This window comes from Halomonas sp. McH1-25 (assembly GCF_022348165.1).
Lineage (GTDB): Bacteria > Pseudomonadota > Gammaproteobacteria > Pseudomonadales > Halomonadaceae > Modicisalibacter.
The window spans coordinates 1-57,545 of record NZ_JAKRFI010000010.1; the positions used below are offsets into that span (position 1 = coordinate 1).

General features: G+C 61.4%; 51 protein-coding genes, 4 tRNA genes and 1 pseudogene (1 of these 56 running past the window's edge). 16 read left to right on the forward strand and 40 right to left on the reverse strand.

Features of this window, described 5'->3' with window-relative positions; translation table 11 throughout:
• Window positions 1–125: pseudogene (locus tag MHM84_RS19410) on the reverse strand (electron transfer flavoprotein subunit beta/FixA family protein); the annotation flags it as partial.
• Between the two features lie 426 nt (window positions 126–551).
• Between MHM84_RS19410 and MHM84_RS19415 the strand changes: the two are divergent.
• The gene (locus MHM84_RS19415; protein ID WP_239268600.1) at window positions 552–2,210 is read left to right on the forward strand and encodes an electron transfer flavoprotein-ubiquinone oxidoreductase; all 1,659 of its coding nucleotides are present in this window, start codon (window positions 552–554) and stop codon (window positions 2,208–2,210) included.
• A 63-nt stretch (window positions 2,211–2,273) separates the two neighbouring features.
• Here MHM84_RS19415 and MHM84_RS19420 read toward each other — a convergent pair whose 3' ends face one another.
• From MHM84_RS19420 to MHM84_RS19495, 16 genes are all read right to left on the reverse strand, one after another.
• Complete coding sequence (locus MHM84_RS19420) at window positions 2,274–3,113, reverse strand: sulfurtransferase (RefSeq protein WP_239268344.1); 840 nt, start codon at window positions 3,111–3,113, stop codon at window positions 2,274–2,276.
• Window positions 3,110–5,308: an ATP-dependent helicase gene (locus MHM84_RS19425; RefSeq protein ID WP_239268346.1), complete on the reverse strand. Its 2,199-nt coding sequence runs from the start codon at window positions 5,306–5,308 to the stop codon at window positions 3,110–3,112. The genes MHM84_RS19420 and MHM84_RS19425 overlap by 4 nt, the downstream gene beginning before the upstream one ends.
• Window positions 5,305–5,865 (reverse strand): DUF1285 domain-containing protein, encoded by a 561-nt coding sequence (locus tag MHM84_RS19430; RefSeq protein WP_239268349.1) that lies wholly within the window; start codon window positions 5,863–5,865, stop codon window positions 5,305–5,307. Before MHM84_RS19430 ends, MHM84_RS19425 begins: the two co-directional genes overlap by 4 nt.
• Window positions 5,866–5,887: 22 nt before the next feature.
• A complete protein-coding gene (locus MHM84_RS19435; protein ID WP_239268351.1) occupies window positions 5,888–6,715 on the reverse strand; it encodes a TatD family hydrolase in 828 nt (275 codons plus the stop codon).
• A gap of 100 nt (window positions 6,716–6,815) precedes the next feature.
• Window positions 6,816–7,151 carry a PilZ domain-containing protein gene (locus MHM84_RS19440; RefSeq protein WP_239268354.1) on the reverse strand — a complete coding sequence of 112 codons (336 nt, stop codon included), beginning with the start codon at window positions 7,149–7,151 and terminating at the stop codon, window positions 6,816–6,818.
• Window positions 7,152–7,234: 83 nt separating this feature from the next.
• Window positions 7,235–8,218, reverse strand: a complete 984-nt coding sequence (locus MHM84_RS19445) for a DNA polymerase III subunit delta' (protein WP_239268356.1) — start codon at window positions 8,216–8,218, stop codon at window positions 7,235–7,237.
• Window positions 8,209–8,868 (reverse strand): dTMP kinase, encoded by a 660-nt coding sequence (tmk, locus tag MHM84_RS19450; protein WP_239268359.1) that lies wholly within the window; start codon window positions 8,866–8,868, stop codon window positions 8,209–8,211. Before tmk ends, MHM84_RS19445 begins: the two co-directional genes overlap by 10 nt.
• An 11-nt stretch (window positions 8,869–8,879) precedes the next feature.
• Entirely contained in the window at window positions 8,880–9,881 is a 1,002-nt protein-coding gene (mltG, locus tag MHM84_RS19455) for an endolytic transglycosylase MltG (RefSeq protein ID WP_239268361.1), read from the reverse strand.
• 16 nt (window positions 9,882–9,897) lie between these two features.
• Window positions 9,898–10,701 carry an aminodeoxychorismate lyase gene (gene pabC, locus MHM84_RS19460; RefSeq protein ID WP_239268363.1) on the reverse strand — a complete coding sequence of 268 codons (804 nt, stop codon included), beginning with the start codon at window positions 10,699–10,701 and terminating at the stop codon, window positions 9,898–9,900.
• Window positions 10,702–10,709: 8 nt separating this feature from the next.
• Window positions 10,710–11,948 (reverse strand): beta-ketoacyl-ACP synthase II, encoded by a 1,239-nt coding sequence (fabF, locus tag MHM84_RS19465; protein ID WP_239268365.1) that lies wholly within the window; start codon window positions 11,946–11,948, stop codon window positions 10,710–10,712.
• Window positions 11,949–12,127: 179 nt separating this feature from the next.
• Window positions 12,128–12,361 (reverse strand): acyl carrier protein, encoded by a 234-nt coding sequence (gene acpP, locus MHM84_RS19470; protein WP_011506901.1) that lies wholly within the window; start codon window positions 12,359–12,361, stop codon window positions 12,128–12,130.
• 100 nt (window positions 12,362–12,461) lie between these two features.
• Window positions 12,462–13,205 carry a 3-oxoacyl-ACP reductase FabG gene (fabG, locus tag MHM84_RS19475; RefSeq protein ID WP_239268367.1) on the reverse strand — a complete coding sequence of 248 codons (744 nt, stop codon included), beginning with the start codon at window positions 13,203–13,205 and terminating at the stop codon, window positions 12,462–12,464.
• A 17-nt stretch (window positions 13,206–13,222) separates the two neighbouring features.
• On the reverse strand, window positions 13,223–14,185 hold the full coding sequence (gene fabD / locus MHM84_RS19480) for an ACP S-malonyltransferase (RefSeq protein WP_239268369.1): 963 nt from the start codon (window positions 14,183–14,185) through the stop codon (window positions 13,223–13,225).
• A 12-nt stretch (window positions 14,186–14,197) separates the two neighbouring features.
• Entirely contained in the window at window positions 14,198–15,289 is a 1,092-nt protein-coding gene (gene plsX, locus MHM84_RS19485) for a phosphate acyltransferase PlsX (RefSeq protein ID WP_253574067.1), read from the reverse strand.
• Window positions 15,290–15,325: 36 nt separating this feature from the next.
• Window positions 15,326–15,496 (reverse strand): 50S ribosomal protein L32, encoded by a 171-nt coding sequence (gene rpmF / locus MHM84_RS19490; RefSeq protein WP_019018656.1) that lies wholly within the window; start codon window positions 15,494–15,496, stop codon window positions 15,326–15,328.
• 32 nt (window positions 15,497–15,528) lie between these two features.
• The gene (locus tag MHM84_RS19495) at window positions 15,529–16,056 is read right to left on the reverse strand and encodes a YceD family protein (protein WP_239268372.1); all 528 of its coding nucleotides are present in this window, start codon (window positions 16,054–16,056) and stop codon (window positions 15,529–15,531) included.
• A 124-nt stretch (window positions 16,057–16,180) separates the two neighbouring features.
• Between MHM84_RS19495 and MHM84_RS19500 the strand changes: the two genes are divergently transcribed.
• A complete protein-coding gene (locus tag MHM84_RS19500) occupies window positions 16,181–16,774 on the forward strand; it encodes a Maf family protein (protein WP_239268374.1) in 594 nt (197 codons plus the stop codon).
• 8 nt (window positions 16,775–16,782) lie between these two features.
• On the opposite strand, the gene sppA is transcribed toward MHM84_RS19500, so the two are convergent.
• The 3 genes from sppA to MHM84_RS19515 are packed head-to-tail and all read right to left on the reverse strand — an operon-like array spanning window position 16,783 to window position 19,500.
• On the reverse strand, window positions 16,783–17,859 hold the full coding sequence (gene sppA / locus MHM84_RS19505; protein ID WP_239268377.1) for a signal peptide peptidase SppA: 1,077 nt from the start codon (window positions 17,857–17,859) through the stop codon (window positions 16,783–16,785).
• Window positions 17,860–17,879: 20 nt separating this feature from the next.
• Entirely contained in the window at window positions 17,880–18,569 is a 690-nt protein-coding gene (locus MHM84_RS19510) for an HAD-IA family hydrolase (protein WP_343218309.1), read from the reverse strand.
• Complete coding sequence (locus MHM84_RS19515; protein WP_239268379.1) at window positions 18,556–19,500, reverse strand: RluA family pseudouridine synthase; 945 nt, start codon at window positions 19,498–19,500, stop codon at window positions 18,556–18,558. The genes MHM84_RS19510 and MHM84_RS19515 overlap by 14 nt, the downstream gene beginning before the upstream one ends.
• 675 nt (window positions 19,501–20,175) lie before the next feature.
• Between MHM84_RS19515 and rne the strand changes: the two genes are divergently transcribed.
• On the forward strand, window positions 20,176–23,232 hold the full coding sequence (gene rne, locus MHM84_RS19520) for a ribonuclease E (protein WP_239268381.1): 3,057 nt from the start codon (window positions 20,176–20,178) through the stop codon (window positions 23,230–23,232).
• Between the two features lie 84 nt (window positions 23,233–23,316).
• On the opposite strand, the gene MHM84_RS19525 is transcribed toward rne, so the two are convergent.
• Complete coding sequence (locus MHM84_RS19525; RefSeq protein ID WP_239268384.1) at window positions 23,317–24,615, reverse strand: M18 family aminopeptidase; 1,299 nt, start codon at window positions 24,613–24,615, stop codon at window positions 23,317–23,319.
• Window positions 24,616–24,740: 125 nt separating this feature from the next.
• On the opposite strand from MHM84_RS19525, the gene MHM84_RS19530 reads away from it, so the two are divergent.
• The 3 genes from MHM84_RS19530 to MHM84_RS19540 all read left to right on the forward strand — a co-directional run bounded on the left by MHM84_RS19530 (window position 24,741) and on the right by MHM84_RS19540 (window position 28,499).
• On the forward strand, window positions 24,741–26,804 hold the full coding sequence (locus MHM84_RS19530) for a carboxy terminal-processing peptidase (protein ID WP_239268386.1): 2,064 nt from the start codon (window positions 24,741–24,743) through the stop codon (window positions 26,802–26,804).
• 61 nt (window positions 26,805–26,865) lie between these two features.
• The gene (locus MHM84_RS19535; protein ID WP_239268389.1) at window positions 26,866–27,984 is read left to right on the forward strand and encodes a hypothetical protein; all 1,119 of its coding nucleotides are present in this window, start codon (window positions 26,866–26,868) and stop codon (window positions 27,982–27,984) included.
• Between the two features lie 71 nt (window positions 27,985–28,055).
• The gene (locus MHM84_RS19540) at window positions 28,056–28,499 is read left to right on the forward strand and encodes a helix-hairpin-helix domain-containing protein (RefSeq protein ID WP_239268391.1); all 444 of its coding nucleotides are present in this window, start codon (window positions 28,056–28,058) and stop codon (window positions 28,497–28,499) included.
• A 3-nt stretch (window positions 28,500–28,502) separates the two neighbouring features.
• Here MHM84_RS19540 and MHM84_RS19545 read toward each other — a convergent pair whose 3' ends face one another.
• From MHM84_RS19545 to MHM84_RS19595, 11 genes are read right to left on the reverse strand one after another with little or no spacing between them, the layout of a single operon-like run.
• Entirely contained in the window at window positions 28,503–28,859 is a 357-nt protein-coding gene (locus tag MHM84_RS19545; RefSeq protein WP_239268394.1) for a hypothetical protein, read from the reverse strand.
• A 14-nt stretch (window positions 28,860–28,873) separates the two neighbouring features.
• Window positions 28,874–29,536 (reverse strand): cytochrome c oxidase subunit 3, encoded by a 663-nt coding sequence (locus tag MHM84_RS19550; protein WP_239268396.1) that lies wholly within the window; start codon window positions 29,534–29,536, stop codon window positions 28,874–28,876.
• On the reverse strand, window positions 29,508–31,121 hold the full coding sequence (locus tag MHM84_RS19555; RefSeq protein WP_239268398.1) for a cbb3-type cytochrome c oxidase subunit I: 1,614 nt from the start codon (window positions 31,119–31,121) through the stop codon (window positions 29,508–29,510). The genes MHM84_RS19550 and MHM84_RS19555 overlap by 29 nt, the downstream gene beginning before the upstream one ends.
• Complete coding sequence (coxB, locus tag MHM84_RS19560) at window positions 31,118–32,137, reverse strand: cytochrome c oxidase subunit II (protein WP_239268400.1); 1,020 nt, start codon at window positions 32,135–32,137, stop codon at window positions 31,118–31,120. The genes MHM84_RS19555 and coxB overlap by 4 nt, the downstream gene beginning before the upstream one ends.
• The gene (locus MHM84_RS19565; protein ID WP_239268402.1) at window positions 32,130–32,657 is read right to left on the reverse strand and encodes a hypothetical protein; all 528 of its coding nucleotides are present in this window, start codon (window positions 32,655–32,657) and stop codon (window positions 32,130–32,132) included. Before MHM84_RS19565 ends, coxB begins: the two co-directional genes overlap by 8 nt.
• Complete coding sequence (locus MHM84_RS19570; RefSeq protein ID WP_239268404.1) at window positions 32,650–33,684, reverse strand: hypothetical protein; 1,035 nt, start codon at window positions 33,682–33,684, stop codon at window positions 32,650–32,652. The genes MHM84_RS19565 and MHM84_RS19570 overlap by 8 nt, the downstream gene beginning before the upstream one ends.
• Entirely contained in the window at window positions 33,681–34,280 is a 600-nt protein-coding gene (locus MHM84_RS19575; RefSeq protein ID WP_239268406.1) for a c-type cytochrome, read from the reverse strand. The genes MHM84_RS19570 and MHM84_RS19575 overlap by 4 nt, the downstream gene beginning before the upstream one ends.
• Window positions 34,277–34,807 carry a DUF3341 domain-containing protein gene (locus MHM84_RS19580; RefSeq protein WP_239268408.1) on the reverse strand — a complete coding sequence of 177 codons (531 nt, stop codon included), beginning with the start codon at window positions 34,805–34,807 and terminating at the stop codon, window positions 34,277–34,279. The genes MHM84_RS19575 and MHM84_RS19580 overlap by 4 nt, the downstream gene beginning before the upstream one ends.
• A complete protein-coding gene (nrfD, locus tag MHM84_RS19585) occupies window positions 34,800–36,164 on the reverse strand; it encodes an NrfD/PsrC family molybdoenzyme membrane anchor subunit (RefSeq protein WP_239268411.1) in 1,365 nt (454 codons plus the stop codon). The genes MHM84_RS19580 and nrfD overlap by 8 nt, the downstream gene beginning before the upstream one ends.
• On the reverse strand, window positions 36,161–39,286 hold the full coding sequence (locus tag MHM84_RS19590) for a TAT-variant-translocated molybdopterin oxidoreductase (protein WP_239268413.1): 3,126 nt from the start codon (window positions 39,284–39,286) through the stop codon (window positions 36,161–36,163). Before MHM84_RS19590 ends, nrfD begins: the two co-directional genes overlap by 4 nt.
• Window positions 39,274–39,927, reverse strand: coding sequence for a cytochrome c3 family protein (locus tag MHM84_RS19595; RefSeq protein ID WP_239268415.1), 654 nt, complete (start codon window positions 39,925–39,927; stop codon window positions 39,274–39,276). The genes MHM84_RS19590 and MHM84_RS19595 overlap by 13 nt, the downstream gene beginning before the upstream one ends.
• Window positions 39,928–40,153: 226 nt before the next feature.
• On the opposite strand from MHM84_RS19595, the gene MHM84_RS19600 reads away from it, so the two are divergent.
• A complete protein-coding gene (locus MHM84_RS19600; protein ID WP_239268418.1) occupies window positions 40,154–42,457 on the forward strand; it encodes a cation-translocating P-type ATPase in 2,304 nt (767 codons plus the stop codon).
• A gap of 24 nt (window positions 42,458–42,481) precedes the next feature.
• On the opposite strand, the gene MHM84_RS19605 is transcribed toward MHM84_RS19600, so the two are convergent.
• The 5 genes from MHM84_RS19605 to MHM84_RS19625 form a co-directional block, all read right to left on the reverse strand.
• Window positions 42,482–42,557, reverse strand: a tRNA-Asn gene (locus MHM84_RS19605).
• A gap of 28 nt (window positions 42,558–42,585) precedes the next feature.
• Window positions 42,586–42,661: transfer RNA gene (locus MHM84_RS19610), tRNA-Asn, on the reverse strand.
• Between the two features lie 28 nt (window positions 42,662–42,689).
• Window positions 42,690–42,765: transfer RNA gene (locus MHM84_RS19615), tRNA-Asn, on the reverse strand.
• 157 nt (window positions 42,766–42,922) lie between these two features.
• Window positions 42,923–42,999 (reverse strand) — tRNA-Met (locus tag MHM84_RS19620).
• A gap of 98 nt (window positions 43,000–43,097) precedes the next feature.
• A complete protein-coding gene (locus MHM84_RS19625; RefSeq protein ID WP_239268606.1) occupies window positions 43,098–44,009 on the reverse strand; it encodes a choline ABC transporter substrate-binding protein in 912 nt (303 codons plus the stop codon).
• A gap of 260 nt (window positions 44,010–44,269) precedes the next feature.
• Here MHM84_RS19625 and betI point away from each other — a divergent pair, with 260 nt between their 5' ends.
• The 4 genes from betI (at window position 44,270) to MHM84_RS19645 (ending at window position 50,788) form a co-directional block, all read left to right on the forward strand.
• On the forward strand, window positions 44,270–44,866 hold the full coding sequence (gene betI / locus MHM84_RS19630; protein WP_239268421.1) for a transcriptional regulator BetI: 597 nt from the start codon (window positions 44,270–44,272) through the stop codon (window positions 44,864–44,866).
• 47 nt (window positions 44,867–44,913) lie between these two features.
• A complete protein-coding gene (gene betB / locus MHM84_RS19635) occupies window positions 44,914–46,383 on the forward strand; it encodes a betaine-aldehyde dehydrogenase (protein ID WP_239268423.1) in 1,470 nt (489 codons plus the stop codon).
• A gap of 90 nt (window positions 46,384–46,473) precedes the next feature.
• On the forward strand, window positions 46,474–48,159 hold the full coding sequence (gene betA, locus MHM84_RS19640; RefSeq protein WP_239268426.1) for a choline dehydrogenase: 1,686 nt from the start codon (window positions 46,474–46,476) through the stop codon (window positions 48,157–48,159).
• Window positions 48,160–48,337: 178 nt separating this feature from the next.
• A complete protein-coding gene (locus tag MHM84_RS19645; RefSeq protein ID WP_239268429.1) occupies window positions 48,338–50,788 on the forward strand; it encodes an acyl-CoA dehydrogenase in 2,451 nt (816 codons plus the stop codon).
• A gap of 76 nt (window positions 50,789–50,864) precedes the next feature.
• Here MHM84_RS19645 and MHM84_RS19650 read toward each other — a convergent pair whose 3' ends face one another.
• Window positions 50,865–51,263 carry a septal ring lytic transglycosylase RlpA family protein gene (locus tag MHM84_RS19650; protein ID WP_239268431.1) on the reverse strand — a complete coding sequence of 133 codons (399 nt, stop codon included), beginning with the start codon at window positions 51,261–51,263 and terminating at the stop codon, window positions 50,865–50,867.
• A complete protein-coding gene (locus MHM84_RS19655) occupies window positions 51,260–52,369 on the reverse strand; it encodes an NADPH:quinone reductase (RefSeq protein WP_239268434.1) in 1,110 nt (369 codons plus the stop codon). The genes MHM84_RS19650 and MHM84_RS19655 overlap by 4 nt, the downstream gene beginning before the upstream one ends.
• 117 nt (window positions 52,370–52,486) lie before the next feature.
• Between MHM84_RS19655 and kduD the strand changes: the two genes are divergently transcribed.
• Window positions 52,487–53,239, forward strand: a complete 753-nt coding sequence (gene kduD, locus MHM84_RS19660) for a 2-dehydro-3-deoxy-D-gluconate 5-dehydrogenase KduD (RefSeq protein WP_253561870.1) — start codon at window positions 52,487–52,489, stop codon at window positions 53,237–53,239.
• 28 nt (window positions 53,240–53,267) lie between these two features.
• Here kduD and MHM84_RS19665 read toward each other — a convergent pair whose 3' ends face one another.
• Window positions 53,268–53,837, reverse strand: a complete 570-nt coding sequence (locus MHM84_RS19665) for a hypothetical protein (RefSeq protein WP_239268437.1) — start codon at window positions 53,835–53,837, stop codon at window positions 53,268–53,270.
• Window positions 53,838–53,981: 144 nt separating this feature from the next.
• On the opposite strand from MHM84_RS19665, the gene MHM84_RS19670 reads away from it, so the two are divergent.
• The 4 genes from MHM84_RS19670 to MHM84_RS19685 all read left to right on the forward strand — a co-directional run.
• Window positions 53,982–54,731, forward strand: coding sequence for a glycerophosphodiester phosphodiesterase family protein (locus tag MHM84_RS19670; RefSeq protein ID WP_239268439.1), 750 nt, complete (start codon window positions 53,982–53,984; stop codon window positions 54,729–54,731).
• Window positions 54,732–54,802: 71 nt separating this feature from the next.
• The gene (locus MHM84_RS19675) at window positions 54,803–55,627 is read left to right on the forward strand and encodes a MotA/TolQ/ExbB proton channel family protein (protein ID WP_239268442.1); all 825 of its coding nucleotides are present in this window, start codon (window positions 54,803–54,805) and stop codon (window positions 55,625–55,627) included.
• Window positions 55,620–56,282 (forward strand): OmpA family protein, encoded by a 663-nt coding sequence (locus tag MHM84_RS19680; RefSeq protein ID WP_239268445.1) that lies wholly within the window; start codon window positions 55,620–55,622, stop codon window positions 56,280–56,282. The genes MHM84_RS19675 and MHM84_RS19680 overlap by 8 nt, the downstream gene beginning before the upstream one ends.
• 120 nt (window positions 56,283–56,402) lie before the next feature.
• A protein-coding gene (locus tag MHM84_RS19685) for a NupC/NupG family nucleoside CNT transporter (protein ID WP_239268447.1) crosses the window boundary here: on the forward strand, window positions 56,403–57,545 show its 5' portion. Its footprint extends 102 nt past the window's final position; the window shows 1,143 of its 1,245 coding nt (coding positions 1–1,143); the start codon lies at window positions 56,403–56,405; its stop codon lies beyond the right edge, outside the window.

The window sequence follows — 57,545 nt, forward strand, 5'->3', positions numbered from 1 at the left end:
GCGATCTCGCAAAACGGATTCATGGCCATCTTGACGTTGGTAAGGTCGACGTCGGAGTGATCCGCCTTGACGCGGATCTTGACGTTGTAGTCGATGACGCGTTTGACCGCGACGAGTACTTTCATGGCGTCCTCGTTAGGTTTTCGCTCGATATAACTGGCTGTTATAGATTCATGCAAGCGTTTGATAGGGAGTCGAAGCCGTATGAAGCGTAGTTTGCCACAGCTTGTTAAGGGGCCCAATACGGCCATGCACAAGCTGACGGCACCTATTGACTAAGCATATCACTAGCACGAAAGCAGAGTGGAAGCAAACGACCGTTTTAAATATAGTGTGAGCCAAGCAGAGTATCTAAGCGGTGTCTTGGGAGTCAGGCAGCAACGTGCCCGACCCTGCCTATACACGATATGATATGACGCAGTGAAACGACTGCAGTACAGGACATCGACACCAGTGGCCTGTATCGATTCATAAGAATGACAGCCATGACTACGGTGCCGCCGCACGATGGCACCGCTCGACCGAGGAGATGATACGTGGAACGCGAACACATGGACTTCGATGTGGTCATCGTCGGCGCCGGCCCCAGCGGCCTGGCCGCCGCTTGCCGTCTGATGCAGCAAGCCAATGAGGCCGAGCGCGAACTCAGCGTCTGTGTGGTCGAAAAAGGCTCCGAGGTCGGCGCGCACATCCTTTCCGGCGCCATCTTCGAACCGCGCGCCCTCGATGAGCTGTTTCCTGACTGGGCCGAACGTGGCGCACCCTTGAACACGCCGGCGATACGCGACGAGGTCTATCTTCTCAAGGATGCAAGCTCCGCCCGCAAGCTGCCCAACGCTCTGGTGCCCAAGACCATGCATAACGTCGGCACCCCCGGCGCCGAGAGCGGACAGAACTATGTGATCAGCGCCGGCAACCTGTGCCGTTGGCTGGGCGAGCAGGCCGAGGAACTCGGCGTCGAGATCTTCCCCGGCTTTGCCGCCCAGGAGGTCCTGTACGACGAAGGCGGCACGGTGCGCGGCATCGTCACGGGCGACATGGGCGTGGGTGCCGATGGCGAGCCCAAGGATGGCTACATGCCCGGCATGGAACTACGCGCCAAATACACGCTATTTGCCGAAGGCGCTCGCGGTCATCTCGGCAAGCGCCTCATCGAACGCTTCGACCTGGCCAAGGGGCGTGATCCGCAGCACTACGCCATCGGCTTCAAGGAGCTCTGGGACGTTCCCGCCGACCGCCACGAACCCGGTCTGGTCCTGCATGGCTCCGGCTGGCCGCTGGACAAGGACACTCACGGTGGCTTCTTCCTCTATCATGCCGAGAACCAGCAAGTGGTAGTCGGCCTGATCGTCGATCTCGCCTACCGGAACCCCTACCTGTCGCCCTTCGACGAATTTCAGCGCATGAAGCACCATCCGCTGCTCAAACAGTATCTCGAGGGCGGCTCCCGCGTAGCCTATGGAGCGCGGGCGATCACCAAGGGGGGCATCAACTGTTTGCCGAAGATGACGTTCCCGGGCGGGCTGTTGATCGGCTGCGATGCCGGCACGCTCAATTTCGCCAAGATCAAGGGACTGCATACGGCCATGAAGTCGGGCCTGGTCGCGGCCGAGACGGTGTTCGAGGCCATCCAGGACGGCGGCGATGAAGGTGGCCAGGAGCTCACGTCCTTTACCACCCGTTGGGAGCAGAGCTGGGCCTATCGCGAGTTGCGCGAGACTGCCAACTTCGGCCCCGCGATTCACAAGTACGGCACGCTAGTGGGCGGGGCTTACAACTTCATCGATCAATGGCTGGGCGGCAAGCTGCCGGCAGTCCATGACACGACGCCCGACCATGCCAAGCTGGAAAAGGCCGCCAAGAGCCGCAAGATCGACTATCCCAAGCCCGACGGCAAGCTGTCCTTCGACAAGCCTTCCTCGGTCTTCCTCTCCAATACCAATCATGAAGAGGATCAGCCAAGCCATCTTCGCCTCAAGGATCCTGCCATCCCGATTCGCGACAATCTGCCGACCTTCGACGAGCCGGCTCAGCGCTATTGTCCGGTCGGTGTCTACGAGGTGGTCGAAGGCGACGACGGCCAGCCGAAGTTCCAGATCAATTTCCAGAACTGCATCCATTGCAAGACCTGTGACATCAAGGATCCGGCACAGAATATCGAGTGGGTGGCACCGGAGGGCGGCGGCGGCCCTAACTACCCGAACATGTAAGATTGCATCGGCATGCCTGGGCATGCCGATGTTTTAGCGTTCGTCGCTCAAGTCGGCATTTAGTCAGTTGCCGGTCGCTACCTGACGTTCAGGGTCACGTATCCAATGACTCCACGACCCGGCATAAAGCCGGGGCAAGGGGCGACCGGCGATCGCGTAGGCAAGAATGTTATGGCAGGCGGTGATTCCCGATCCACAGTAACTGGCTAGCTGATCCGCGTCAGGCAGCTCGGCATCGAGTTGCTCGGATGACTTGAAGCGCCCCCGCTCGGTAAGGTTCGCCGAACTCGGCCGGCATACCGCCCCGGGAATGTGTCCCGCCACAGGGTCGATGGGCTCGCTCTCGCCGCGAAAACGTTCCGGCGAGCGTGCATCCACTTTCGTGACCGCCGAATCCGCCACTTCATCCGCGTCGCAGAGTGCCTCACCATTGAACCCAGGTTGCCAATCTCCTGGGGAAACAGGGGAGCGCTCGGCCGGCAATCGCTCGACTGCCATTTCTCCTCCCGCGTCGAGCCAGGCCTGCAGTCCACCATCGAGCACCTGCACATTCGGGTGACCTGCCCAGCAGGCCAGCATCCACCAGGCACGGGCGGCCGCCAACTGGCCTCCGCGGTCATCGTAGACCACGATAGGTAGCGAAGCACTCAACCCAAGGCGCTTCACGGTGCAGGCGAAAGTAGCTGGCGAGGGCAGCGGATGCCGGCCATCTTCGCCGGCCGCAGCAGCCATGTCGCGGTCGAGATCGAAATGCACGCTACCGGGAATGTGGCCTCCCTCCCACAGCTGCCGACCGGCCTGCGGCGACTCCAGGCGCGCACGGCAGTCCAGGATAAATGGCGCGTTATCACTGGCCATGGCAGCACGCAGCGTGGTGGCGTCGATCAGACAATCTGGTTTCATGCAGGCGACCCTCCTTGTAGCACTTCGAGCGGTGAGCGGCGAGCGATCAAGCGACGACGGCCGGCGTGCACGAAACGGACATCGACCACCGGGTTGTCCGGATCGCCTTCGACGACCAGGATTTCACCATGGCCGAACACATCGTGGCGAACCTGCTGCCCCGGGCGGTAGTGTGCCGCTGGCTCTGCCACCCCTGCTCCATTGCGAGGCACGACTTCCAGCGATCGCTCGATGCCCAATGCGGCGAAGTAACGGCCGACAAGCGACGGCACCTCTACGCCGAGCGTTTCATCGCCCTTCTCTTGCAACGCCTGAGCGACGCGATTGCCGTCCTGCCAGGCGCTCTCGGCCAGGAAACGACTGGGACGATGATCACCGGCATCGTGCAGCATCAGCAAACGCTCCTGCGCTCGGGTGATGGCAACGTAGAACAAGCGGCGTTCTTCCTCGAGCCGCTCTTCATCCAGCGGATTATCTTTACTGTAGTAGGGAAAATCTTCCTCGTTCATTCCCCACAGCACGACCAGCGGCCATTCCAGGCCCTTGGCGCCATGCACGGTGGTGATCAGCACCCCATCGCCCTGATTCTCCAGCGGCCGATGCTGCCGTTCGATGAGCTCGTCCGGCGCGAGAGCAAGTTCGTCCGCTTGCTCGATCAACACATCGAGCAAGCGGACGTCCTCCTCGCCTTTCTCGCGACGCGCAGCAGCACGCTTCAGGATCTTCTCGGCTTCCAAGCGTTCGACTACGAGCTCCAGCAACTTCGCCGGCGCCAGCCCTGCCAGCCTGGGCAACTCACAGAGCAACTCCCAGCGCCGCTTGAGCGTACGACGCTGGGCAGGCTTGAGCGAGGCAAGAAGCGCATCCTGGCGCTCGGGCCAACGCTGTGTCTGCGCCAAGTGAAGAGACAATGCCTGGAGGCGTTCACGCGCCACGAACGACGTCGGTTGCGACAGCAGCAGGAGAAGATGAGCAGGCTCTTGCAGTAGCCTGGCGTCGCGACTCAGCCGCAAATAGCCGGCCAGGGCCTGGACCAGTGGCAGACGAAACACGAAGCGCTCTTCTCGCGCCAGCCGGAAAGGAACTCCGGCACGCAAGAGCTGGAGCTGCACGGCAACCGAAAGCGCCCAATTCCTTACCAGCACGCAGGCTTGATGGAGAGGGCGGCCTTGGCGTTGCCAAGCCTGGAGCTCATCGACGAGACGAGCGGCGCCCTGCCCTGCATCGATGACCGTCAATGGGTTTTGCGGCGCCGCCACGCACAGTTGATCGGGGCGACGGCGATTGCCACGGATGGCATGGTTGGCCGTCAGCGCCAGGGCGTGCCCATGCCGGAACGTCGTCGATAGCGGATAGTCCGTGGCCTGACCGAAAGTCGCCTCGAAGCGTTCGAGCATGTAGTCGGGACGGGCGCCCCGCCACTCGTAGATACACTGATTGGCGTCACCGACCGCCATGACCTCGGCGCGCGTCCCCGCCAGCAGCGAAAGCAGTCGCTGCTGGGCTTCATTGATGTCCTGATACTCATCGACGATGACGTGATCGAGAAACCCCTGGACACGACCGCGGGCCTCCTGATCCTCCTCCAGGCAACGAAGCGGACGATAGAGAAGGTCGGCATAGGTCATACGCCCGTGCTGTTCGAGCAGCGCCTCATAGTGATCGAAGGCCTCGACGAAATGCCGTGTATCGGGACCGAAATCCAGGCGCTCATAGAATTCGGCTGGCGTCGCCATCTCCGCCTTGACCAAATCGCAAAAATTGCCCAATGCCTCGAGACGCTCCGCCTCCAACGCAGCGTCACGCATCGAACCGTCCGCCGCTTCCAGGCACCTGTGCACGGCCTGACGCAGCAGGCGTTCGCGCTGCCAGTCGGCAGTCAGCAATTCCCGGGGCGGGAGCCACCCCCAACGTGTCAGGCTCTGAGTCAGGCGATGGCCGATGGAATGGAACGTGCGCACCTCGGGCAATGGCCGGCCGGGCGGCGCCATGGCAACGAGCTTGGCGGTGAAATCCTCGCGGGCGGCCCGGTTGAACATCAGCACCAGGATGCGACGTGCCGGTACGCCCTGTTCGAGGAGATGCAGGACACGAGCGACCAGCGTCGTGGTCTTGCCGGCACCGGCCACGGCGGCGACTCGCGCATGTCCTTGTCGATGTCGAACGACGGCCCACTGTTCTGCAGTCAGCTTCACAGCAGCTCCGTATCGATCCGCCCCAATGGCTGCCAACTTCCGCCACTAGTCAATCCGAGCTCGATGCCTGCTCCTTGCTGGTGCTGGTCGGCAAGCTCGACCAGCCGGTAGAAGACATTGCGATTCATCCGTGCGTTCAGTCCGAAGCGCACCGCCACTTCCGGGACAGGTTCACCATGCGGCGTCATGCTGATTGTCAGTCGGCGCTCATCGTCCAGGCGCACTCTGTCGCCCACGTTGGTTACCAGCCACCAAACAGTGGCTCCCGACTCATTGGAGGATTCTGCATCGACGACCAGAAAGGGACGATCCTCGACGCAAATGCGCATCTTCTCTACCGGGGTCACCAGATAGTAGTCGCCATCGCTTTCGCGGCGCAGTACCGTCGACAGCAGCCTGACCAGGCGTGGCCGGCCGATGGGTGTGCCCTCGTGCACCCAGACGCCGTCGCTGCGTATCGTTAGATCCATGTCGCCACAGAAGTCGGGGTTCCAGCGCTCGATCGGCGGTATTTCACCGTTGGCTTCGATGTGGGACAGCAACGGGTCCAGCGACATGTGCCTTCTCCTTGCAGGATTGTCAGATCAGCTTGGCATCGGCGAGCATTTGGCGCATTTCAGCAGATGCCTGAGGCGCTGCAGCACGGAAAAGTCGGAAGAAGTTGACCGTGGTCTGCATGGCCACTTCATCGACGCTGATCCCCCGCTCGCGTGCGATGCATTCTGCGACTTCAACGACCCATTGCGGCTCGTTGGGTTTACCCCGATGCGGAACCGGCGCCAGATAAGGACTGTCCGTCTCGATCAGTAGGCGATCCAGAGGAACCGACCTCGCCAGTTCACGAATCGACTCGGCATTGCGAAAGGTGACGATTCCCGACAAGGAAATGAAGAACCCCAGCCGGACCGCCTCTCGGGCCATGTCCAGGTCTTCGGTGAAGCAGTGCAGCACACCGCCAACGGCAGGGTCGGTATGCTCACGAATCAGCTGAAGGGTCTCCTCGCGGGCGTCGCGGGTATGCACGATCACCGGCAGCTCGAGTTCGGCTGCCGCCTGCAGGTGCCGCCTGAAACGCTCGAGCTGTACGTCTCGGGCAATCGTATCGTAGTGATAATCGAGACCGGTCTCGCCGATCGCCACGGCATCGAAGCGCTCAGCGCAGGCTTTGATGGCCTCGACGCTCGGCTCTTCGCCTACCTGATGCATGGGGTGGACCCCCGCTGAAATGACGACATCCGCATGGGTACGCGCGATGCCCGCCAAACGTTCGACGTCATCGAGAGTCACGGCGATGGCCAGGAACTGACTGATACCGCGTTCGCGAGCCGCGTCGAGCGCCCTGTTCAGGCTGCCTTCGTAGGCGGTCAGATCGAGACGGTCGAGGTGGCAATGGGAGTCGACAAACATGCACGTTGCTCGGAATAATCAATGAATCGAAGGGCGAACCGACGGGTCGCCGGTGAGACAGCGGCCGGTCGGCCACATCTACCCGGCGCCGGATAGGTCACTAAAACGTATAGGTGGCTGCGCCTTTATCCAGCTGTCCAGCCAGGCGGTTTTCGATACGGTCACGAACCGGCTGGTCATCTGCACTGAACTGGATGCCGATGCCCGGCACCCGGTGCCCCGAAACGCCGGGGGGCGAGAGCCAGACGACATTGCCAGTCAGCGGCAAACGCTCGCTCTCGTCAGGCAGGGTCAACAGCAGGAAGACCTCTTGCCCGAGCGTGTAACGCTCCTGCGTAGGCACGAAGATACCGCCACGCTCGAGACTCGGCATATATGCGGACAGCAGCGTCTGCGTGTCTCGGATGGTCAGAGACATGGCCTTTTTGCCCACCATTGGTTCGTCCCTTATCAATCGTTCAACGACCACGTTACGAAAACCGGCATCGCTTGCCCAGCGCCAATACGCAACGCCGCTCGTCAGGAGCGCAATAGCGCCGACCAGCGAACCAGCCAGGCTTCGAGTACGAGCTGGGGGTTGGGGTTGCCCCCCGCCACCAGCAGACGACGCTGCTCGCGAGCATAATCCAGCAACCGAAACCAGTCGCGTACACGGGCATTCTTCACCGCTTGGCGATAAAGCGGCAGCAGGTCCGGATTGCGCACCCGTTCGCTGTCACCGGACAGCCCCAGGCGAATCAGGTCCTCGAGCCAGGCGATACCGTACCACAAGATACGCTCGACAGCCTGTCGCTCGAGCCTTGCCGCCTCGGCGACAGGCTCGCCGCCACGTACCAACGCATCGAACAGATCCTGCAGTTCCTGACGCAGTCCACGCGCCTCCGGAGCTGCAAGTTCGCGTGCCAGCAAGGGCAAACCACCTGCGACACGCAACCAGAAAGCCGCTTCCTGAGTGTCCTCCAGAATCTCGCCGAGCCAAGGCAAACAGGCCTTGCTGTCGGGCACGCCCAGTGCCCAATGCTGACAGCGAGACCTGATGGTGGCCAACATCCGAGAAGGTACATCGGCGAGCAGCAGAAACAAGGTACGCTCTCCCGGCTCCTCGAGGCTTTTCAATAGCGCGTTCGCCGCCGCAACGTTCATCGCCTCGGCCGGCTGCAGGACAACGACGCGGTACCCACCCTGCTGAGCCGTCTGGGCCACGAAAGCATTGACTTCCCGAATCGGATCGATACGGATCTGGCGGCTCTTCTCTTGCGGGGAAATGCGCATCAGATCGGGGTGATAGCCCGCCTTCAGCATCTGGCAGCCATGACACTGGCCACACGCCGTCCGTTGCGGATTGCGGCACAAGGTGCGCGCCGTGAGCGCATCCGCGAAAGCCTGCTTACCGACACCATGAGCACCGGAGACAAGCAAGGCATGAGGCAGCTTCGCCCGGTCCTGCAAGTCGATCAGCCGTTCCCAGAGTTCGCGTTGCCAGGGCAGTGGACTCATTTCCATACAGCGAGCCTTTGTTCGAGACAGGCACGAATTGCGTCTTCCACTTCCGTCAGTGACCGTGCCGCATCGATGAGGGCAAAACGTTCCGGCGCCGACCGGGCACGCTGCAGATAGGTATTGCGCACCGCATCGAAAAACGCCAGGTGCTCCTGCTCGAAACGATCGCGCTCGGCGCCGCGCTGCGTGACACGCTGCTGCGCAGCGTCGGCCGGCATGTCCAGCAGAAGCGTCAGATCGGGCTGCAAGCCCTGCTGGACGAGGCACTCCAGACGTTCGATACGTGACGTGTCGATTCCACGCCCTCCTCCCTGATAGGCGAAAGTGGCATCGGTGAAGCGGTCGCATACCACCCATGCGCCTCTTGCCAATGCAGGGCGGATCTTGCAGGCAAGATGCTGAGCTCGTGCGGCAAAGACCAGCAACAGTTCGGCATCGTCACATAACGGTTCGTCTTCGGTCGTATCCAGCAATAGGCGCCGAATAGCCTCACTGCGGGGAGTCCCGCCCGGTTCACGGGTCTTGACCACTTCAATACCGCGGGCTTCGAGGAATTCGCAGACCTTCGCCAGGTTGGTACTCTTGCCGACGCCCTCCCCACCTTCGAGCGTAATGAAGCGACCTTGGCGGTACTCTTGCGTGTCGTTATGCATGCATCCTGCCATCAGCGATTCAGAATGTAACGCCGCACAGCGGCATTATGCTCGTTAAGCGTACGCGAGAAATGGTGACTGCCGTCCCCTTTGGCCACGAAGTACAAGGTGTCCCCCTCGGCCGGGTCAACGGCCGCCTCGAGCGCTGCACGCCCAGGCAAGGCGATCGGGGTAGGCGGCAAAGCATCGATCACATAGGTATTGTATGGCGTGGGACGGCGCAGATCGGCACGCGTGATATTGCCATCGTAGTCGTCGCCCATGCCATAGATGACGGTCGGGTCGGTCTGCAATCGCATGCCCTGCTCGAGACGGCGCACGAACACACCGGCTATCTGGCGGCGCTCCCCATCGACGCCCGTCTCGCGTTCGATCAGCGAGGCCATGATCAGCGCTTCGTAGGGAGTTTCGAGGGGCAAGCCCTCATCCCGTGCTTCCCAGGCCTGGGTGAGTTCCGCCTGCATGCGCTCATAGGCCTGGCGCAGGATGTCCAGATCGCTGATTCCCTTGTGATAACTGTAGGTATCCGGAAAAAAACGCCCTTCGGGATGCTGGTCGGGATATCCCAACTCGGCCATGACTTCTTCATCGCTCATGCCATCGGTCAGCTGGGCTAGCTTGGGTGCCGCGGCCAGAGCGTCTCGCATGTCGTCGAAGGTCCAGCCTTCGGGAACGGTCACGGCATAGGTCACGACCCGGTCGCTACTCAGCAGCGCGAGGAGTTCGCGCCCACTCATGTCCGGCTCGATCATGAACTCTCCGGCCCGCAACTGCGGCAAGCCATCCGGCGATAGACGCGCCAGCACCTTGAACGGCCAATCCTCACGGATGATGCCCCGCTCTGCCAGATCCGCCATGATGCGCTGATAACTGGCGCCGCGCGGTACCTCATAGAGCGTCGACTCCTCGACGGTCACCGGCGCATCGAGACGCGATTGCCAGTACGCATAGGCGCCATACGCCAACGCCGCCACGAGAACGGTCAACGTCACAAACAGTTTCAACAAACGCATGCGGTTTCCTTAACGATCAGGCCGGCGCTGGATAGCCTAGCAGGGCATGAGCCTCGGCCTGCAGCGATCGGTCGAAAGACGGCACGGACCACTCACGCAGCAATGTCCCCGATGGATCCATCAGTGAGGCAATTGGCCAGACGCCCTGTACTGAGTTGCCTAGCCATAGGCTGTCCGCTTCGAAAAAAACGTCGTGGCCACGCATGACTTCATGCAATTCGAATGCATCGAGCAAGCCTGCACGCAACGTCCCGGCGACACCGCATTCCGCCAGTCTCGGCGTTTCCCACCGGCCGTCACACAACCAGAACAGGTTCATGCTGGTGGCCTCGATCACGTGGCCGCGACAATCGCTCAGCAATCCCTCGGCAATCTCGGGATCGCTCCACTCCTGCCGCGCCAGGACATTCTCGAGACGATTGAGGTGCTTGATTCCCGCCAGGCGAGGCTGACTGCCCAACGTGAGATCGCACAGCCTTACTCGAACGCCCTCCGCCCAACGCGTCGGCTGGGGCACGAACGGCACCGAGCGCCAGCGTAGCCGGGGGGCGGCACGCTCGGGCGGCAGATAGCCTCGCCCTCCGCTACCTCGAGTCAACAGAAGCTTGAGGACATGCAGACCCGGATCCGACTGCACAGCCAGCTCATCCAAATGCGCACGGCCGGGAAAGGCGATGCCTAGACGACGACAGCCTTCCTGCAGGCGAGCCATATGCTCTTCCCACAGCAACGGCCGGCCATCGCGTACTAGAACCGTCTCGAAGAGACCGTCGCCGTAGGCCAGGCCACGGTCATCGAAAGGTACCGCCTCGTCGGCCATCGCCCTGCTCAGACTCGCCCGAAGACCAACGAACCATTGGTCCCGCCGAAGCCGAACGAATTGGACAACGTGTATTCCAGGGCCAGTTGGCGCGCCGTGTGGGGCACGTAATCGAGCGTGCAGCCTTCCTGGGGGTTGTCCAGGTTGATGGTCGGCGGAGCCACCTGATCACGCAGGGCGAGGATGCTGAAGATTGCCTCGACGGCGCCTGCCGCCCCCAGCAAATGACCGATCATCGATTTGGTGGAACTGACCGCAACAGATGCTGCCGCCGCGCCCATTACCCGCTCGATAGCCCGGCTTTCGGCCAAGTCACCGGTCGGCGTGGACGTGCCATGGGCATTGATATAGCCGATCTGCGCCGGATCCACCTGAGCATCGCGGATGGCATTGGCCATGGCCGCGGCCGCACCACGACCGTCCTCGGGAGGCGCCGTCATATGGTAGGCATCGTCGCTCATGCCGAATCCTTTGATCTCGGCGTAGATGGTCGCCCCACGCTGCTTGGCGTGTTCGTACTCCTCGAGTACCAGCACGCCTGCGCCATCGGAAAGCACAAAGCCATCACGATCGCGGTCCCAGGGACGACTCGCCGCCTCTGGATCGTCGTTACGGGTCGATAGCGCTCGCGCCGCAGAAAACCCGCCGAGTCCCAGGGGGGTAGTCGCCATTTCGGCCCCCCCACAGAGCATGATGTCGGCATCGCCATAGGCAATGGTGCGCGCCCCATAGCCGATATTATGGGTACCTGTGGTACATGCAGTCGTGATGGCGATGTTAGGCCCCCGGAAGCCATATTGAATGGCCAGGTTGCCCGCAATCATGTTGATGATGGAGCCCGGCACGAAGAAAGGGGAAATTCGACGCGCCCCGCCCTTGTTGAGGGCATTGTGATTGTGCTCGATCATCGGCAACCCACCGATGCCCGACCCGATAGCCACACCAATGCGGTCGGCATTGCGCTCATTGCACTCGAAACCGGCGTCTTCGATTGCCTGACCACCCGCTGCGATCCCGTATTGAATGAACAAGTCCATCTTGCGGGCATCTTTGGGGTTCAGATAGGGACTGATATCGAAATTCTTGATCGACCCACCAAAGCGCGTATTGAATCCGCTGGTATCGAAATGCTCGATCGGGGCAATGCCGCTCTTGCCTGCCAGAATATTGGCCCAGCTATCCTTGACGGTGTTACCTACCGGCGTCACCAGGCCCAACCCGGTCACCACGACCCTTCTACGAGGCATTTGCTCTCCTCCAGATATCCATGTTCGGCACGCACCTGGAAGGCACTTGCCGCGCTGCGCGCATTATACCCGAAGCATACCGGCTATGTGGCACTGGCGCATAAAACGAAAGCCGTCCTGCAACGCAGAACGGCTTTCTGGAGCTTCATCGAGGCGGTCACCGACCGCACTCATATCGCTTACTGGTGAGCAACGACGTAATCGATTGCTTCCTGAACAGTGGTGATCTTCTCGGCTTCCTCATCGGGAATTTCGGTATCGAATTCCTCTTCGAGCGCCATCACCAGCTCGACGGTATCCAGGGAGTCCGCGCCGAGATCTTCAGTGAAGGAAGACGTGTTCTGGATGTCCTCTTCCTTGACGTTCAGGCGCTCGGCCACAACCTTCTTCACGCGCTCTTCGATGGTGCTCATTATGTCGTTACTCCTAGTGGTACATATCCGCCAGCTAAAAACTGCCGGGTAGTTTATAGACGGCCCCAAGACGACGCAACCAAGGCGTCCTCATGTGACCTCAACGCATATTCATGCCGCCATTGACTTGCAGCGTTTCGCCAGTGATGTAACCGGCGACGTCACTGGTCAAAAAACCGACAGCCGCAGCGATCTCCTCGGGCTTGCCCAGCCTGGATAGAGGAATCTGGCCCAACAGGGCCTCATGCTGCGACTCCGGCAGCGCTTCCGTCATGTCGGTGGCAATGAAACCGGGGGCTACGGCATTGGCCGTAATTCCTCGAGAAGCCACTTCGCGGGCCAGCGCTCGAGTGAAGCCTTCCATGCCCGCCTTGGCGGCAGCATAGTTGGTTTGGCCAAGGTTGCCCATGGTGGCCACGACCGAACTGATATTGACGATACGACCAAAGCGCGCCTTGGTCATGCCACGCACGCAAGCCTTGGTAACGCGATAGACGGATTTGAGATTGGTATCAAGGACGTCATCCCACTCGTCCTCTTTCATGCGCATCAAGAGATTGTCGCGTGTAATGCCAGCGTTGTTGACCAGGATAGTCGGTGCCCCGTATTCGTCGCCAATCGACTTGATCAAGGCATCGACGCTGGCCTGATCGGTAACGTTGAGGACCCGACCGGCACCCTCGATGCCATTCTCCCTGAGATCGGCATCGATCTTCTGGGCCCCTTGCTCACTGGTCGCGGTTCCGATCACTACCCGGCCCTGCCGGCCAAGCTCATGGGCGATGGCACGACCAATGCCCCGACTCGCCCCAGTGACCAGTGCCACTCTCCGTTCGCTCGTCATAAACGTTCCTGAATGAGTCATGAATCTTGCTGACTGGCGGAATCGCGCGCGAGCTCGAGCGCGGCTGCCAGACTGTCCGGATCGTTGACCGCCAATCCTTTCACACTTCGGGCGATCCGCTTGTTGAGCCCGGTCAGCACCTTACCCGGCCCACATTCTATAAACACTTGCGCCCCCAGACCAATCATTGACTCGACGCAGTTCGTCCAGCGCACGGGACGATAGAGCTGTTCGACCAAGCGCGTGCGCAAGGTTTCGATATCGGCATGCGCCTGAGCATCGACATTCTGCACGACCGTATAGCGCGGCGCTTTTAGATCGATTTCCGCCATGGCCTGGTCGAGCCGTTCGGCAGCGGGTCTCATCAGATCGCAGTGGGACGGCACGGATACCGGCAGCGGGAGTGCCCGCTTGGCCCCCGCCTCCTGGCAGAGTGCAATGGCGCGATCGACCGCCGCTTTCTGGCCGGCCACGACGACCTGGCCGGGTGCATTGTAGTTGACGGCAGAAACGACTTCACCCTGGGCGGCGTCACGACAGGCTTTTTCGACAGCCTCATCGTCGAGCCCGAGCACGGCCGCCATAGCGCCCTGGCCTACCGGCACGGCCTCCTGCATGGCTTCGCCACGCAGCTGGACCAAGCGTACCCCTTCGGCGAAGCCCAGCGTGCCGGCACAGACCATGGCGCTGTATTCACCCAGGCTATGCCCGGCCATGGCCACGGGACGCGGACCTTCAAGCTCCTGCCAGACGCGCCAGATAGCTACGCTCGAGGTCAACAGAGCAGGCTGCGTGCAAGCAGTCGCATTCAGGGCCTCTTCGGGCCCCTCCTGAACCACTTTCCACAGGTCGTACCCCAGTGCCTCGGACGCTTCTTCGAAGGTCGTCCTCACCACACTGTAGCGCTCGGCCAGCTCCCGCAACATTCCAATGTGCTGGGAGCCCTGTCCCGGAAATACGAGGGCCAGGGATTGGGTCATGACATTCACCTTTCAGGATGGAAATTCATCGGGTCTCGACGTGGTCGGTAAACCTCTATCCCGTGGACCGCATGCGACCCACGGGATAGAGGTCCGCTGCCCCAACTCGCACTCCAGCAAACGAGGCAAATTGATACTGACCTCCTGAACCGCCCGGGACACTGCGCAAGCGAACCCCTGCGCATCGGCACGACCGTGGCTCTTGACGACGATGCCCGACAACCCAAGCAGACTTGCACCATTGTAGCGCACCGGATCGAGCTGCCGCTTCAGACGCAACAGCGCCGGCTTTGCCAATAGCCCGACCAGACGGCTCCCCCAATGGGCACCGAACGTTGCCTGGGCACGCTCGATGAGCATGCGTGCCAACCCCTCGCTGGACTTGAGGACGATATTGCCCACAAAACCATCGCACACCACGACATCGGCCTCGCCGCTGAACAGACCGTCGCCTTCGATGAAGCCAAGGTAATTCATGCCGTCGCCCAGACTGCGCAACAGAGCATCGGCCTGGCGTACATTGGCCGGCCCCTTGGTCGCTTCGACGCCCATATTGAGCAGAGCGACACGCGGACGAGTCAGGCCATCGATGCAGCGTGCCGTCACCTCACCCATCACGGCAAACTCGACGAGTCGCTGTGCGCTGGACTCGATGTTCGCTCCCATGTCGAGCATGTAACAGCGGCCGCCTCCTTGTGTAGGGATGGCGGTGCTGATGGCTGGCCGGGGGATGCCGGCCACCATGCCCAACGTGCGTCTTGCCAGTGCCATCAACGCACCGGTGTTACCGGCACTGACGCCGGCCACTGACTCGCCCTTGGCGACATCCTCCAGCATCATGGCCAAGCTCGTATCATGCGCTGAGCGCAACGCGACGGACGGCTTCTGGGCTTGAGAAATGACATTCGGCGAATGAATCACAGCCAAACGAGATTCTGCCCTACGCAAACGCGAGGGCAGTTGATCGAGTTCGGCCGTCAGAATGTCGCTGGGCCCGAACAGGCGCAGCGTTAGCTCGGGATGCACATGCAGAGCTTCGGCAGCTCCCCTGACGGTGGCACGGGGACCTAAGTCCCCGCCCATCGCATCAATGGCGATCTGCACGGCTAGCTAGCAAACCTTGTCCGAGGGGACGCCGACTTAAGCGTCGACGACCTTGCGACCGCGATAGAAGCCATCCGGAGAAACGTGGTGACGGCGATGCGTAGTACCGGTTTCCTTGTCCTGGGACAGGGTCGGTGCAGAAAGCGCATCGTGACTACGGCGCATGCCACGCTTGGAACGGGTCTTGCGGTTCTGTTGAACTGCCATGAGATATCACTCCAGAGTGTATCGAGGTTGATTTACTGTTTGTCCTTCAACTTACGCAATACGTCGAAGGGGCTTGCAGCCGGCGTATTCGAGCCCTCGGAGGCCGTACCGCTGGTCAGCTGATCGCGCGAAACGGAACATTCCGCTTCGTCGTGGTATACCACCTGCGGCAGGCTGAGGATCAATTCATCCTCCAACACAGCCAACAGGTTGAGCTGTTCGTTTTCCACCACCACCGGCTCGTAGGCATTGGGCAACTCTGCCGCCACGCCATCGCTGGTGACGATGCCCAACTGAAAACGGCTCTCGACGGATACCGGCAGCGGCTCCAGGCAACGGCGGCAGGCCAGGTCGACATCCGCCTTGAGCCAGCCATCGATGAAGCGTCGGCCCTGAGCATCGACGCCGAAATCCAGACGAACTTCGCAAGCGCCTTGCTGCTCGCCGGCCTCTTCTTCGAGACGAGGCATGCTATCGAGGGAAACACAGCCCTCGAGGCGTTCGGCATTTGCGGCCAGCCGGTACGGCTCGACCTGTAGGGGAAGTCTAGTGGTCAACATAGGCGCGCAATAATAGGGATTCCCCCCGATACTGTCAAAGCGATGAACGCATCATTCTATACAACGCTCGCCCACACCCGGCAAACTGGCCCTAAAAACCGGCACGAACAGGGAACCGACAGACATGCACGATCCTTCACGCCTGGTCCTCGCCTCGGGATCACGCTGGCGGCGCCAGCTCCTTGACCGCCTGCAGATTCCGTACACCTGGGCCAGCCCCGACATTGACGAAACGCCTTTGCCGGGAGAAGCGCCGGAGGCGCTGGTCCGTCGCCTGGCGTTGGCCAAGGCGGAACGTTTGGCTGAGGACTACCCGCAACATCTCATTATCGGCTCGGACCAGGTCGCCGTATTCGACGACGTGATTCTAGGCAAGCCCGGCAACGCCCCGACAGCACGCGAACAGCTAAGGCGTTTCTCGGGACAGCGCGTTCGGTTTTTGACCGGCCTGGCGCTGATCGATACCTCTCGCGCCATGCATCGCGTATGTCACGAGTCCTACACGGTGCTGTTTCGACAACTCAGCGAGCAGGAAATCGACCGTTACGTTGCTCTCGAACGCCCCTTCGAGTGTGCCGGCAGCTTCCGGATGGAAGGCCTGGGCATCGCCCTGTTCGCGCGCCTCGAAGGCGATGACCCCAACATCCTTATCGGCCTGCCACTGATCCGACTCTGCCAGTTGCTACGCGAGGCAGGCCTTGACCCACTGGGCTCGTAAGCCTGGGCTCAGGGTAGCTCGTAGCGTACGGGCGAACTCGCTTGCGGAATGCCGAACCAGTGGGCCGCGACACGCCCCAGTTGGCGCGACAGCTTCTCGAACGGATCGAGCCCTGGCGTGTAATCGCGCGTGCGCACCTCGCCAAGACTTTCTCTAGCAAGCTGATCCAGGCTCTTCAGCCCATCGACCAGGCCCAGCGCTTGGGCCTGCTCTCCGGTCCAGATCAGACCGCTGAAAAGCGCTGGATCATCGGCCAGCCGTTCTCCACGCCCCGTCTTGACGTCAGCGATGAACTGCTGATGCGTCGTTTCCAGCACTTGTTGCCAGAAACGGCGCTGATCCGGCTCGATATCGCTGAAGGGGTCGAGAAACGCCTTGTTTTCTCCCGCAGTGAAAACACGCCGCTGGATACCCAGCCTTTCGATCGCCTGCTCCAGCCCAAAGCCGGCATAAATCACACCGATCGACCCTACCATGCTGGCCGGCGCGGCATAGATATCGTCGGCGGCGGCCGCAATGTAATAGGCGCCACTTGCGCCGATGTCTTCGATAACGGCATAAATGGGCTTGGTACCCGCTTCCCGTAGGCGACGGATCTCCTGATAGACTCGTTGCGACTGTACCGGACTGCCGCCGGGACTATTGATGCGCAGCACGATGGCCACCGTCTCCGGGTCATTCCAGGCACGCTGCAATCCTTCGGTAATGCGGTCGGCATTGGCTTCGGCCTCGGCATCGATCACGCCTTCGACACGCACCACGCCAAGATGCTGGCCGATCGGCGACGGCGACACATCAGCCAGGAATAGGCTGTAGATGCTCAACGAGAGGGAGGCCAAAATCAGCGCAGCGAAGAAAAAACGAAAGAATAGTTTCCAGCGTCGCGAGCGCCGTTGCTCGGTCAGCACACCGTCAATCCAGCGGTCCATCATCTCTAGCTGCGCCAGTCGCTGACGTTCGCGCAGGGTGTCGGCATCGTCACGCCCCGAGGACGGCACTGTGCCCTGCTCTAGCTGGGCGTCAGCCTCCTCACGACTCACCTCGGGCCCCTCGGTCCATTGGTCATAACGTTTATCGTCGCTCATCTATGTCTCACCAAGATCCATCAAGAGTGCAACCACTCGATCAGTTCGGAAAAACTCCCGGCGCTGAACACCGGCCGGCTCATCGCCAGGCGCTCGGCGGCATGCACCCCGTAGGTAACGGCCAGTCGATCCATTCCCAAGGCGCGCGCCATTTCCATGTCGTACTCGCTATCGCCAATCATCAGCGCCTCCTCGGCAGGCACCCCCGTCTCGACGAGCAGCTCTTCAAGCATGCGTGGATGAGGTTTCGACAATGTCTCATCCGCGGTGCGACTGGCATGGAACCATGCCCCCGCCCCGGTCGCCTCGAAGGCGCGCCTGAGGCCACGGCGACTTTTTCCGGTAGCCACGGCCAGCCGCAAGGCAGAATTGCTGCGCAGACGAAGAATCCCCTCCTCCACGCCCTCGAAGAAGGACAACGGCATCTGCTCGGCGGCTACGAAATGCTTGGAATATTGCTGACGCATCGACTCCGCCTGCGCCGCTGGCATACCGGGACACAGCTTGGCTATCGCTTCGGGTAGCCCTAGACCAATGATGTCACGCACGGCTTCATGCTCCAGCTCACGCCAGCCGACATCGCTAGCCGCAGCCTGCATGCAGGCAACGATGCGATGCTCGGAATCCATCAAGGTTCCATCCCAATCGAAAATCACCAGGCGATAGCGCGACGGGGCTTGCCTCTGCAGGAAGGAATCAACGCTGGGCACGGGCTCGCTCCAGCACGGCTTCGAGCTCGCCCAACGGCGCCTTGACATGCACGGGGCGTCCACTGTCTGGCTCGGGAAAGGTCAACGCCACGGCATGCAGGAACAGACGCTCCAGACCAAACCCCGCCGCCAGACGTTGTCCTTCGCGGGTACCGTACTTGTCATCTCCCAGCAGGGGATGCCCCGCATGTGCGGCATGCACGCGGATCTGATGGGTTCTCCCCGTGATCGGCTCGGCCTCGATCAAGGTGGCATTGCTGAAGGTCTCGCGCACTGCGAAATGGGTTCGTGAAACCTTGCCCTGCGGATCGACACGCACCCGGCGTTCACCGTTACCTGCCTCATACCGGTCCAGCCGGGCACTGACGTAATCGCGTCGTGCCGGCCAGCGACCTTGGACCAAGGCCAAATACTGCTTATCCATCTGTCGCTGCTTGAGCGCATTATTGAGCGTCAAGAGAGCCTGACGCGACTTGGCCAGCAACAGGCAGCCGGACGTATCGCGATCGAGCCGATGCACCAGTTCAAGGAAGTCGAGATCCTCACGCACCTGGCGAAGCGCCTCGATGAGGCCGATCTTGACCCCGCTGCCTCCATGCACAGCCAGCCCGGAGGGCTTGTTTATCACCAACCAGCCCGGCCCCTCCACAAGCACACTGCCCGCCAGAAGGTTGCGCAGGTTATCGCTGACGTCACGCACCGCCTCTTCGGGAGCCAGTCGCAACGGAGGTATTCGCACAAGGTCGCCAACCGCCAGCCGATAGTCGACCTTGACGCGCTTTTTGTTCACCCGTACTTCGCCCTTGCGAACGATGCGGTAGATCAGCGCTCGAGGGGCCCCCTTGAGGCGTGTATGCAGAAAATTGTCGATACGCTGACCGGCCTGCGCATCGCCGATCTCGGCCCATTGAACTTCTCGACCCTCGGCCATCCCAATCCTCGCGAACCACACTGTAAACGGCCATCTTAACGCACTGGCGTCGCCACTGCGCCAATTGCTGCCATGTGGCTTTACTGTTATATTCCGAACTCGCTCAAATGGGCATGAAATGCCTGTGTATTGCGCCTGCACGTCACACACGCAGGCCTGAGCGGAGGTTACGGCGACAAGGGAAACCCCTTTGCCGCCATGCTGTAGAACATTACGCCACGCCCGGGGTTCCAGGCGGCTCCCACGAGCCGCCAACACACTACGGGAAATTAAACACCGTGCCGGAGGCCGGCGTCGGCGAATCGAAAAATGCCAGGTGTCTGGCGGTAGTCCGCAGGGCCGGACGAGAACCCAAGAACTCGCCGAAACACGTCCTGCCACCGCCGCGTACTCAACATGATCTTGCAGCGTCCGGCCCCCATGCCGGGCGTGGATGACGCATTCTCGACATGCGCTGAGCACAGCACGAGCACTAAGCGGTTCGCCGTCGCCGACGCCCAGGAGTCGCTGATTGGTTCGGCGAGCGGAATGAGACACGAGACGGTACAAGGCCTGAAGGCAAGCACCCCTGCGGGTAAGAGCCAAAAAGACCGAGTGCCCTCCCTGCCGTTTCCCCTCGTCATCCAGTGGCGTTTCCTTCAGGCCGCCTTCCGGCGCCCTGAATAGCGAGACAACATGAAACGGATGCTCATCAATGCGACCCAGCCTGAAGAGCTGCGCGTCGCACTGGTCGATGGACAACGCCTTTACGATCTGGACATCGAATCCGGTGCCCGGGAGCAGAAAAAAGCCAACATCTATCGCGGCAAGATTACCCGCGTCGAACCTTCCCTCGAAGCCGCCTTCGTCGACTTCGGCGCCGAGCGTCACGGTTTCCTTCCCCTCAAGGAAATCGCTCGAGAATATTTCAGTAAAGAGCCCAGCGGCCGCCCCAACATCAAAGAGGTGATCAAGGAAGGCCAGGAAGTCATCGTCCAGGTCGATAAAGAAGAGCGTGGCAACAAAGGTGCGGCTCTGACCACTTTCATCAGCCTGGCCGGGCGCTTCCTGGTGTTGATGCCCAACAACCCCCGTGCCGGGGGCATCTCGCGGCGCATCGAAGGCGAGGAACGCACCCAGCTCAAGGACGCCATGGGTCAGCTCACGCTGCCCGATCGCATGGGTGTCATCGTGCGCACGGCGGGCATCGGGCGCAGCGCCGAAGAACTCCAGTGGGACCTGGATTACCTGGTCCAGGTATGGGAAGCGATCACCGAAGAAGCCGGCAAACGCTCCGCGCCGTTTTTGATCTACCGCGAATCCAACGTCATCATTCGCGCCATGCGCGATTACCTGCGCCAGGATATCGGCGAGGTGCTGATCGACAGCCCCGAAGTTCACCAGGAGGCCCTGGGCTTCATTCGCCAGGTGATGCCCTCCTACCAGCAAAAGATCAAGCTGTACGCCGATGACGTACCGCTGTTTTCGCGTTTCCAGATCGAAAGCCAGATCGAGACCGCCTACCAGCGCGAAGTCAAGCTGCCATCCGGCGGCTCGGTGGTGATCGACCATACCGAGGCCCTGGTATCCATCGATATCAACTCGGCACGCGCCACGCGCGGCAGCGATATCGAAGAAACCGCCCTGCAGACGAACCTGGAAGCGGCCGACGAGATTGCCCGCCAGTTGCGTCTGCGCGATATCGGCGGCCTGGTGGTCATCGACTTCATCGACATGTCGCCGGCCCGCAACCAGCGCGAGGTCGAGAATCGCGTCCGCGATGCGCTCAAGCTGGACCGCGCCCGCGTCCAGATCGGACGTATTTCACGCTTCGGCCTGATGGAAATGTCGCGTCAGCGCCTGCGCCCCTCGCTTGGCGAGACCAGTGGTGTAGTCTGCCCGCGCTGCGATGGTCAGGGTACCATTCGCGACGTTCGCTCCATGTCGCTGTCGATCATGCGCCTGATCGAAGAAGAGGCCATGAAAGAGCGCAGCGCGCAGATTCGTGCCATTTTGCCGGTTCCTGTGGCCACTTACCTACTCAATGAAAAGCGTGCCACGCTGGCCGATATCGAGCGCCGCCAGGGGGTTCGTGTCGTGCTGCTTCCCAGCCCGGACATGGATACGCCGCATTACGATGTCCAGCGCCTGCGCGACGACCACCTGGAAGACGACGAAGAAGCCAAGTCCAGCTTCGAACTCTCCACCGAGACCGATGTCGGCAAGGAACCCGACAGCACCTTCGGCAAGCCGATTCAGCGTACCGAGGCAGCCGTCAAGACGGTAGCTCATGCCGCACCGGCACCGGCCTCGCTGCAACAATCGAACGATCCCGCTCCGGTCGCCGGACAACAGGCGCCGAACGGACTGCTCTCGCGTCTTTTCAAAGGCGTCAGCAAGCTGCTTGGCGGTGCCGAAGGGGGTGCGCCGGCCTCCACTGCCCGGCGTGAGGCAACGCCCGAGCCAGACGTGAGCCGCGCGGCTTCCACCAGGGAGGAAAGCGAGGCACGGCACTCCAACCGCAATGGAGGCAACCGCAGACGCCGAAATGAAGCACGAGACGACACGCGCGACGACAAGCCGGCGGCACGCAACGCTCGCCAGGACGAGGACAGCCGTGGCGACAAGTCCGGCCGTGGCAAATCCGAAGGCAAGCCACAACGCAACAAGTCGCGCCAGGACGAGTCTCAGAACGGCAATCGCCAGCCCGCCAAGAGCAAAAGCGACAAGCCGCAACGCGAGGAAACCAAGCCCCGCGAGGAAGCCAAGCCCCGCGAGGACAAGGACAGTCGCAAGCCGCAGGCAACGCCTGAACAGGCCGGCAAGGACAAGGACGAGGCTACTAGTAGCGATGGCAAGCCCAAGCGCACTCGCAACAACCCACGCCAGCGTTCGCGCAAGCACGCCCTGAACCCTCAATCGGTCAGCGAGCAGGAACGCTTGCAGGCCGAGGCAGCCCAGGCCGGAGCCGATACTCAGGACGCCGGTGCCCAGGAGGCCAGCACGCAGAAAGTGGCCGAACCGGCCACGGCTGAAACGCCGCCTGCGCCTGTTCAGCAAACCGAAGCGGGCAAACCGGTTGAAGAGACCTCCAAGGCAGCCGAGCCCCAGCCTCAAAGGGTCGCCGAAGAAAGCCGGGATGACGACGAGCCCAAGGTGGCGCCTACCGCGGAACGTGCTGCCTTCGCCAAGCCGCAGGCCGCTGGAGACGAAAGCAAGCCCCGCGCCTCGCGCAGGAAATCGCCGCGTAGCGAGCGCCAGACCGAGCAGAAAGCAGAGCGCAAGGCCGAGCGCAACGAGAATGTGGCAGCGACACCTTCCGATTCCACCAGCATGACGGAAACCACCGCAGCTTCTACTTCAGCCTCGCCCAGCCCTCAAGCAGCAACGGACGATGCCACACCGGCAGCCACGGAAGAGGCATCGCGCAACGCATCGGCGCAGGCTGACATCATGCCGGGCTCCACCGCTGCCGATAGCGAGCGAGTACCTGCGCAGAAGGACAGCGGCGCGACGCAGACAGCTAGCGATACCAAGGCACCGGAGCAGGCAGAGCTGGAAGAAGCCAAGCCCCAGCCTTCAGAGCCGGAATCGGATAACACCGCCGACGCTCGCGCCTCCGCGGAAGAGCCCGCCTCCGTGGAAGAGGCATCTCCGGAGGCGTCGAATCGCCGCCGCCGCCGTCGTGCTCACAACGACCCACGTGAGCAGCGCCGCAGCGGTCAGCAAAACCAGGCCGAAAACAGTCAATAACCCGACTGTCGAAAGAGCCAGCAGCGCCAAGCGCCCGCAGTTCTTACTGCGGGCGCTTGCACGAGTGGCGCTTGAAATTATCTGTCAGTTCAGGGTACGGCGATTCAGGAACGCAACCAGCGCACGGATCAGATAGCCTGGATCCTTGCTCCCGGCAGTTTCGCGAATCGAGTGCATGGCCCATTGCGGCACGCCGACATCCAGGGTGGGTACGCCAAGTTCTGTCGCCGTGATCGGCCCGATCGTGCTGCCACAACCCATGTCGGCGCGAGTCGCAAACGTCTGGACCGGCACGCCGGCTTCATGGCAAATATCGCGAAACAGCGCCGCAGTCGCACTGTTGGTCGCATAGCGCTGATTGGCATTGACCTTGATCACCGGACCACCGTTGATGGCAGGCCCATGAGCGGGATCATGCTTGTCGGTAAAATTGGGATGCAGGGCATGGGCATTGTCGCAGGAGATCATACGCGATGACTGGACCATGCGAATCCAGCTCTCCTCGTCTCCATCGCCAAGTTGGGCATGGATCCGGCGCAGCACATCGATGAGAAAAGGCCCCTGAGCCCCGCACGCGCTGGCACTGCCGACCTCTTCATGATCGGTGGCCACAAGCACAGCGCCCTGGGTGCCGTCGCAGTCCAGCAGGGCTTCCAGACCAATGAAGCAGGACAATAGATTATCCAGGCGAGCACTGGCGATGAGTTCGTCCTCGACTCCGATTCTAGCCGGCGGCTGCGTATCGTAGAGGCACAGCTCGAAGTCGAGGACATCGACGTTCTCAAGCTTATGCTGTTCGTACAGCCAACGCTTGATTAGTCGCGGCAGATCGCTATGCTCGCCGCCTTGAAGGAATACGGGGGCCATCTGGGTCTGGGCATTGAGGACACGCCCATTGTTGGCCTCTCGATCCAGATGAATCGCCAGACTGGGCACGATCGCCACGGGTCGATCGACGTTGATCAGCACGCCCTGCAGGCGACCATCGTCGCGCCTCACATGGACTCGGCCAGCCAGTCCCAGATCGCGATCGAACCAAGGCGCCAGCAATGCACCACCGTAGACTTCTACGCCCAGTTGCATCCAGTTGTGACCGATGACCGGTGCGTTGGGCTTGAGGCGCAACCCAGGGCTATCGGTGTGAGCGCCGATCATGCGCAGCGCGTCGAGCCTGCTCTCGGGCAATTGCAGCGCAACGAGCGAGGAGTCATTGCGCGTCACGACGATACGCTCGCCCGGCGAGAGCGACCAGGCCTGAGTCTCGTCGAGATGTCGGAAACCGGCTTGTTCGAGACGCTTCACCATGTTATGTGTCGCGTGCCATGGCGTCGGCGAACGCTGGAGGAAAGCCAATAACCGTTCGAGAGTGGGATCGTGGGGCATGTTTATCCTCGCAAGGTCTGTGTATGACGACACAGACTGCTACAATGGCTGGCCGGCGTCCATGCATCGCCTGCGTCGGTCACTTAGGGAAATGAGTGTACATGAATCCGGGAGTGCTTCTATTGATGAGCCTGACAGCAGCCACTCGGCGCGCTTTCTTCGTTTCGTTTCTGGCCGTGCTGAGTGTTCCGGCGCTTGCGGATCTCAGCCCTACCGATGACCAGCGTCAGGCCGCGACCGAGGTCGCAGAATCGCTTCGGTATGGCCACTATGCCGATGTCAATCTCAACGACACTTGGTCGGAGCGGGCCTTCGACCAGTTCCTTGACGTCCTCGACTCACAGCGGGCCTATCTGATTCAGCGCGATATCAGCCGGTTCAGCGATCTGCAGACGAGCCTTGACGAGGCCGTAGAGGAAGGCGAGCTCGAGCGGGTCTATGAGTTCTACAATGTATACCAGCAACGCGTCGAAAATCGCCTGGAATGGCTCATCGACGAGATCGATGCCGGCCTGGATTACGATTACACCACCAACGAGCGCCTGGCCATCGAGCGTAGCGACGAACCCTGGCCGGGTAGCGAAGCGGCATTGGATACGTTGTGGACGAAGCGGCTCAAGAATGCCGCCCTGTCGCTTGAGTTGAGTGGCCAGACCCCCGAGGCGATCGAAGAGACGCTGCGCGATCGTTACGCCAGTCAGCTGACGCGTATTCGCCAGACCAATCCCGAAGATGTGTTCGGTTTGTTCATGGCGGGCGTCACCAGCACCACCGATCCGCATACCGAGTATCTGTCGCCGCGTCAGGGCGAGTCCTTCGACATTCAGATGCGTCTGTCACTCGAAGGCATCGGCGCCCTGCTGCAGACCGAGGGCGAATACGTGAAGGTCTCCAGCCTGGTCCCCGGGGGGCCGGCCGACAAGAGCGGCGTGCTGCAACCCGCGGATCGTATCGTTGGCGTCGGTCAGGGCGAAGAAGGCGACATCACCAATGTCGTCGGCATGCGTCTCGATGAGGTCGTCGACCTGATCCGTGGCCCCAAGGGTTCGACGGTCCGCCTGGATATCATTCCCGCCAAGGCTGTCGATGTCACCCGTTCGCACGTCGTCAAGATCGTACGCGATACCGTCAAGCTGGAAGATCAGGCTGCCAACAGCGAGGTGGTCACAGTCACCCGCGACGGGGGCGAACATCGCATCGGCGTGATAGACATTCCGACCTTCTATGTCGATTTCGATGCCTGGCAGGCTGGCGAAGAGGATTATCGCAGCACGACCCGCGACGTAGCCCAGGAGATCGAGAAACTCAAGACCGCGGGTGTCGAGGGCATCGTGCTCGACCTGCGCAACAATGGCGGCGGTGCGCTGCAAGAAGCCAACTCACTGATCGGGCTGTTTATCGATCGGGGGCCAACCGTTCAGGTTCGCGACGCCCAGGGGCGTATCAGTCTGTACGGCGACACCGACAGCGGTAGCTTGTATTCGGGTCCCTTGGCCGTACTGGTCAACCGCCTGTCGGCATCCGCCTCGGAGATCTTCGCCGGCGCCATTCAGGACTATGGTCGCGGGCTCGTCATCGGAAGCCGCACCTTCGGCAAGGGCACCGTGCAGACGCTTAACGACCTGAGCCATGGCCAGATCAAACTGACCCGTGCCAAGTTCTACCGCATTACGGGCGAAAGCACCCAACACCGAGGCGTCTATCCCGATCTGCTGTTCCCCAGCCTGGTCGACCCGGACGTGATCGGCGAAAGCAGTCTGGAAAACGCTCTGCCCTGGGACACGGTTCGTTCCGTGCAGTACCGTCAATACGGTGAACCCAAGCGTTATCTGGAAACCCTGGAAAACCTGCATGAAGAGCGCATCGCTCATGAACCCAATTTCACCTATCTGGAACGTCAAGCCGCCTTGATCAAGCAGCTCCGCGAGCAACAGACCTCGGTCAGTCTCAATCGCGAGCAACGCCAGCGCGAAATGGACGCTCAAGAGAGCGAGCAGCTTTCCTTGGAAAATCAGCGGCGTCGGGCCTTGGGGCTGGATCCGTTGGATAGCTGGATCGATGCCCGGGAAGAAGAAGCCGAACAGGCTGCCGAGAGTGAAGACAACGAGCCTATCGATCGTGCGCAGATCGTCGAAAGCGCCGAGATTCTGCTCGATTACGCCCGCCTGTCACAAACCGAAGCGGCATGATGCCTGTCTCGTCCGGTGTAACCACCGGACGAGACATTTTTTCTGCTGACCAAGAGGGCCAATGCGTTATCGGTATCTGTTCGTTCTAGTGATGTCGATCCTCGGCTGGCCGGCTCCCGCCTTGTCGGCGACGACCGACTGCCCATCCGGCACGCCACAGCAGCTTCACCACGGCCTTGACCGTCTGCAGGCAAAGCTCGACCGCTGGGACGAAGCCTACTATCAACGCGGTGAGCGCCTGGTGGAAGATGGCGTTTACGACGCCGCCAAACGACGCCAACAGCATTGGCGCGCCTGTCTCGGCCAGGCTGAACTGCCTGACTCGGTCCCCGCCCCACCCTCACCCGCCGATGACCGCATTCTTCATCCCATTGTCCAGACCGGTTTGACCAAGGCCGATTCTCGCCAGACCATGGCCGAATGGCTGATGGCGCATCAACAGCACTCTCTCTGGATTCAGCCCAAGGTCGACGGTGTCGCTATCACCCTGCTCTATGAACACGGCGCACTCACTGAAGCCGTCAGCCGCGGCGATGGCGTACGTGGCCAGAATTGGCTGACACAAGCCAGACAGATTCCGGCAATCCCTGAACGACTCGAGAACGCGCCGCCTCGCGTGGTACTGCAAGGCGAGCTCTATCTGAAGCGTGCGGATCACATCCAGTCCGAAGATGGCACGGCGGGCGCTCGCTCGGACGTGATTGGACTCCTGGCGCGCCATGCTCTGGATGCCAGCGATGGGCAGCGCATCGGACTATTCGTGTGGGATTGGCCCGACGGCCCCGCTACCATGCAAGCCCGGCTGGCCACGCTCACGGCCTGGGGCCTGGACACCGCCGACTATACCCTGCCCGTTGCAGCCTTCGACGAGATCGCTAAACAGCGAGACGTCTGGTATCACGCTCCCCTGCCCTTTGCCACCGATGGCATCGTCGTGCGCCAAAGCCAACGTCCTCCTGCCGCAACCTGGGTGGCGCAACCGCCCGCCTGGGCCATTGCGTGGAAGCATCCTGCCCGCCAACGCCTGGCGCAGGTCGAGAGCGTCGAGTTCTCGATTGGACGCACAGGGCGTATCACCCCGGTGGCCATACTGCAGCCGGTCGAGCTGAACGATCGAACGATCACTCGGGTCAGCCTGGGTTCGCTGGAGCGCTGGCGCAAACTCGACATTCCTGCCTGACCCTGACTAAAGCCTGTAAAGCGCAATTCCTGGCACGTCTGGAGTGGCTGGGAAGCGATGACGGCCTGGGCATGGCCGGCATCGGCCCGGCGACCTGGCGCCAACTGGTCGAGTACGATGTCATCGATGACCTGCTGGATTGGCTGACAGTGGACAAGGCCCAGCTCGTTTCGCTACCCGGCGTTGCCGATGCCAGGGCCAAGGCTTGGCTTAGCGCCTTCCGCCAGGCACGCCAGCGGCCTGGCATCGACTGGCTGATGGCGCTTGGCATGCCGTCATTGCCAGCCAGTGTGGTGGAAACATGGCAGGCCGAACTGGACGTGCAAGCCCTGCAGATGCGCAAGGCGCATCACTGGCAGCAATACCCGGGCATCGGCCAAGTCAGGGCGGCACAGCTCGAAGCGTTCTTCACTGACGCGTCTGTCAGAGCCATGCTGCATCGCCTGGAAGAGGAACGGATTCTTACCCGGCATTCGCCTCAGCCGCATGTCCCCACTCCTCTCCCTACGAGCTAGCCGTTAGGGGTTGTCAGCAGCACGCGCACTATCGAGCGGGCATCCGCTGGCGTTTGTCGCCACCTCGTCCGCCTGGGCATTGGGGCATTCGCCAATGTCACGCATGACATAATCCATCATGGTCAGTACCACCATGATCGTCAGCCACATGAGGCCGGCCAGTGCGAAAACTCGCAGCAGGTTGTCTGCCGCCCTGAGCCCCATGAAGAACGTCAGGATCAATGAGGCCAGTATCGCCGCACATATCAGGCTGAATACGTGTCCCATGAGGCCCGACGTCAGCTTCGTGGCGGCGACGCTAGCCCCCAGCACGATCAGGTATGCCCCCCAGGCGAGGACCGGCGCCCTGACATCCTTCATAGTGCAGCCCTCCGTTATGCGCGTAGCAGGTATAGGGTCGTGAAGATGAACACCCAGACCACATCCACGAAGGCCCAGTAAAGCCCATTCATTTGAATCTGACGGCCCAGCCGCGGGGGATCGCGCCAGCGCAAGGTGAACACGACCAACACGCTCAGCATGCCGAGCCCGATGCTCATATGCACGGCATGCAGCCCGGTCAGCACGTAATAGAAGTTGAAGAACATCTCGGCACGATCGGGATGCGCCCCCGGATATTCGAATTCCAACCCCAGGATCGGCATCAGGTTTTCGGTGTATTCGTGATGCCATTCGTAGCCCTTGATACCCAGAAAGACAACACCGATGGATATCGTGACGATCAGGAAGATCAGCGTCAGCCGACGCCGCTCGGCATTGGCGGCCCGTTCCGCCAATGCCATGAACAGGCTACTGGTGACGAGTAGTGCCGTGTTCAAAGTGCCCAGCCTAAGATCCAGATGAGTCGCCGCTTCGGCGAATACCTCGGGGTAGGCAAAGCGGTAAACGGTGAATCCCGTGAATATTCCTCCGAACAGCATCAGTTCGGTGGCCAGGAATATCCACATGCCCATCAGGTCCGCCTGACGCTGCTGAGTCAGGTCGTCGAACTGCTCGTCGGGCGCCGCCTTACTTGTTGTCGATGGTGTCGTAGTCATAAGGAGGTCCTGTCACGGTTTGCGGCTCCAGGAAGTTGTGCTTGGGTGGCGGCGAATCCGTACGCCACTCCAGCCCGGCGGCACGCCAGGGATTGGGTGGGGCTCGCTTACCCCAGCGCAGCGACCAGAGCAGGTAGACCAACGGCAGCAGGTAGCCGATCGCCAGCACCCCGGCCCCCAGCGAGGACATGACATGCAGTATCTGGAAGTCTTCCGGATAGGTTTGGTAGCGCCGGGGCATACCGGCGTACCCCATCAGGTACTGCGGGAAGAAAGTCAGATTGAAGCCAATGAACAACGCCAACGCCGCCACCTTGGCCCAGATCTCCGGATACATACGCCCGGTCATTTTCGGCCACCAGAAGTGCAACCCACCGATATAGGCCGTGACCATGCTGCCGACCATGATGTAGTGGAAATGCGCGACCACGAAGTAAGTGTCATGCACGTGGACGTCGACCGCCAGTGACGCCAAAAAGATGCCTGTGAATCCGCCGATAGTGAACAGTCCGACGAAGGACAGCGCATAGATCATGACCGCCGAGAAGATCAGTTTTCCCTTGTACAGGGTCGCCGTCCAGTTGAAGGTCTTGATGGCCGACGGCAGTGCCACGAAGAACGAGAACAGCGAGAACATCAGCCCGGCATACAGGCTCTGGCCGGAGACGAACATGTGGTGCCCCCAGACCAGAAAGCCGAATACGGAGATTGCCAGAATCGACAGGGCCATACCGTGATAGCCGAACACGGTCTTGCGCGAGAAACAGGTAATCAATTCCGATACGACCCCCATCCCCGGCAGGATCATGATGTAGACCGCGGGATGCGAGTAGAACCAGAACAGATGCTGAAAGAGGATGGGATCGCCGCCCAGCGCCGGGTCGAAGATACCGATCCCCAGCACACGCTCGAGAAGAAGCAGGATCAGGGTCGCGGACAGCACCGGTGTCGCCAGGACCATGACCAGACTGGTGGCATAGTTGGCCCAGACGAACAGCGGCAGACGAAACCAGGTCAGCCCAGGTGCACGCATCTTGTGGGTGGTGACGATGAAGTTGATACCCGTGGCGATCGACGAGAAGCCCACTACAAATATCCCGATCAACGCCGCCACGACCGCCCGGTCGGCATACTGGGTCGAATACGGCGTATAGAAGGTCCAGCCGGTATCCACACCACTGGTGATTACTGCCGCGATAGTGAACAAGCCACCCACGGTGTAGATGTACCAGGAGATCAGGTTGAGCTTGGGAAAAGCCAGATCCTTGGCGCCGACCATCAGCGGAAGCAGAAAGTTGCCCAGCGTATTGGGAATGGACGGGATCAGGAAGAACCACACCATCACCACGCCATGAATCGTGAACAGCTGATTGTACGCGTCGGCACTGACCACATCACCGTCGGGCGTCATCAGCTCGAGGCGAATGACCAGGGCCGCAAGCCCACCCAAAAAGAAGAAGGCCGTAATCGATATCGTGTACAGCCACGCGACGCGTTTGTGATCCGTGGTAAGCAGCCAGTCGCGAATCTTCCACCCGCTAGTCAGATAGCTTTCGCTGGCTTGATTGGCCGCAGCTTCGCTCATTGGCCTTCTCCTTCATTCCCTTCGACCGACGTCCTGATCCAGTCGCCAGGCTGCAGGGACTTGATATAAGCAACGATGCGCAAGATCTCCTCCTCCTTGAGCTGTCCGGCAAAGCTCGGCATGATCGGTTCATAGCCAGCTGCGATGTGCCTGTCGGGCTGCAGGATCGAGTCCCGAATATAGGCTTCGTCCGCCAGAATCACCTCGCCGCTCTCGAGAGCCACGCTACGTCCATAGAGGCCATCCAGCGAAGGGGCTCGAACGCTCGACTTGCCCATGTGACAGCCACTGCAGCCATGCGCCTCGAAAAGCTGTTTGCCGGCGGTGGCCAGCGTCTGGCCGGATCCCTGCCGGGTAAGCCAGGCCTGATAGTCTCCGCGCTCCATGACCACCACCTTGCCCAGCATGCGCGAATGAAAGCTGCCGCAGTACTCGGCACAGAACAGCCGGTACTCCCCCGGTTCGGTCGCCTTGAACCATGCCGTCTTTTCGGTACCCGGCACCACATCCCGCTTGATGCGGAACGCCGGCACGAAAAAGCTGTGTATGACGTCCTGCGACGTCACGCGCAGCCGAATGACTTCGTCCACGGGCACGTGCAGCGCATTGATCTCCCGCGTGCCGTCGGGATGCTGTATCTTCCACATCCACTGCTTGCCGACGACATCGATGGTCATGGCCGGCTCAGGCCCGCGATAGCCATCCAGGTACAGCGTCGTCGCCCAGGCGAAAAAGCCCATGAAGGCCACCAACATTGCGGCAAGCACGGCAATCTCGACCCGGTTCTCGGTACGGGTGGAAGGTAGATTGGAGCGATCGGCTGTCTTGTTTCCCGCCCGGTAGCGAAAACCGAAGAAGGCGATCAACCCCACCACCATCAGTAGAATGACAACGCTAGCGCCAACCAGAGCGAAATAAAGATGATCGACATGGCCGGCATGCTCGGTCGCCTGCGTCGGGATCAGATGCAGTCCCTTTTCCACCTCGGGCAGATAGGCTGCCACCTCATCATTCATTCCCTGCCTCCTGTCCTACCCGGGGATCGACGATCACTTCCGGCTCCGCTACGGCTTCGGCCGCCGAGACATCCACCTCCATATCGACGGCATCCACGCCCTTGCCAACCGGCGGTTCTGTCAAAACGATCCCTTGGTTGGCATGCACGCCCCGCTCGGGCAGGCCACGTTCCGCCAGCAACTGCATGGCCCGCTCGATGGGCATGTGTACACGCCCAATCTCCCGGTCGACCCAACCGAGGCCATGCAACTGCTCGCTCACCGCTCGATTGAAGACGGCTAGATCCACCTTGGGCGCGGCTTGCAGCTGCGGCACCTCCGGTATGTTGGCCGGCACCGGATCCCCGGCGAACGGGTTGGGCGGGTATGGCACCTCCTCCCATACCGAGGCCATGAGCATCCAAAGCGCCAGCAGACAGAGCGGCACGAAGCCCGCCATGAAGGCGATGAACAGCACGGGAATGCGCGCCGGCACATCACGCTGCTCGTGTCCTGCAGTGGGATTGGCCGCTTCACTCATTGCGCTTCTCCTGACGTTGCAGGCTTCGTCCTATCAGCCAAAGAAAACCGCCACCGAGCGCCACGATCGCTGCCGGATCGAGCCAGGTCTGAGCCGACCGCCACTCCTCGAACGCGGGTAACACCATCCATTGCGTTTGCAGCACGTAACCGACGAGACAGATGCCGGTGGCAATGCGCAGCCATACCCCGCTCTGCTTGGCAGCCGTGGATAGCAGAATGACAAAGGGAATCAGCAGGAAGAGCACGAACGAGGTTCGACCGATCCACTGCCAGCCCCCTTCGGCACGGTGGATGTACCAGACGATCTCGTCAGGGATATTGCCCGACCAGATGATGATCAATTGGGAGAATCCCATGAACGCCCAACTCAGCAATACGGCAAGCCAGATGTTGGCGATGTCCTTGCGTATCGACGGCGTGACGTGCGGTGCAAGTATCCACAAGCCTGCCGCCATGCTGCTGGCCGTCATGGCACAGATCCGCTCCAGGCCGAACACATCCGAATAGAACTCGGGCTCCAGCGACATGTACCAGTCGGTGGAAAAGAATGTCAGGGTGAAAACCCACAGAATCAACCCCGGCGCCGCGACAGGCTTGGCAAGGCGCGCTTTGTACGCCACCAACCAGGCTAGCCCCAGCCAGACGACGAAATAGATTGCCCAGCGCACCAGCAGAAAAGGCTCGTTGAGATAGAGCAGCTTGCGACGCACTACCTCGGGCAATTCACTGGGTGGACGTGTCCACGAGAACAGCTCGTCGACACCGAACAGCAACGGCAGCATGACCAGCGCAAACAGTGGCATGGTCATCGCCAAGGCGCGCCACACCGTCTGGCTGGCCTGGCCCCAGGCACCCCCGGTCATGCCGAAGGTCATCAATACCGCAATGGCTCCCAGCGGCAGCGCTCCCCAGGTCAGCGAAGCCACCAGCCAGCTACGCAGGAATGCGCTCCAGTCGTAAAAGGCGCCGACGGCGCATATGGCCAGGGCCACCAGGCCGATGATCGGTACCAGCGGTCTCGTCATTGGTGGCCCTCCTGTCCTGCCGATATCGGGGGTTGCGTCGCTGACGTGTCGTGCTGACGCAGCTCGGTGCGTTGCTCCTCCGTCAGGTCGTCCAGCTCGGCATACTGGGAAAGCTGCAAGGCCTGGATGTAGGCGGCAATGGCCCAGCGATCATGCGGCGGCACACGATCGGCGTAGGAGTACATCACCCCATAACCGTCGGTGATGACATCGTAGAAATGACGCAATGGCGCATTGCGCAGGCGGTCGGTATGAAACGATGGCGGCGATGGGAAACCGCGCTGCACGATCATGCCGTTGCCATAGCCGGTGCGTGCATGGCAGGGCGAGCAGTAAATATTGAATTGCGCCTGCCCCCGTTCGAGCAGTTCTCGTGTCAACGGCATCGGCAAGGTCTCCGACACGGCCAGCTCGACAGGCGCATCGCGAGGCACGGTGCCCGCGACGGGCACACGTGCCGACTGGTCGTCGGGCCATTCAGGCGCCGCTTCGTAAGTCTCGTACTTGGGCTGGTTGGCCATCGGCTCCTGGTCGCAGGCCGTCAACGCCATGACCAGCGCCAGCGTCAGGATGGCGAATCCTGCCAGGCGACTCATTCCGGGACCTCCCAGACTTCGACCGCCGCCAGTTCACGCAGGCGCTCGATCGTCCTCCCTCCGGCATAACGGCTATCGTAGCGATTCACGATCAGAAAGAAGCCATCGTCCGTGGCGCGTTCGAACTCGCTGACGTTGAAAGCCGGATGATAGGGCCGGGGCAAGCGGTTGCCGAAAAGCATGGCTACGACAGCGCCCACTACCGCGAACAGCAACCCGAACACGAACGCGGGAATCAGGAACGCTGGCCAACTATGCAGTGGTTTTCCGCCCACGACGAACGGGTAGCTGAGCACGCTCGCATACCACTGCATGAAATAGACACCAGCCGCCCCGAGAATGGCCGCGATCAACGACATGATCGGCACCCAGCGCGGCTTGAACGCCATGGCCTCGGTCAGGCCCTCCACCGGATACGGCACACAAGGCTCGAGTCGCCGATAACCGGCCTTGCGCATGCCCTGCACGGCGGCCACCAAAGCTTCGGCAGTCTCGAAGCGCGCCATGACGCCATACTCCTCAGCCATCCTCGCCTCCCTTGTTGCGCTTGGCGATGAGTCCTCGCATGTCATGCAGAGAAATCAGCGGCATGATCCGTACGAAGAGCAGCAAGAGCACGCCGAAGACCCCCAGCGAACCGATAAAGACGGCCCAGTCCCAAACCGTCGGCCAGGCTTCGCCCCAGGCCGACGGCATGTAATCGGCATGCGTCGAGGTGAAAACGATCTGGAAGCGTTCGAGCCACATGCCGATATCGCTGGTGATCGCCAGGCACAGCATGGCGATCGGCGAACGACGCACCCGCTTGAACCACAGCAACTGCACCAGCACCACATTGCAGAAGATCATGCTCCACCAGGCCGGTGCATAGGGCCCGGTCCAACGATCGATATACACGTAGCGGTAATAGTCCTCACCGGAATACCAGGCGAAGAACATCTCCTGGGTGTAGGCGTAATCGACGACCAGCGCGAACACCAGCATCATGCGCCCCAGGTAGTCGAGGTGAGTACGCGTGACGAGATCCTGAAGTCCGAACATGCTGCGTAGCAGCACGGCCAGCAGCGCCACCGTCGAGAATCCCGAGAACAGCGCCCCGGCCACAAAGTACGGTGGAAAGATGGTGAAGTGATAGCCCGGCACGATGGACACCGCCAGATCCAGCGAGATGATCCCGGTGACGGCCACCACGATGGGAGCCGCCACCGAAGACAGAATCATGTTGGCCTTCTCGTAGCGCGCCCAATGCGTGGCGGAGCCGCGCCAGCCGATGGCCAGCGTGCCGTAGAACACCCGGCCGAACCAGCTCGAGGCCCGGTCGCGCAGCGTCGCCAGGTCGGGCAGCAGGCTCAGGTACATGAACGATGCGGTGAAGGCCAGATAGGTGAAGATGGCGAAGAAGTCCCACACCAGAGGGCTGCGCCACTGCGGCCACAACTCCATGTCGTTGGGGTATGGCAACAGGTAATAAAAGAACCAGGGACGCCCCAGGTGGATGATCGGATAGGCACCGGCCAGCACCACCGCAAACATGGCCATGGCCTCGGCGAAGCGGTTGATCGAGGCGCGCCATGGTTGTCGGGTGATCAACAGCACGGCGGAAATCAGCGTGCCCGCGTGAGCGATCCCGATCCACCAGATCGTGTTGGTGATGGGAAAGCCCCAGGCGACGGGAATGTTGATGCCGAAGAGCCCGACCCCCACCTCGAACACATAGCCCAGCGCGGCGAAGAACATCAACGCGATCAGCGCACAGACGAGCAATGCCACGAACCACGAGCGCGGCGAGGGATCACGCAGCACCAGATTGCTGATCCGCTCGGTCAGCCGGGCGTGGGTGAGATCGGGAGGCAGCAAGGGGCGATGCTTGTCGTGCCGATTCATGCCTTTCCTCCCCTGCCGTTGGCTATCGGGTCAGGCTCGAAGATCCTCACGATCTGTTCGTCATAATCGAGGCCTTCCGCCGATGCCTGATGCACGTTCGCCTTTTCCTGCTCCGGCGCGACCAGCGGATCGGGCTGCGGTGCCTCGACATCGTGGTTGGGGTTGCCGACACCGGCCAGGTACGACACCCGCGGTCGCGTGTTGAGGTGTTCCAACATGCCATAACTCAGCGGATGGTCCTTGAGCCGCCTGACGTGACTGCGCTCGTCGCTGATGTCACCGAACACGATGGCCTGGGTCGGGCAGGCCTGTTGGCAGGCAGTCTGCAGGGCACCATCCGGAATCGGTTCATCGTCGATATCCGCGGTGATGCGCGCCCGGTTGATGCGCTGGACGCAGAAGGTGCACTTTTCCATGACCCCGCGCGAGCGCACCGTGACCTCGGGATTGTGAACGGGCTCGGGCTGCGTATAGGTTGCCTGCTCGCCGGTGTAATCGAACCAATTGAAGCGTCGCACCTTGTACGGGCAGTTCTGCGAGCAGTAACGCGTACCGATGCAACGGTTGTAGATCATTTCATTGAGCCCAGAGGCGGAGTGCTGGGTAGCCTCGACGGGGCACACGTATTCGCACGGCGCGTTCTCGCAGTGCATGCACAGCACCGGCTGGAAAAACAGATGCGGACTCTCCGGCGGGCCTTCGAAATAGCGGTCGATGCGGATCCAGTGCATTTCACGGCCGCGCGACACCTCTTCGGGGCCAACGATGGGTATATTGTTTTCGGCCTGACAGGCCGTGACGCAGGCATTGCAGCCAATGCAGGCGGTGAGGTCGACAGCCATGCCCCAGGCATACTCGGCCTCCCGCTCGGCGGGCCAGGGCTCGGGATACAGGGATTCGTGAGGCCCCGGATGCTTGGCGAACTCGGGATGCTTGCGATATTCCTCGAGCGTGGTGGCGCGAATCAGGTCGCGCCCATGAATGGCATGGTGATTCTGGGTCGTGGCCAGCGTCTCGTGGCGATCCAGCGTCTCCAGCGTGACCGGGCTCGCCCAATGGCGGTCCGTGGTATGAAACACATAGGCATCGCTGCCGACGCCGTCGGCGATATGCCCGATACCCTTTCGGCCATATCCCAGTTGCAGCGTAACGGCGCGATCCGGCATGCCCGGCAGTGGATACACCGGCACCTCGACCTCGGCCTCGCCGGCTTGCGCCTTGACGCGTACCACATCACCCTCTTTCAGCCCGTATTCCTGCGCCAGTACGGGACTGATCAGCAAGGCATTGTTCCAGGTCAGTTTGGTCAGCGGCCGTGGCAGTTCCTGCAACCAGCCGTTGTTGGCATACGAACCGTCCCAGACCGCCGGGTCGGGTTGCAATTGCAGCGTGATGGCATCGTCGGGAATACGTTCGCCTGGGGCGAACGACAACGTGTGCATCCAGTCGTCACGCAGCGGCGAATTCAGTGTGGCGAAAGCGCTGTCGGCGACCATGCCGTCGCGCAGGCTGCGCCGCCAGAACGTTTCGAAATCGCTGCCAACGTACTGCTCCAGCCAATAGTCGATCAGCAACCGACGCGCATCCTCGTCGGTGCCCTGGCCCATGGCCGCCAGGAACTGTAGGGCGCTCTTGCCGCCGTGCAGTGGTTGGATCAACGGCTGCAACAGGCTGATGGTGCCATCGTAGGCGCGGGCATCGGCCCAGGTCTCGAGCGGGTGGCGAGCCGGAATGTGCCAGTGGGACACCTGCCCCGTCTCATCGTAATATTCGCCCCAATGCAGGCGCCAGGGCACCTGACGGTAGGCCTGCTGAAAGTCCAGATCGGCCGGTGCCGTGTAGACGGGATTGGTGCCCATGACCACCAGCGACTCCACCCGGCCGTCCTGTATTTCCCCGGTCAGCTCGCTCAAGGGGCGTGCAGTGTGGCCGACATCCACCGGCTCGATATAAGTCACCGTCTTGCCATAGGCGCCCAGGCGCTCGTTGATGGCATGGGCAATGGCATGCACTTCGGGCGGTTGCTGATCGCCAGGAACCACTACGGCCCTGCCGGCATGCCTTTGCAGATCGTCCACCATCGGCTGCAGCCAGCTATCCGGCACTACCGGCTGCGCGGGCGGCTCGACATCGAGCCCCATGGCCACGGCGAACTGGCGAGCGAAATCGAGTGTCTGGTGATAAGGCAGGCGATAACGGTGGTCAGCGATGCTACCGGTAATGCTGGGCGTCGACTCGACGGCATACAGGCGAGCCAGAAATCCATCGTTGTCGCGGGGGCGGCGCTGTTCCATGAAATCGTGGGCATAGCGCAGAAAGCCCGGCTGCGCCTGCATGAAATCGGCGCCCAGCGAGGCGACCACCAGGGCCTGGTCGAAGTGGTAGACCGCTTCCCGCGGCTCGCCGAACAGACGCTCCGTACCGGCATAGACGGCATAGCGATCGATGGGCTCATGCACGTACCAGCGTGCCTGTGGCCAGCGCTCGAGTAGCGCCTGTAGGTAGGCGAACTGGCTTGGCGAGGTCAGGCTACCGGTGAGTAGATGCAGACCGCGCCCTTGTGTGTCATCCCAGACCAGGCGCTTCTCGTTCAGTTCGAGCAGGAAAGTGCCGTAACCGGCCACCTCGCCGCGATTCATCACCGCGGCCGAGCGGTCCGGGTCATACAGCGACAATACCGAGGCCTGGGAGAAGACATCGCAGGCCCCTAGCGTCGCCGGATGGTCCGGATTGCCCTCCAGCTTGACTGGGCGTCCCTGATGAGCCTGTGCCAGCAAGCCGTGGGCGTAGCCGCCGATCAGATGCGAGGTGGCGTAATAGCGGGGCATGCCCGGCACTTCGCCCTCCGGCATGTTGACGTAGGGAACGATGAATTCCAGTGGTTGCCTGCCGCAGGCGGTCAACCCGGCCAGTGCCATGCTGGCCGCCATGAGCTTGAGTGCACCGCGCCGATCCATGGGGGCTTCCCAGACGGCGCCCAGGCGAGGGAATTCCTGATTCAGGAACTGGCCGAAAGTCTCGCTCTCGGCCAGTTCCTCCAGGCTGCGCCAGTACTGAGGTCCTCGCGCCTGGCCCAGCCGCTCACGAATGTGCTGCAGTTCGTCGTGGCTTATCGATGACATGTGACGCACTCGGTCAGGTTGTCCTTGCGGATGGCATAGCGTTCCAGCAGCTCATGGCCCGGAATTCCGTCCTTGGCAGGGTCGTAGCCCATTGCCGTGATCTTGTCGGCAGGCCGAAGATTGGGTTCGGGGTTACGGTGACAGGAGAGGCACCACTGCATGGTCAGAGGCTTTCTTTGGGACGTGATAGGCATCTCATCGACACGTCCATGGCACGACTCGCAGCCGACGCCGTTGTTGACGTGAGCGCGGTGACTGAAATAGGTGAAATCGGGCAGATCATGCACCCTGACCCACTCGATGGGCTCATCACGCTTCAGGCTCTGCCGCACCGGCTCGAGCATCTCGGCGTTGGTCCACAGTTGGGAATGGCAGGTCATGCAGGTATAAGTGGGAGGCAGGCCGGCAAAATCGGATTTTTCGACGCCGGTATGGCAATACTGGCAGTCCAGTCCCAGACCGCTCACATGATGCTCGTGACTGAAGGGCACCGGCTGTTCCGGTGTGGTATATACCCCGGTGTCGTGAGCCGAACTTCCGATCGTCACGGCAACCAGGATGAGGATCACGACGCCGAAGGCGCCTCCCCAGAGTGCCATGCTGACCAGCGAATTTGCCCGACGGGGGAAAATTTGCGGCATCGGTCTCTCCCTGACCTTGCTCTTATTATCTCCTCATGTTGCCGTTATCCGGCCCCAACCAAGCTAACTATAGGTAAGGATCGCTCGGTTTCGCCAACTAGCAGGCAAATAATTTTCCTTGATTTTATTGTTTTTTAAAGAAAAAACAGGCTAGTGGCCAAAGTCGACGACGGTATGGCCTAGTTTGGCTATGCTCAGCACGGAACCGTAAAATGACGAGCCACACATGCCGCAACGCTTGCCTGGCAGCGCCAAATCGTCTGCCGGCCTGTCTCCACATGACACGACGGCCGGCACGGAAGAATGTGACGCCATCTTTGCCGTGCAAGGCATGTGGTGCAGCAGTTGCGCCTTCGCCATCGAACATTTCCTCAAGAAACAGCCCGGCGTACTCGATGCCAGCGTCAACTTCGTGACGGCGACGGCCCTGGTACGCTGGTCGCCCAACGCGACGGGGCAGGCGTCGCTGGAGCGGGGCATCGCCTCGCTCGGTTATCGTCTGACCAGCCAGGCAAGCACCCAGGACAGCCGTGAAAGGCTGGCACGGGCACGTCGCACCCTGATCGTTCGGCTTGGCGTCAGCATCGCTTTCGGCATGTGGACGCTGATGGCCTCGGCGTTGCTGTACTTCAACTATGGCCTGGGTCCACGGGTCGACTGGATCATAGCCCTTGTGGCTAGCCTGCTTGCCCTGCCCGTAGTGAGCTATGCAGGCCTGCCCTTCTACCGGGCGGCCTGGCGCACGTTGCGTGCCGGGCACCCCGGCATGGATGTGCTGGTCAGCCTGGGTGTGATCAGTGCCATGCTGTTCTCTGCCTGGCATCTCTGGCGCGGGTCGCCTGACGTCTATGTCGACACGGCAGTCATGTTGATCACCTTGCTGCTGATAGGGCGCCTGGTGGAACTGGCCAGCCGCCAGGATGGCATGGAAGCATTGGCGAGCCTGGACAGCCTTTCTCCCGAGAGCGCCAAGGTCTGGCGACACGATCGCTGGGAGACTCGGAAACTGGAGGATATCCAGTGCGGCGACCGGGTCCATGTCGACGCTCAAGCCACCCTTCCCTTCGATGGCTCTCTCGATGACGACCGGGCCCTGATCGACCGCGCCGTATTGACCGGCGAGACGACGCCCGTACTGATGACACGAGGCGATCGTGTCGAAGCGGGCTGTGTCAATGCCGGCCCCGCCCTCACCTTGCGTGTCGAGGCACCGCTGGGCCAGCGCTATATCGACAGCTTGCGCAATCGCACCCTGCAACTCTATGCCCGCAAGGGCGAATTCCAGAAAGTGTCGGATAGTGTCGCCCGCTGGTTGCCCTCCACCGCCCTGGGGCTAGCCGTGGGTACGTTCATTCTGGTATTGGCGCGCGGCGCCGCCCTGGACGAGGCATTCGCCTGGTCGCTGTCGGTATTGATCGTCGCCTGCCCTTGCGCCGTGGGCCTGGCCATTCCTGTCGTCACGCAGGCAGCAACCGCTCGCGGGCTACGCCAAGGCATCGTTTTCAAGGACCTGAGCGCGTTCGAGACGTTGGCCAAGGCACGCAGCATTGCCTTCGACAAGACCGGCACTCTGACCACCGGACAGCTCGGCATCCACGCCATCCATACCGCTTGCGGCGTTTCCGGCGACGACGTGCTGCGCCTCGCCGCCCAGGCGGAACAGGGCATCACGCACCCGGTGGCACAGACGCTGCGTCGCCATGCCGTCGAGCGGGGACTGACGCTAGTCGATGACCTGATCACCACGCACTACCCTAGCCAGGGCATTGCGGTACGCGAGCCACAGGGCGACATCCTGCGTGTAGGCTCGCCACGCTGGCTGAAAGAGCAAGGCATCGATCTTCCTGAGGTTGACGACAACGCGGGCAAGCTCGTCGGCGTGGCCCGAGGAGAACGTTGGCTGGGTACCCTGATCCTCGACGAGACGTTGACGCGCGACGCCGCGGCAGCGGTGGCGCACTTCCGAGATGCCTCGTTCACCCTGGCGTTGCTGAGTGGAGATCAGGCAGCCAACGTGCATACGATCGGGCAACGTGGCGGGTTTCGCCGCAGCGAGCGATTTGCCGAGTTGACACCGGACGCCAAGGCCAGACTGGTCGACGCCCTACCGAAACCCTCGGTATTCGTCGGCGACGGCATCAACGACACTTTGGCCCTGGCCACAGCCACAACAGGCATCAGCGTTGCCGGTGCCACGCCACAGGCGCGAGACATCGCTTCGGTGTCGCTGCTCACGACAGGCATCGGCCAAGCGTGGCAAGCACATCGTCTGGCACGCTCGGCCTATCGTCTGATGCGCCAGAACCTGGTCTTCTCGGTGGCCTACAACGCGCTGGCCCTAGGCCTCGCCGTATGGATGCCTATACCGCCAGTGATTGCCGCCGGCGCCATGGCGTTCAGCTCGGTCAGCGTTCTGGCAAATGCAGCGCGGCTCTATATTCCACCGGATGACGACGCACGAGCGCAGAAGGCATTGCACGAATCGCCAGGACAGACGGATCAAGCAAGCGAAGCGAGAGCGGCGGGATGATACATGAGGAAAATAAAGAGAAGATGGCTCCCCGAGCAGGACTCGAACCTGCGACCCAATGATTAACAGTCATTTGCTCTACCAACTGAGCTATCGGGGAACGACATAATCTGACTTCGGCGGGAGGTTGGCTCCCCGAGCAGGACTCGAACCTGCGACCCAATGATTAACAGTCATTTGCTCTACCAACTGAGCTATCGGGGAATCGCCGAATTGTGGTGTGCGAGTCGTTTGGCTCCCCGAGCAGGACTCGAACCTGCGACCCAATGATTAACAGTCATTTGCTCTACCAACTGAGCTATCGGGGAACTTCTCGAACACGCGGCGTAGTATACGGAACGAAAAAAATTCGTCAAGTCTTAGCAGGTTACCTAACGGCCCAACGTGAACCGCCCACCGCCCTGCGAGCCTCCGTACCATGAACGAAAAGCGCCCGAGGGAATCCCTCGGGCGCTTTCTCGATTCTGGTGGCTACGCCCTGATTCGAACAGGGGACCCCATCATTATGAGTGATGTGCTCTAACCAGCTGAGCTACGTAGCCATTGCACATGCAGACAACCCGGTTACGCATTGCCGCAACGGGGGCGAATTATGCCTGCCGGCACGGGGCTTGGCAACCCCATCCGCCCCCCTTTGGCGTTACTCGCTGATGCCCAGCGACTCCTTGACTGCCGGCAGACCCGGCTTGCCATTGACGGTGGTTACCCCATCCAGCCACTGGTCGAGCACCTCGGGATGATTCTGCAGCCACTGCTGCGCAGCGTCTCGCGGATCCTGACCGTCATCCATGATCGCTCCCATGATTTGGTTTTCCATGGTCAGGGTGAATTGCAGGTTGTCGAGCAATGCGCCGACATTGGCACACTCCTCGACATAGCCGCCACGCGTATTGGTGTAGACGGTCGCCCCGCCGAGGTTGGGACCGAAGTAATCATCGGCACCTTCCAGATAGGCCATGTCGAAGTTGGTATTCATGGGATGCGGCTCCCAGCCCAGGAACACCATCCAATCCTGGCTGCCGGTCCGCGACTTCAACTCTGCCAGCATGCCGGCTTCGGAAGAATCGACCAGTTGCCAGTCGCCCAGGCCGAAAGCGTCATCGTCGATCATGTCCTGAATGATCATGTTGCCATCGTTACCGGCTTCGATACCGAACAGGCGCTGCCCGAACTTGTCGGCATGCGAGTCCAGGTCGGCCACGGAGGTGACGCCGGCGTCGTAGACATACTGCGGCACGGCCAGGGTGTACTTAGCACCTTCGAGGTTGGCCCCGGTACGGTCGACCTGGCCCTTTTCGATGTACGGGTCGCTGATCGAAGCCATGGAAGGCATCCAATTGCCCAGGAACACATCGAAATCGCCATTCTTCATCCCGGCGTAGGCGATCGGTACCGAGACAGTATCGCTGGACGTCTCGTACCCCAGCCCCTCCAACACTTCGCTGGTCAGCGCCGTGGTCGCCGTGATGTCCGTCCAGCCGACTTCGGCAAAGCGCACCGTCTGGCAGCTTTGCGGTACCTCGGCCATGGCCAGCGGAGCGGCACCGATCATCAGGCCACCAATCATGAGCGTAGCGGGGGTCATGTTCGCCATCGTTGAATCTCCTGTGTGAATGGAAGCGCCTGTTTCAGGCATGCTGAAAATAATTTCGATAAAATCAGCTTATGGTAATTGTGGATTGCCATTCCACTATACTATGGATTTTTTATTGATTGAACGTTCAATAAAAATATTGCAAACTGTGATCCAACGGTTGGAGGCAAATTCACGCCGCACGTCAACCGGGGGCAACCTACAGAGGAGAACCAACGGTGCCCAAGCTCGGAATGGAACCCATTCGTCGACGCCAACTGATCCAGGCGACCATGGAAGCGATCGACGAAGCCGGTCTGGCCGATGCCACGGTAGTGCGCATCGCCCGGCGAGCTGGCGTGTCGGCAGGCATCATCAGTCATTACTTCGGCGGCAAGGATGGCCTGCTCGAAGCCACGATGCGCAACATTCTCGGTGACTTGGGGGAAGCCGTCGCAAGCCGACGCGCCAAGGCCGACGACACGCCACGCGCGCATATCCGAGCGATCATCGAAGGCAACTTCGATCGCAGCCAGGTCAGCCAGTCGGTAATGAAGACATGGTTGGCCTTCTGGGCCTCGAGCATGCATCGTGAAAACCTGCAGCGACTCCAGTACGTCAACGACAGGCGGCTTTACTCGAACCTCTGTTATCAGTTCCGGCGTTGCCTGAGCAGAGAAGAGGCTCGCGATGCAGCGCGCGGCCTGGCTGCACTGATCGATGGACTCTGGCTGCGTGGCGCACTCGCCCCCGAAGGGCTTGACGTGGAACGGGCACGACGCCTGGCCTATGACTATCTTGACGAGTTATTGACTCGTGCCGAGTGCCACACCTGAATTTCGCTCCCACCCTCGTTCTTGATTCTGTCCCGCAGGAGGATTACATGGCCACATTCGAAACCCAGCAACTCTTCATTGGCGGACGCCGGGTGGATGCCACCTCCGGCGAAACCTTCGAGACGATCAACCCCGTCAATGGCGAAGTGCTGGCCAACGTGCAACAGGCGTCGCAGGCCGACGTCGACAAGGCCGTCACCACCGCACGCGAAGGTCAAAAGGTGTGGGGCGCGATGTCCGGCATGGAGCGCAGCCGCATTCTCAATCGCGCCGTGGCATTGCTGCGCGAGCGCAACGACGAGCTGGCCAATCTTGAAACTCTGGATACCGGCAAGCCGATCAGCGAGACCATTGCTGTCGATATCGTCACCGGCGCCGACTCCCTCGAATACTTTGCCGGTCTGGCTCCGGCCATCGAAGGCACTCAGATTCCGCTGCGTGAGACCTCGTTCGTCTATACCCGCCGCGAACCGCTGGGCGTAATCGGTGCCATCGGCGCCTGGAACTATCCGATCCAGATCGCATGCTGGAAGTCAGCACCGGCTCTGGCTGCCGGAAACGCCGTGATATTCAAGCCCAGTGAGGTCACCCCGCTCTCCGCCATCAAGCTGGCCGAGATATTCACCGAAGCGGGCTTGCCGGACGGCGTTTTCAACGTCATTCAGGGTCCGGGTAGCGTGGGCGCCATGCTCACCGAGCATCAGGACATCGACAAGGTGACGTTCACCGGCGAGGTGGGCACCGGTAAAAAGGTGATGTCAGCTGCGGCAGCTTCCACGCTCAAGGAAGTCACCATGGAGCTGGGCGGCAAGTCGCCGCTGATCGTGTTCGATGACGCCGACCTCGACCGTGCCGCCGACGCCGCGATGATGGCCAATTTCTATTCCAGCGGCCAAGTCTGCACCAACGGCACCCGGGTTTTCGTGCATCGCTCGGTCAAGAGCGCATTCGAAGCCAAGATCCGTGAGCGTGTGGCGCGCATTCGTGCCGGCGATCCGCTCGACCCCTCGGTCAATTTCGGTCCGCTGGTCAGCTTCGAGCATCTCGAAAAGGTCCTGTCGTACCTGGAAATCGGCAAACAGGAAGGCGCTCGCCTGCTCGCCGGCGGCAATCGCATGACCGAAGGGGATTATGCAAAAGGTGCCTGGGCTGAGCCGACCGTATTCACCGACTGCTCCGACGACATGCGCATCGTTCGTGAGGAGATATTCGGCCCGGTCATGGCGATCCTCGATTTCGATGACGAGGAAGAGGTCATCCGTCGCGCCAACGACACCCACTACGGGCTGGCTGCCGGCCTTTTCACCGAAGGGCTGAACCGTGCCCATCGCGTGATCCATCGTCTCGAGGCGGGTATCTGCTGGATCAACACCTGGGGCGATTCGCCGGCCGAAATGCCCGTAGGCGGCTACAAGCAGTCGGGTATCGGTCGCGAGAACGGCATCACTTCGCTCGAACACTACACACAGATCAAGTCCATCCAGATCGAAATGGGTCCTTTCCCGGCGGTGTACTGATCCCGCCTGCCATTGCGGGTGGCGGTTTCGAGCCACCCGCACCTTCCGTACTCCCTTTCGACCGTTGGTATTGTTAAGGAGGGCTGCTTCATGACGCAGGCTCGTGAATACGACTACATCATTATCGGCGCCGGTTCCGCCGGCAACGTCCTCGCCACCCGGCTGACCGAGGACGCCGACGTGCAGGTACTCCTGCTGGAAGCAGGCGGCCCCGATTATCGTTTCGACTTCCGTACCCAGATGCCTGCCGCGCTGGCCTACCCCCTACAGGGCAAGCGCTACAACTGGGCCTTCGAGACCGACCCTGAACCCTACATGAACAACCGGCGCATGGAATGTGGCCGAGGCAAGGGACTCGGCGGCTCGTCGCTGATCAACGGCATGTGCTACCTGCGCGGCAATGCCTTGGATTACGATACTTGGGCCAAGGCACCCGGCCTGGAAGACTGGAACTATCTGGAGTGCCTGCCCTACTTCAAAAAGGCGGAAACTCGCGACATCGGCCCCAACGATTATCACGGCGGCAATGGACCGGTATCGGTCGCCACCCCCAAGGAAGGCAACAACGAACTGTACGGCGCCTTCATTCGTGCCGGTATCGAAGCAGGCTACCCTGAGACGGAAGACGTCAACGGCTATCAGCAGGAAGGCTTCGGCCCCATGGATCGCACCACTACGCCCAACGGACGGCGTGCGTCCACGGCGCGCGGCTATCTCGATATCGCCAAGCAACGTGCCAACCTGACCATCGAGACTCACGCAATGACCGACCGCATCCTCTTCGAGGGCAAGCGGGCGATCGGCGTGAGCTACTCGCGCAAAGGGCAAGTTCAGGAAGTGCGTGCGCGCCGCGAAGTGCTGCTGTGCGCCGGCGCGATCGCTTCGCCGCAGATCCTGCTGCGCTCCGGCGTGGGCAATCCCGAGCATCTCAACGAGTACGATATTCCCGTGGTGCATGATCTTCCGGGAGTCGGCGAAAATCTCCAGGACCACCTGGAGATGTACATCCAGTATGAGTGCAAGAAGCCGATCTCGCTCTACCCGGCACTCAAGTGGTGGAACCAGCCCAAGATCGGCGCCGAGTGGATGTTCTTCGGCAAGGGCATCGGCGCCAGCAACCAGTTCGAGGCAGCCGGTTTCATCCGCACCAACGACCGGGAAGAGTGGCCGAACCTGCAGTACCACTTCCTGCCGATCGCGATCAGCTACAACGGCAAGAGCGCCGTGCAGGCGCATGGCTTCCAGGCCCATGTGGGGTCGATGCGCTCGATGAGTCGCGGCCGGATTCGCCTGACGTCGCGCGATCCCAGTGCGCCGCCGAGCATCCTGTTCAACTACATGAGCGACCCCAAGGACTGGGAAGAGTTTCGCGACGCCATTCGCATCACTCGCGAGATCATTGCCCAGCCCGCGATGGATCCGTACCGCGGCCGTGAGATATCGCCGGGGCCCAACGTGCAAACGGACGAGGAACTCGACGAATTCGTGCGCCAGCACGCCGAAACCGCCTATCACCCCAGCGGCAGCTGCAGGATGGGCACGGACGACATGGCCGTCGTCGACGGCGCGGGACGCGTTCATGGGCTCGAGGGGCTGCGCGTCATCGACGCCTCGATCATGCCCGTGATCACCACCGGCAACCTCAACGCGCCGACGATCATGATCGCGGAAAAGATGGCCGACAAGGTTCGCGGGCGCGATCCGCTGCCCAAGGCCGACGTGCCCTACTATGTCGCTGGCGACGCTCCTGCGCGCAAGACGCCCGCCAAGGCCTGACGGCGACAAGTCGGACGTGACTCGATTTTCCCTTCTGCCCCGCCTTCGCGGGGCTTTTTTTGCCTCTCGACAGTCTGGGCTTCGCACAGGCTCGGGCTAGCCATGCCAGTAAAAATCGACTAGCCTGTAAAAATTCAAACAATCGTTCGAATGCTTGCGCAGTTGCCTGGAGAACCCCATGCTTCAATTCATTCTAATCGTTGTCACCCTAGGCGGCCTGCTGGAGGTGATGCGCCGAGAGGCGGGTGCCGTTCCAGCCATCGGTGTCCTTGCCGTCACCGGCGTCATCGGTGTGCTTTTCGGCGCTCCTATCCTGGGCGTTCTGCTGCTTATCGGCGCGGCCATACTGGCCGTCCCCGGTGTCCCTTCCCTGCGCCGCCGCTGGCTGTCGCCACGCATCTTCGCCCTGTTCGACAAGGCCGCCCCCAAGGTGTCGAATACCGAGCGCTCGGCCCTGGAAGCCGGCACGGTGTCCTGGGATGGCGAACTGTTTTCAGGCAAACCGCACTGGCAGCGCCTGCTCGACTACCGGGACGAGGGATTGACCGAAGAAGAGCGCGCTTTTATCGATCATCAGTGTTCGGTAGCCGCCGGCATGTGCAATGGCTGGGAGATCGCCCGCGAGCGTGCCGACCTGCCCGAAGCGCTTTGGGACTATCTCAAGAAGGAAGGTTTCTTCGGGATGATCATCCCCAAGCAGTACGGTGGCCTGGGCTTTTCAGCCAAGGCGCAATCGGCCGTGCTGCAGAAACTGGCGGTCAACGAGACGCTGATGGTTTCCGTCGGCGTTCCCAACTCGCTGGGGCCGGGCGAACTGCTGCTCAAGTACGGTACCCAGGCGCAGAAGGATCATTACCTGCCACGTCTGGCCGACGGCCGTGAAATCCCCTGTTTCGGCCTGACCGGACCGCGGGCCGGCAGCGATGCCACGTCGCTGCCTGACACCGGCATCGTGTGCCGGGGAATGCACAATGGCGAGGAAGTCCTGGGTCTGCGCCTGAACTTCGAGAAGCGCTGGATTACCCTCGCTCCCATCGCCACCGTGGTCGGGCTGGCCTTCCGCATGTTCGATCCCGAGCACCTGCTGGGCGACGACACCGATCTGGGTATTACCTGTGCACTGATTCCGCGCGATACCGAGGGCATGCAGATCGGCCGTCGTCACCACCCCATCGGCAGTCCCTTCATGAACGGGCCGATCATTGGCAGCGACGTGTTCATTCCGCTGGATTACATCATCGGCGGTCCTTCGATGGCCGGCCAGGGCTGGCGTATGCTCGTCGAGTGTCTTTCGGTGGGCCGTTGCATCACGCTACCCTCCGGCGCATCGGGCGTAGGCCGCTATGCTATCGGCTGGACCGGCGGCTACAGTCGTATTCGTCGCCAGTTCAACATGCCGGTAGCCGATATGGAAGGTGTCCAGGAACCGCTGGCCCGCCTCACGGCACACGCTTATATCGCCCAGGCGGCAGTCATGCAGACCGCCAATCTGATCGATCACGGCGAGAAGCCGTCCGTGCCCTCGGCCATCCTCAAGAGTCAGTTGACCGAGTTCCAGCGCAACATCCTCGCCGATGCCATGGACATCCATGGCGGCCGTGCCGTGACGTTGGGGCCGCGCAATTACCTGGGCCTGGGCTGGAGCGCCGTGCCGGTGTCGATCACCGTGGAAGGCGCCAACATCATGACGCGCAACCTGATGATCTTCGGCCAGGGCGCGATTCGCTGTCATCCTTTCGTCCTCCAGGAACTGGCCGCCAAGGAAGCCAAGGATCTACGCGCCTTCGACAAGGCATTCTTCGGCCATGTCGGGCTGATCTTCGGCAATGCCGCTCGTGCATCGCTGCAAGCCCTGGGCATCGCCCGGCCACGTGTGCCCTTCGACGAAGTGGCCGCCCCCTACGCCCGTGACGTGTCGCGTCTGTCTGCCGCCTTCGGCCTGTGTGCCGATGCCGCAATGATCAGCGTCGGCTCGGGCCTCAAGAAACGCGAGATGCTGTCGGCACGCCTGGGTGACGTACTTTCCAACCTATACCTGACCTCGATGGTGCTCAAGCAGTGGCAGGCCGGCGATAACGTAGAGCATGAAGCGGCGCTGTTGCATTACAGTTGCCGCATGCTGCTGTTCCGTGCCGAACAGGCGTTGGTCGAATTGCTCGACAACCTGCCGAATCGCGCACTGGCCAAGGCGCTGAAGTTCATCGTGATGCCGCTGGGACGTCGCTGGGAGAAACCTCAGGACAGCCTGACCCGGGATATTGCCAAGGCCGTTTCCCTGGACACGCCACTGCGTCGCAAGCTGATTGCCAACACCTGGGACCAGCAGGACCAGGGGCAGCAGGACAATCCGCTGGCACGCTACAACGCCCTTCTGGCCGAGTACGAGCGTGCCGAACCGATCTATCGCGCTATCAGCAAGGCCTATGCCAAGGGCGAGTTGCCTGCCGAGGCGCTGCATCCCGAGCAGCGCCTGGAAGCTGCACTGGACGCCGGTCTGATCGAGGAAGAGGATGCCAAGTTCATGCGTCGCTACGAACAGGAGGTGCTCGACATGCTGACCGTCGACGACTTCGCCTTCGATGCCTTCGCCTCACATAAGGACAAGGTCGTCTGGCACGACGCGGCCTGAGCGACGAAGTCGGATAGCTCAGCAAAAGAAACGCCCGGTCACGGAAATGACCGGGCGTTTTCCTGAACGGCAGGTATCAGTTCAATACCGTCACGCGCACCGGCGCAGTCCCGCTACGAATCATCCCCAGCTGCTGCGCCGCCCGCCGTGACAGGTCGATGATGCGACCGCGAGTGAAGGGACCACGGTCGTTGATGCGTACGGTGACGTCCCGCCCGTTATCCAGGTTGGTGACATTCACACGAGTGCCGAACGGCAGGGAGCGATGCGCTGCCGTCAATGCATTGCGGTCGTAACGCTCACCATTGGCCGTTCGCTTGCCCTGGTAGGCATCGCTGTAATATGCCGCCTGGCCCTGCTGGGTTGCGTACGCTCCCTGGCCGGGTGACTGGTCGGGGCCGATGGAATGGCTTGCACATCCACTCAGCGCCAATGTCAAAGAGGCCAGGCTCAGCCCGGCCATCCATGCTTTCATGCCCGCGAGTCCTGATCCTGAGACTGCTCGGCGTCCTGTGCGGCTTGGCCCTCCTGCGCCTCTTTGACGGGCTCCCGTGCGTCCTGCGACTGGCCAGCGTCCTGCGTCGCCTGGGTATCCTGTTGCATTGCCGGTACCAGCACCGTCGACCCGGTCGTCTTGCGGGACGCCAGGGCTTCCTGGGCCTCGCCCGCCTTCTCCAGCGGATAGCGCTGGGCAATGTCGACCTTGAGCTTACCGCTCTCGAGCATCTCGAACAGCTCGTTGCTCATGGCCTCGAGACGCTTGCGTGTATCCGCATAGCCGTTGAGGCTCGGGCGGGTCACGTAGAGCGCGCCCTTCTGGTTGAGGATACCGATATTGACGTTTTCCACCGGGCCGGACGAATTGCCGAAGCTGACCATCAGGCCACGCTTCTGCAGGCAGTCGAGCGAGGTTTCCCAAGTGTCCCTGCCCACCGAATCGTAGACTACCGGCACCATGTCGCCCTTGGTCAGCTCGCGCACGCGCTCGGCCACGTTTTCCTTGGTGTAGTCGATGGTCGCCCAGGCGCCGTTCTGCATGGCCAGATCGGCCTTTTCCTGTGAACTGACGGTGCCGATCAGTTTGACGCCCAACGCCTTGGCCCACTGACAGGCGATCGAGCCGACACCGCCTGCGGCGGCATGAAACAGGATCGTCTCGCCTCTCTGCAGACGATAGGTCTGGCGCAACAGGTACTGTACCGTCAGCCCCTTGAGCATACAGGCCGCAGCGGTCTCGAACTCAATGGCCTCGGGCAGCTTGACCACCTTGTCGGCCGGCAGCACGTGCAGTTCGGCGTAGGCACCCAGCGGCCCCTGGGCATAGGCGACACGGTCGCCTTCCTTGAGATGAGTGACGCCCTCGCCCACCGCATCGACGACGCCGGCCCCTTCCGTACCTAGCCCGGAAGGCAGACCGGGCGCCGGGTAGAGGCCGGTACGGAAGTAAATGTCGATGAAGTTCAGGCCGACGGCATGGTTCTTGACGCGAACTTCGCCGGCCTTGGGCGCTTCCGGCGTCACATCGGCATATTCGAGCACCTCGGGTCCGCCGGTCCGGGAAAACTGGATTCGCTTGGCCATGAAAAAATGTCCTTATATCAGTCGATTGGATGGCAACACCATACAAGCGCCGTATTCACAACGCCAGGTCATAACCATGGCATGCTATACCAACCCCAAATACAAGGAGGAATCGACATGCCGTTATTCTCGTTGGAAGGACGTGTAGCCATGGTTACTGGCTGCAACAGGGGCCTGGGCCAGGCCATGGCAGTGGCGTTGGCCGAGGCCGGCGCCGACATCGTCGGCGTCAGCCGCCGCGAAGCCGACCAGACACGCCAGCGTGTCGAAGCATTGGGCAGGCGATATGTTTCCGTCGAAGCGGAACTGGGCAAGGATCGCCCCGCCGACATCGTCGAACGCGCGATCACCCAGGCCGGCCAGATCGACATTCTCGTCAACAATGCCGGCATGATCCGGCGTGCGCCGGCCCTCGAATTCAGCGAGGACGACTGGGACAGTGTGATCGACGTCAACCTGAAAGCCGCCTTCTTTCTTGCCCAGCATGCGGCGCGCCACATGATCGAACGCGGGACGGGCGGCAAGATCATCCATGTCGCCTCGATGCTGTCCTTTCAGGGCGGGATACGCGTGCCGTCGTACACCGCCAGCAAAAGCGGCATTCTCGGCCTGACACGCTTGATGGCCAATGAGTGGGCCTCCCAAGGCGTGAACGTCAACGCCATCGCACCGGGCTACATGGCCACCGACAACACGCAGGCCCTACGCGACGACCCGCAGAGAAGCGCCGAGATTCTCGGACGCATTCCTGCAGGTCGCTGGGGCAATCCGGACGATCTGGCCGGCGCCGCGGTATTCCTGGCCTCCTCGGCGTCGGACTATGTCCATGGTCACACCCTGGCGGTCGACGGCGGCTGGCTGGCGCGTTGATAACAGGCCGACCCGGGGCGTGCCCGCGTTACAGGACGCGTGGAAAGGTCTCCAAACCCCGAATGAAGCGTTTCTTGTATCCCTCGAACAGGGTGCGGTCCTGCTTGAAGGACTGCACCACGGCGCGCTCGTCGAAGCGCATCGGATTGGGCAGTTCTTCCGGCGACGTCGCTGGATGCACGTCGCTGATACCGACCCGGATCCCTTTCGATCCATCGAACCAACGCGCGATGCCGCAGCGGCGGAACATGGCTTCCTGCCCGGCATCGAGCGCATTGACCTTGAGCGGCGCCCGCGTTGCCAGCTCGGCAATCAGACGCTCCGTCGGCTTGGTCACGTCCGTCTCCAGGCCGGCCAACATGGCCACCTCCATGCTCTGCCCCTGCTCGTCGAGCACCAGCAGCGCCAGCGCCGCCGGTTGCGAGGCATCGTCGACCAGGGCCAGCATACGTGCCGCATCCTGGCGAATCAGGACACTCAATGTCCCGGCAAAGGTCGCCAGGGGTGCAATACCCGCCTCATGGCCATACACTTCCGCGCACAATCTTGCGAGGCAGGCATCGCGCTGCTGTTCGTTCTTGATATTGACTACTTTCATGTATCGATCTCTTACCTTCCACCGCGACGCGCTGACATAAAATCGCAGAAGCCTAGCATATCGGTGGAACGAACGCGCAGCTCTTGACGATCGTCGACGCTTCGCCGATGTTCTGCCACTGCGTAACGACTTTGGAACCTTGGCATGAGCGACATTGCTTCCCGCATAGCCTTACCTGCGACCATTGCCCACCGCGGGCTTTCGGCGCACGCTCCCGAAAACACCCTGGCTGCCGTGAAGGCCGCGCGCGCCGCCGGCCATACCTGGGTGGAACTCGATGTGCAGTTACTCGGGGATGGCACGCCGATCATCTGGCACGATGCCGGAGTACGTCGCTGCTCGAACGGTCGTGGCAAGCTCAGAAAACTGCACTGGGAGGCGGCGAGTCGACTGGATGTGGGACGCTGGTTCGATACCACGTTCAGCGGTGAACGCATGGCGACGCTGGAGGAGATGTTGGCCCTGCTCGCCGAACTGCGTATGGGCCTCAATCTGGAAATCAAGGTCAATCGCGGGCGCGATGCCGCTGCGCTGGTCGAGAGCGTCCTGCCCTCCGCCATGCAGGCGCTGCCCCCCGAACGGCTACTTGTGTCATCTTTCGATATGACCGCTCTCAACGCCATGCGTCGTCTCGTGCCCGATCCGCAGGCACTGGCGCTGGGCCTGCTCTACGAGAAGCTTCCCCGGGACTGGGAGGAACACGCCTCTCGACTCGGGGCCTTCAGCCTGCATCTCGACTGGCGGCGTCTCAAGCTTGCCCAGGCGCAGGCGGTCGCGGCCAGTCACTACCGCCTGCTCTGTTACACCGTGAACGACACGCAGGCCTACCAGCGTTTGTGCCAGTGGGGAGTGGATGCCGTCATCAGCGACGATCCCGGACGCCTGACTCGCTAAGCTCGTTCAAGTTTCCGGCAGCTTGGCCGATAGACAATCGATGTATTTCATTGATACAGGCCAGGCTTGCCATGAATGCATCCACCATGATCGGCATGGTCGTCAGTTGCCTGCTGCTCGCCAGCGTGCTGCTGTTCACCGCCGAAACCCCCGAAAGCTTCCTCAACCTGCCCGGGCTAGCCATCGTGCTCACCGGCACCCTGGCGGCCACGTTCATCAGCTACCCGTTGCGCGAGGTCGTTCGGGTGATCCGCCTGGTGGGCATCGTATTCCGGCGCGAAAACACCTATACCCACGATGACATCAAGGAACTCGTCGACATTTCACGGCTCTGGTTCAAGGGCGACGTACGTGCGGTCGAGAAGGCCTTGGAGGGAACGCACAATCCGTTCCTGCGCACCGGTGTCCAGTTGGTCATCGCCAACACCAAGGAAGCGGAAATCCTCGACCTGCTGCGCTGGCGCATCACCCGGCTCAAGGCACGCGAGCGCGCCGAGGCACAGATATTTCGCACCATGGCCGCCTACGCCCCGGCCTTCGGCATGATCGGGACGCTGGTCGGCCTGGTGAACATGCTCGAGGTCATGGATACCGGCGATCTCGCGTCGATAGGCCCACGCATGGCCGTGGCACTACTGACCACCTTTTACGGTATTCTGTTGGCCAATCTGATCTTCAAGCCGATCGCCGTGAAACTGGAGCGTCGCACCGAAGAACGCCTGATTGCCATGAACATGGTACTCGAGGGCATCTCGCTGATTTCCAAGCGTCGGCTCCCCTCGTTCATCGAGGAAACGCTGAACTCGTTCATGGCCAACCACAACGACGAGATCCGCGGGCCGATTCCCACGGAATCCGACAGCATCATCAACGCAAGAGTCCAGGCGCATGAGTGACTTGGACCGGCAACAGGCCGACCTGCTCGGCGGCGACGTTGGCGGCGGCGAAGATGGCGAAAGCTGGCTGATGAGCTACCTCGACGTGCTGACGTTGCTGATCACCCTGTTCGTATTATTGCTGGCATTGGCCGGCCAGGGCTCCCCGGGCGCCACCGAGCCGGCCGCTGATGGCGATCTTGCCACGCCAACAACGCCCGCTACGTCACAGGCCCCGGCAATGAACGGCGTCCAGCCACGCCATGATGGCGTACTGCCCCAATTCGACGGCATCACCGTATCGCGCAGCGCCCAGGGCCTGAATCTGCGCATTCAGGATCACCTGCTCTTCGATAGTGCCCAGGCGACCCTGACCGAGCCTGGCCGTCAAGTTCTCCAGGGCATCATCCCTCTACTGCAGCGCTCCAGTGGAGATATCTCCGTCGAGGGCCACTCGGATAGCCTGCCGATCGATACGCCGCGCTACCCATCCAACTGGGAGCTTTCCAGCGCCCGCGCCAGTGCCGTTCTACGCTTTCTCGTGCAGCAAGGCATCGCTTCTCCTCGCCTGCGGGCCATTGGCTATGCCGACACCCGTCCTCTGGCAGCGAACGATGACAGTGCCGGGCGTGCGACCAACCGGCGCGTCGAACTCGTGCTGCACGAAGTGCAGTGACGGAACCGGCCGTATTTCACCATCAGCGGCGTTTACTGCGAAGGCCTTTTTAGGTGTAGCTTTTCCATGCGCGATGATAGCCTTTCAAGCTCATAACAAACCGCTATCCCCGGATCCCTTATGCAAACGTTGATGGGCCTGGTCGGCATTGCCGTCGTCTTGCTTCTAGCCGTTCTTCTTTCGGAAAACCGTCGTGCCATACGTTTGCGCACCGTGGCCGGCGCCCTTTTGATTCAGGCCGGGCTTGGGCTCTTGGTGCTTTACATTCCCTTTGGACAGCGTCTGTTGCTCGGCATGACGGAAGGCGTCCAGGCAGTCATCAATAGCGCTCAGGCGGGCATGGATTTTATGTTCGGCGGGCTGGTCAGCGACACGATGTTCGACGTGTTCGGCGGCGGCGGGTTCGTTTTCGCCCTACGCGTGCTACCGATTATCGTGTTCTTTTCCTCGCTGATTTCCGTGCTGTACTACCTGGGCATCATGCGTTGGGTGATCACTCTCATCGGCGGTGCCTTGCACAAGCTTCTGAAAACCAGTCGCACCGAGTCGTTGTCGGCGGCCGCCAATATTTTCGTCGGCCAGACGGAGGCTCCCATCGTCGTCAGGCCTTTCCTCGCCGGCATGACCCGCTCGGAGTTGTTTGCCGTCATGGTCGGCGGTCTCGCTTCGGTCGCCGGCAGTGTGCTGGGCGGTTACGCCGCCATGGGCATCTCTCTGGAATATTTATTGGCGGCCTCTTTCATGGCGGCTCCTGGTGGCCTGCTGATGGCCAAACTGATCATTCCCGAAACCGAAACCCAGACCCAGGCGGTGCAAGAAGTCATCGAGGCGGGGGCAGACGAAAAGCCGGCCAACGTCATCGAAGCCGCCGCTACGGGGGCCGCTTCGGGCGTACAGTTGGCAATCAATGTCGGCGGTATGCTGCTAGCCTTCATTGCACTGATTGCGCTTCTCAATGCCTGTCTCGGTTGGGTAGGCGGTTGGTTCGGTTATGGTGATGTAACACTGCAACTGCTGTTGGGCTATGTGTTTTCCCCTCTCGCCTTTCTCATTGGCGTTCCCTGGGAAGAAGCCATCCTGGCCGGCAGTTATATTGGCCAAAAACTGGTGCTCAATGAATTCGTCGCCTTCGCCGACCTCGCCGGCGATCCGGGCGCGCTCAGTCCGCATGCGCAGGCCATCGTCGTGTTCGCCCTGTGCGGGTTCGCCAACTTGTCGTCGATTGCCATTCTCATGGGCGGGCTCGGCCTGATGGCACCCAAT

Coding starts and splice junctions, on each gene's coding strand:
- MHM84_RS19415 (WP_239268600.1), top strand. CDS start 552: ATGGACTTCGATGTGGTCATCGTCGGCGCCGGCCCCAGCGGCCTGGCC.
- MHM84_RS19420 (WP_239268344.1), bottom strand. CDS start 3,113: ATGAAACCAGATTGTCTGATCGACGCCACCACGCTGCGTGCTGCCATG.
- MHM84_RS19430 (WP_239268349.1), bottom strand. CDS start 5,865: ATGTCGCTGGACCCGTTGCTGTCCCACATCGAAGCCAACGGTGAAATA.
- MHM84_RS19435 (WP_239268351.1), bottom strand. CDS start 6,715: ATGTTTGTCGACTCCCATTGCCACCTCGACCGTCTCGATCTGACCGCC.
- MHM84_RS19440 (WP_239268354.1), bottom strand. CDS start 7,151: ATGGTGGGCAAAAAGGCCATGTCTCTGACCATCCGAGACACGCAGACG.
- MHM84_RS19445 (WP_239268356.1), bottom strand. CDS start 8,218: ATGGAAATGAGTCCACTGCCCTGGCAACGCGAACTCTGGGAACGGCTG.
- tmk (WP_239268359.1), bottom strand. CDS start 8,868: ATGCATAACGACACGCAAGAGTACCGCCAAGGTCGCTTCATTACGCTC.
- mltG (WP_239268361.1), bottom strand. CDS start 9,881: ATGCGTTTGTTGAAACTGTTTGTGACGTTGACCGTTCTCGTGGCGGCG.
- pabC (WP_239268363.1), bottom strand. CDS start 10,701: ATGGCCGACGAGGCGGTACCTTTCGATGACCGTGGCCTGGCCTACGGC.
- fabF (WP_239268365.1), bottom strand. CDS start 11,948: ATGCCTCGTAGAAGGGTCGTGGTGACCGGGTTGGGCCTGGTGACGCCG.
- acpP (WP_011506901.1), bottom strand. CDS start 12,361: ATGAGCACCATCGAAGAGCGCGTGAAGAAGGTTGTGGCCGAGCGCCTG.
- fabG (WP_239268367.1), bottom strand. CDS start 13,205: ATGACGAGCGAACGGAGAGTGGCACTGGTCACTGGGGCGAGTCGGGGC.
- fabD (WP_239268369.1), bottom strand. CDS start 14,185: ATGACCCAATCCCTGGCCCTCGTATTTCCGGGACAGGGCTCCCAGCAC.
- rpmF (WP_019018656.1), bottom strand. CDS start 15,496: ATGGCAGTTCAACAGAACCGCAAGACCCGTTCCAAGCGTGGCATGCGC.
- MHM84_RS19495 (WP_239268372.1), bottom strand. CDS start 16,056: ATGTTGACCACTAGACTTCCCCTACAGGTCGAGCCGTACCGGCTGGCC.
- MHM84_RS19500 (WP_239268374.1), top strand. CDS start 16,181: ATGCACGATCCTTCACGCCTGGTCCTCGCCTCGGGATCACGCTGGCGG.
- sppA (WP_239268377.1), bottom strand. CDS start 17,859: ATGAGCGACGATAAACGTTATGACCAATGGACCGAGGGGCCCGAGGTG.
- MHM84_RS19515 (WP_239268379.1), bottom strand. CDS start 19,500: ATGGCCGAGGGTCGAGAAGTTCAATGGGCCGAGATCGGCGATGCGCAG.
- rne (WP_239268381.1), top strand. CDS start 20,176: ATGAAACGGATGCTCATCAATGCGACCCAGCCTGAAGAGCTGCGCGTC.
- MHM84_RS19525 (WP_239268384.1), bottom strand. CDS start 24,615: ATGCCCCACGATCCCACTCTCGAACGGTTATTGGCTTTCCTCCAGCGT.
- MHM84_RS19530 (WP_239268386.1), top strand. CDS start 24,741: ATGAGCCTGACAGCAGCCACTCGGCGCGCTTTCTTCGTTTCGTTTCTG.
- MHM84_RS19535 (WP_239268389.1), top strand. CDS start 26,866: ATGCGTTATCGGTATCTGTTCGTTCTAGTGATGTCGATCCTCGGCTGG.
- MHM84_RS19540 (WP_239268391.1), top strand. CDS start 28,056: ATGGCCGGCATCGGCCCGGCGACCTGGCGCCAACTGGTCGAGTACGAT.
- MHM84_RS19545 (WP_239268394.1), bottom strand. CDS start 28,859: ATGAAGGATGTCAGGGCGCCGGTCCTCGCCTGGGGGGCATACCTGATC.
- MHM84_RS19550 (WP_239268396.1), bottom strand. CDS start 29,536: ATGACTACGACACCATCGACAACAAGTAAGGCGGCGCCCGACGAGCAG.
- MHM84_RS19555 (WP_239268398.1), bottom strand. CDS start 31,121: ATGAGCGAAGCTGCGGCCAATCAAGCCAGCGAAAGCTATCTGACTAGC.
- coxB (WP_239268400.1), bottom strand. CDS start 32,137: ATGAATGATGAGGTGGCAGCCTATCTGCCCGAGGTGGAAAAGGGACTG.
- MHM84_RS19565 (WP_239268402.1), bottom strand. CDS start 32,657: ATGAGTGAAGCGGCCAATCCCACTGCAGGACACGAGCAGCGTGATGTG.
- MHM84_RS19570 (WP_239268404.1), bottom strand. CDS start 33,684: ATGACGAGACCGCTGGTACCGATCATCGGCCTGGTGGCCCTGGCCATA.
- MHM84_RS19575 (WP_239268406.1), bottom strand. CDS start 34,280: ATGAGTCGCCTGGCAGGATTCGCCATCCTGACGCTGGCGCTGGTCATG.
- MHM84_RS19580 (WP_239268408.1), bottom strand. CDS start 34,807: ATGGCTGAGGAGTATGGCGTCATGGCGCGCTTCGAGACTGCCGAAGCT.
- nrfD (WP_239268411.1), bottom strand. CDS start 36,164: ATGAATCGGCACGACAAGCATCGCCCCTTGCTGCCTCCCGATCTCACC.
- MHM84_RS19590 (WP_239268413.1), bottom strand. CDS start 39,286: ATGTCATCGATAAGCCACGACGAACTGCAGCACATTCGTGAGCGGCTG.
- MHM84_RS19595 (WP_239268415.1), bottom strand. CDS start 39,927: ATGCCGCAAATTTTCCCCCGTCGGGCAAATTCGCTGGTCAGCATGGCA.
- MHM84_RS19600 (WP_239268418.1), top strand. CDS start 40,154: ATGCCGCAACGCTTGCCTGGCAGCGCCAAATCGTCTGCCGGCCTGTCT.
- MHM84_RS19625 (WP_239268606.1), bottom strand. CDS start 44,009: ATGATCGGTGCCGCTCCGCTGGCCATGGCCGAGGTACCGCAAAGCTGC.
- betB (WP_239268423.1), top strand. CDS start 44,914: ATGGCCACATTCGAAACCCAGCAACTCTTCATTGGCGGACGCCGGGTG.
- betA (WP_239268426.1), top strand. CDS start 46,474: ATGACGCAGGCTCGTGAATACGACTACATCATTATCGGCGCCGGTTCC.
- MHM84_RS19645 (WP_239268429.1), top strand. CDS start 48,338: ATGCTTCAATTCATTCTAATCGTTGTCACCCTAGGCGGCCTGCTGGAG.
- MHM84_RS19650 (WP_239268431.1), bottom strand. CDS start 51,263: ATGAAAGCATGGATGGCCGGGCTGAGCCTGGCCTCTTTGACATTGGCG.
- MHM84_RS19655 (WP_239268434.1), bottom strand. CDS start 52,369: ATGGCCAAGCGAATCCAGTTTTCCCGGACCGGCGGACCCGAGGTGCTC.
- kduD (WP_253561870.1), top strand. CDS start 52,487: ATGCCGTTATTCTCGTTGGAAGGACGTGTAGCCATGGTTACTGGCTGC.
- MHM84_RS19665 (WP_239268437.1), bottom strand. CDS start 53,837: ATGAAAGTAGTCAATATCAAGAACGAACAGCAGCGCGATGCCTGCCTC.
- MHM84_RS19670 (WP_239268439.1), top strand. CDS start 53,982: ATGAGCGACATTGCTTCCCGCATAGCCTTACCTGCGACCATTGCCCAC.
- MHM84_RS19675 (WP_239268442.1), top strand. CDS start 54,803: ATGAATGCATCCACCATGATCGGCATGGTCGTCAGTTGCCTGCTGCTC.
- MHM84_RS19680 (WP_239268445.1), top strand. CDS start 55,620: ATGAGTGACTTGGACCGGCAACAGGCCGACCTGCTCGGCGGCGACGTT.